The organism is Arthrobacter glacialis, assembly GCF_002909415.1.
Taxonomy (GTDB): Bacteria; Actinomycetota; Actinomycetes; order Actinomycetales; family Micrococcaceae; genus Specibacter; species Specibacter glacialis.
Window position 1 is genome coordinate 1 of sequence record NZ_PPXB01000009.1, and the last position, 57671, is coordinate 57671.

Genomic DNA, 57671 nt, shown 5'->3' on the forward strand with positions numbered 1-57671 from the left:
CTAAAGACTCGTGAAGCTGACCGGTACTAATAAGCCGATAACTTACACTACACACACCTTATAAAGCATAAATTGCTCGCGTTCACTATGTGGTTCCCAACCAACAAACCCAGAGTTTGTTAGTTGAAACGGAAACCAAAAAAATGACAGGTAACCCCTGTGACCACCCCCACCCCAAAAAAGTGTGGAACGGTCACAAGGAGCCTGTATAATAAAATACTGTTGTTCATCACAGAACACCCAACAAGCCACCCAACCACCAGCACCTGCTGAACGGTTTGGGGAACGAGTTACGGTGGTCATAGCGTGGGGGAAACGCCCGGTCCCATTCCGAACCCGGAAGCTAAGACCCACAGCGCCGATGGTACTGCATTCGTGAGGATGTGGGAGAGTAGGACACCGCCGGACAACACGTAAAAAAGGTAGAGGCCCCACACCACGGTGTGGGGCCTCCCTTGNAACACGTTTTTTCGACCACTACTGCGGGTCAGATGTTTAACAGCCGGCCTGTAGGATTTTCATGCAGCCTTGGGTCATGCCATCCGGGTGTTGGAGACGTAAAGTAGGTGGATGCCTAATCTTTTTTCCCACGCACATGAACCGGACTATGTATCGCCCCGGGCCGCTGAATCGTTTGTTGAGTCGGTTGTGATCGATGTTCCAGTCGACCAGGCGTTTGACGGCTTCACCGACGCCATCCATCTGTGGTGGCCGGTCTCGGAGCAGAGCGTCTTCGGCGATGGCAGCACGGTTGCCATTTTGCGCGACCACCTGGTGGAGGAATCGTTGGACGGCGACGAACTGGTCTGGGCCGACGTCCATGAGTGGGAATCGCCGTCGTTCATCAAATTGCAGTGGACCTTGGGCCAAGAGCAGTTCGGCACAGCTGAGATAGAAATCCATTTTGAACCGGTTGACGGGGACATGACCCGCGTCAGAATCGATTACCAGCAAGTTTCTAGGCTCGAGAGTGCCTCTGACGGCGTGTTTGTCTGTGATTGGCCACTCATCTGCTCCAGATACGCCAGATTCATGGGTGGAGCCGTAAAGCTCGACTAGACTGGTAGATGGACCAATGGGTCCAGAGATTTTTCAAAGATCATCAATAGTGAAGAGCGGCTGTTACTGTGCCAGTTAGTGCGCTCGAAGGTTTAGGAGTCGACATGGCTGAGCATTACGAAGGCAAGAGCGAGGGTAACTCCCGCGGACGCGACAACAACAATGGTGGTGGCCGTCCTTACAGTGACCGTCCGGCGACCAACGACCGCCAGCCGGCGCGTCCCTACACCGACCGTCCGGCACGCAGCAACGACCGCCCCTCCTACGGCGATCGCGACAACCGCGGTGGCCAGGGTGGCCAGGGCGGACGTCCCTCAGGCGACCGTCCCTCGTACGGCAACCGTGACGACCGTCCGGCCCGCTCCGGTGGCGACCGTCCCTACGGCGACCGCCCCGCGCGCAGCAACGATCGCCCCTCCTTCGGTGGCCGCGACGACCGTGGTGGCCAGGGTGGCCGCCCTTCAGGTGACCGTCCGTCCTATGGTGACCGTCCGGCACGCAGCAACGATCGCCCTTCATACGGTGACCGTGACAACCGCGGTGCTGACCGTCCCATGGTGAATGGCCGTCGCGAAGACCGCAAGCCTTTTGGTGACCGCGACAACCGTGGTGGCCAGGGTGGACGCCCTTCAGGGGACCGCCCGTCCTATGGTGACCGTCCGGCACGCAGCAACGACCGTCCCTCAGGCGACCGCCCTTCTTACGGCAACCGTGACGACCGCGGTGGACGCCCCTCGGGCGACCGCCCTTCCTTCGGCGGCCGCGATGACCGCGGTGGCCAGGGTGGCCGCCCATCAGGTGACCGCCCCTCCTTCGGCGGCCGTGATGACCGCGGCGGCCAGGGTGGACGCCCATCAGGTGACCGTCCCTCCTACGGTGACCGTCCGGCACGCAGCAACGACCGTCCCTCAGGCGACCGCCCCACATATGGCAACCGTGACGACCGTCCGGCACGCTCCGGTGGCGACCGCCCCACATATGGCAACCGTGACGACCGTCCGGCACGCTCCGGTGGCGACCGCCCCTACGGTGACCGTCCCGCACGCAGCAACGACCGCCCGTCGGGTGACCGTGACAACCGCGGTGCACGCGAAGAACGCGGCCCCCGCACGGCTCCGGAGCGTAACGCTGGCGATCTGCGCAGCTCCAACCGCCCGGACCGCGACCGTTCACCGCACATCGACAGCGATGTCACGGGTGAAGAGCTGGACAAGGTAACCCGCGCCCAGCTGCGCATCCTGGATTCCCGCAACAACGAATGGGTTTCCAAGCACTTGGTCATGGCCGGCCGTTTGATCGACTTCGAACCGGAGCTGGCTTTCGAGCACGCGCTGGCAGCAAGCCGTCGTGGTGGCCGTTTGGCTTGTGTCCGTGAAGCAGTGGCCATGACGGCCTATGCAGCCGGCAAGTACGACGAGGCGTTGCGTGAATTGCGCACCTTCCGTCGCATCAGTGGCTCCAACGTTCACCTGCCCTTGATGGCAGACTGCGAACGCGGCTTGGGCCGCCCGGACCGCGCACTGGACTTGATCAAGTCTGAGGACGCAGCAACGTTGGACACGGCCGGCAAGGTTGAATTGGCCATTGTTGAATCCGGTGCCCGCGGCGATCTTGGCGAACTTGACGCTGCTCTGTCGGCCTTGGAAATCCCGCAGCTGGACATCAACCGTGCGTTCTCCTTCAGCCCGCGCCTGTTCCGTGCCTATGGCATGGTGTTGCGCGCAGCTGACCGCAAGGATGAGGCCAAGACGTGGGAACGCCAGGCATTGGTGGCCGAGGAAGCCTTGGGCATCGATGACAGCACCGACCAGATCATCATGGACCTGGGCGACGATGAAGACATCCCGTTGGACGCGCCGCGCGCTCGTGTTCGCGTTTCCGATGTCATGGCTCCGGCCACGGCACCTGTCATCAACGACGCCGCTACCTTGGCAGCAGCCGAGCTCACCTCCAGCGATGCCGAGGCGGCAGAGTTGGACGAGCCGAACGTTGACGACGCCGAGTCTTCCTACTTTGAATCTGATGATGCTGAATCAGATCAGGACAGTGCTGACGAGGTTGATTCAGCTGACGTAGCCTTCGCCGAAGGCGAGGATTCCGGCGAGCACAACAACAGTGACAGCTAAGAATTTGCTCACTGACTATGACGCGGTTTTGGCGGATCTGGACGGCGTGGTTTACGCCGGTCCGGCCGCCATTCCCGGCGCCATTGACGCGTTGAGCGGCCTTGCCTCGCTCAACGTAAAGCTGGCGTACGTGACGAATAATGCCTCACGTACGCCAGCGCAGGTCGCTGCCCATTTGCGCGAGCTTGGCGCCCCTGCCGACGACGATCAAGTGGTCAGCTCTGCACAGGCTGGCGCTGCCCTCCTGGCCCAAAAGTTTCCGGCCGGAACGAAGGTTCTGGTCACCGGCAGCGAGGCCTTGGCTCAGGAAGTTCAGGCCTTTGGCATGGAGATCGTTGCAGGCGCTGCCGACTCACCGCAGGTAGTCATCCAGGGCTTTGACCCGGGACTTGGCTGGGCTGATCTGGCCGAGGCCACCTACGCCATCAATGCTGGTGCGGTATGGATCGCCACCAACACGGACATGACCATTCCCCGGGATCGGGGGATCGCCCCCGGCAACGGGACCTTGGTCGCAGCGGTGCGTGCCGCCGTCGGCCACGACCCCTTGGTGGCAGGAAAACCTGAAGCGCCACTCTTCCACACAGCCGCCAATCGTTTGGGTGCCAAGGCGCCCCTGGTGGTGGGTGACCGGCTGGACACCGACATTCTGGGCGGCAACAACGCCGGAATGGCCACGGCCCTGGTCCTGACGGGTGTGGATTCGGGCGAGACTGCGCTGCGCGCCTGCACAGCTGAGCGGCCCACGTTCATCATCCCCACGCTGAAGGAGCTGTACAGCGCCTACCCGGCCATTGAGTTCGACGGCGCAACAGTCACCTGTGGTGCCGCTGCCGCGACCGTAACGCGTGGCAGTGACGGCGAGTCCGTGGACACGGTTCACATTGCCGGCACCACTGACGATCCAGATGCGTGGCGGGCCGCGTGTGCCGCGTGGTGGGCTGCAGTGCCCCAGGCGGATGCGGCAACCACACCAGTCATCACTTGGCACAGCACCCTCCCATGAACGAAGTAATAATCGCAGCGTCCGAGCCCACCGGCGATCCCGGCGTTGACGCGCTGGTGGAGCTGGCCGCTGCGGCCGGCCAGCTCCCGGTGGGGGACCACAAAGAGCTGTACGCCACCGTCTTAGTGGGGCTGGAAATTGAACTCAACGCCGACCCCTCCGCTGCACTCAAAGGAGTATCCCCATGACCCGTTTGGACCAAGAACTGGTCAACCGCGGCCTTGCCCAGTCACGGACCATGGCCGCCACGTTCATCAAGGCTGGCCGGGTCAGCGTTGATGGCATCACCTCAGTCAAGGCCGCGCATTCTGTCACGGAGCTGACGCAACTGGAGCTGGCCCCCGGGACTGAAGAGGACTACGTCTCCCGCGCCGGCCACAAACTGGCTGGTGCCCTGGCGCATTTCCCGCAGGTCAGCATTGCCGGCAAGCGCTGCTTTGACGCAGGCGCCTCAACAGGTGGCTTCACTGACGTTTTGCTGCGCAACGGTGCGGCCAAGGTCGCCGCCGTGGATGTGGGGCACGGACAGCTAGTTGAGTCCCTGCGCAACGATCCTCGTGTGGAAGTCTACGAGGGCCTCAACATTCGCTACATGCACCCCGAGGACATGGGCGGTGCAGCAGACCTCACAGTTTGTGACCTGTCCTTCATCTCCCTGACCAAGGTCATGGGCCCCTTGACCTTGGCCACCAAGGAGGGCGGTGAGCTGCTGCTCATGGTCAAGCCCCAGTTTGAGGTGGGCAAGGACCGCCTGGCCCGCACGGGTGTTGTCAGCAGTGAGAATGAACGACGCCGGGCAGTGGCCCTGGTTGCCCAGTCCGCCGTCGCCAATGGCTTGCGCCTGCACGGCATTGGCACCAGTTCCCTGCCCGGCCAAGAGGGAAATGTTGAGTATTTTCTGCTGGCTAGCCGTGAAGTGTCAGGGCCTGCGCCTAAGATCGAAGAACAAGAGCTGGCAGTTCAGACATTGCTGGCCCAGCTGTGGCCTGCTGTGCAAGGGGCTGGCAGCAAGTAGTCCAGTAATAAGTTCTCCTGCTACAACGTGATGAGGAAACAGCACATGACACGGCGCGTCTTGATTCTGGCCCATACCGGCCGTGAAGAGTCGATGCTGGCAGCCCTCGAGGCGTGCGTGGAACTTCATGCAAACAGTATTGTTCCCGTCATGTACGCCGACGAACTGGCAGACATGACAGGCTACCTGGGGGTTTCCGGGGTCAAAATGGAGATCCTTGACAGGGATGTCACCTTGGCCGACATTGAACTGGTCATGGTCCTGGGCGGCGACGGCACCATTCTGCGGGCCGCAGAAATTGTGCGCGACTTTGACCTGCCCCTGCTCGGCGTCAACCTGGGCCATGTGGGCTTTTTGGCCGAGAGCGAGCGCGAGGAGCTCATCCAAACTGTTGCGGCAGTGGTGCAGCGCAAGTACACCGTCGAGGAACGTATGTGCCTTGACGTGGTGGTCAAGGTCGCCGGCAAAGTGGTGGCGCACACCTGGGCGCTGAATGAAGTTGCCTTGGAAAAGGGCAACCGCGAACGCATGATTGAAGTCGTCACCGAAGTCGATGGCAGGCCGCTGACCTCCTTTGGCTGCGACGGCGTGGTGATGGCCACGCCCACAGGATCCACGGCCTACGCCTTTTCTGCCGGCGGCCCCGTGGTGTGGCCCGGGGTGGAAGCCCTGCTCATGGTCCCCATCAGCGCCCACGCACTTTTTGCCAAGCCGCTGGTGGTGGCACCCACCTCCACCTTGGCCGTTGAAGTGCTGACCCGCAACGGCGCCTACGGCGTCATTTGGTGCGATGGCAGGCGCACGGTGGATCTGCTCCCCGGCGCCCGCATCGAGGTCACCCGCTCGTCCAAGCCGGTCAAGTTGGCCAGGACACAGCAATCCACCTTCTCCGAACGCCTGGTGCGCAAGTTTGAGCTGCCGGTGCAAGGCTGGCGCGGCCCTTCGGCCGAGGAGTCCCAGCCAACCACCACCCAGCTGCCCATCATCAACACCCTGCGCCCTAAAACATCCTTGGAAGGCCCACGCACGGGGCCCATTCCCCAGCTGCCGGATTTGAGAATTCCACCCCAGGAAAGCCAGTACTCCGGCACCCAGGGGTTCTACGGAGAGGAGACCAAGTGATTGAAGAGATTCGCATTCGCGACCTTGGCGTCATTTCCGAATCAACCCTGCCGCTGGGCCCAGGCCTGAGCGTCGTCAGCGGCGAGACCGGCGCCGGCAAGACCATGGTGGTGACCGCCGTCGGACTTCTGCTGGGCAACAGGGCAGATGCCGGAGCCGTCCGCAATGGGGCAAAGTCAGCCTCCGCTGAAGCGACCCTGACTCTGCCTGCGGGCCATCCGGCACTGCTGCGCGCCCTGGAGGCGGGGGCCGACATTGACGAGTTCGACGGCGGTGCGCAACTGATCCTGGCCCGCACAGTCAGTGCCGATGGGCGCAGCCGGGCCCATGTTGGCGGGCGCAGTGCACCCATTGGTGTGCTCAACGAGCTGGGGGAGGCCCTGGTTGCCGTGCATGGGCAGTCGGACCAGATCCGGCTCAAGAACCCCTCTGCCCAGCGAGTGGCCCTGGACAAGTTTGCGGCCGAAGCCAACAAGGGTTTTGCTGCCAAACTGCGCAGCTACAAGCAGGTCTTTGAGCGGTGGCGTGAAACGCAGGCCGAGCTGGCGCTGCTGCGCTCAGCCAGCCGGGAACGCCTGCGCGAAGCCGAGTCGTTGTCAACGGCCTTGGCCGAGATCGATGCCGTGGACCCTTTGCCGGCCGAGGACGAGATCCTCAAGGCCCAGGCTGTGAAGCTGGGCAATGTTGAGGAGCTGCGCAAAGCCGCCTTGGGCGCCCATGAGGCGCTGAGTGCTGCCGACTACGGTGATGGCGTTGACGCGGCGGCCCTGGTGGACACAGCAAAACGCTTGGTCGAGGCTGTTGCCGCCAGCGATGAGGAGCTGACGCAAACCGCCAAGCGGCTTTCCGAGGTGGGATACCTGTTGGCCGACATCGCCCGGGACCTGGCCAGCTACGCCACCTCCCTGGATTCGGACGGTCCCGGGCGGCTTTCCGAGGTGGAGGACCGGCGGGGAGCCCTGGCCGTGTTGGTGCGCAAATACGCCCCGAGCATTGATGAAGTCCTTGCCTGGGCCAACTCTGCACGTGTTCGGCTGGCGGATCTCAGTGATGATTCGGGCCGCATCGAGTCCCTCGAGGCGCAGGAGACGGCCGCACTGGCTGAGTTGGGCGTCCTGGCAGCCGAGGTCACCACCTTGCGCAGTTCGGCAGCTGCCAAGCTGGCCAAGGCTGTCAGCGCCGAACTGAAAGCGCTTGCCATGCCGGACGCCAAACTGGTCATCGACATCACCACGGCCGAGCGCAGCATCCACGGCGAGGACGATATTGCCTTCCTGCTGGCCCCGCACGCAGGCGCGCTGCCGCGGCCACTGGGCAAGGGCGCCTCCGGTGGTGAGCTCTCCCGCGTGATGCTGGCCCTTGAAGTGGTGCTGGCAGCCGTGGACCCGGTGCCGACTTTTGTTTTTGACGAGGTTGATTCCGGCGTAGGCGGCAAGGCTGCGGTGGAAATTGGGCGCAGGCTGGCCATGCTGGCCCAACATGTGCAGGTATTGGTGGTCACACACTTGCCACAGGTTGCGGCATTTGCGGACCAACACATCCTGGTCACCAAGAGTTCTGTGAGCAAAAACTCAACAGGAATTACCACCAGCAATGTGCGGCTTTTGACGTACGAGGAACGGGTTGTGGAATTGGCTCGAATGCTTGCAGGGCAGGAGGACTCAGCCACTGCGCAGGCCCACGCCAAGGAATTGTTGGCGCAGGCAGCACGCCCCGCATCCTAGGACAAGGGGCGCCTATGCTTAATGTAAGTACCGTCCGCGAACGTTTATTGGCTCATTAGATGATAGGCTCGAATCCCGTGGTGCAACGATCAAATTCCCGGTTCAGTGGTCAGTCCAAGACGACCAAACACATCTTCGTCACCGGCGGAGTCGCGTCCTCGCTCGGTAAGGGACTGACGGCTTCCAGCCTCGGCCACCTTCTCCGTGCACGCGGCCTGTCGGTCACAATGCAAAAACTCGATCCCTATCTCAACGTGGATCCTGGCACAATGAATCCCTTCCAGCACGGTGAAGTCTTCGTCACTGACGACGGCGCCGAAACAGACCTGGACATTGGCCATTACGAGCGCTTCCTTGATGAAAATCTTGAGGGCTCCGCCAATGTCACCACAGGTCAGGTGTACTCAACAGTTATTGCCAAGGAACGCCGCGGCGAATACCTTGGTGACACTGTTCAGGTCATCCCGCATATCACCGACGAGATCAAGCGTCGCATGCGCCTGCCTGCCGAAGGCAAGAACGCCCCCGACGTCATCATCACCGAAATTGGTGGCACTGTTGGCGACATCGAATCCCAGCCGTTCCTGGAGTCGGCACGCCAGGTCCGCCAGGACATTGGCCGCAACAATGTGTTCTTCGCACATGTTTCCCTGGTGCCCTACATTGGCCCGTCCCAGGAACTGAAGACCAAGCCCACGCAGCACTCTGTTGCAGCGTTGCGCTCACTGGGCATCCAGCCCGACGCCCTCATCCTGCGCTCCGACCGTGTCCTGCCCGCGGCAATGCACACCAAGATTGGCCGCGCCTGCGATGTTGACGTCGAAGCAGTCATTGGCTGCCCGGACGCCCCCAGCATCTACGACATCCCCAAGACCTTGCACTCGCAGGGCCTGGATTCCTACATTGTGCGTGCCCTGGACCTGCCGTTCAAGGACGTGGACTGGACCAAGTGGGACAAGCTTCTTGAAGCCGTCCACAACCCCCTTCACCACATTGTGATCGCCTTGGTGGGCAAGTACATTGACCTGCCGGACGCTTACCTGTCCGTTACCGAAGCCCTGCGTGCCGGCGGTTTCGCCAACAGCACCAAGGTCAAGATTCGCTGGGTCCCCTCCGATGACTGCGAAACCGAAGCCGGTGCCCGCACGGCACTGGGCGACGTTGACGCCATCTGCGTGCCCGGCGGCTTCGGCATCCGTGGCCTGGAAGGCAAGCTTGGCGCGCTGAAGTTTGCCCGCGAAAACAAGATCCCCACGCTGGGTCTTTGCCTCGGCCTGCAGTCCATGGTTATTGAGTACGCACGGAACATTGTTGGCTTGGAAGGCGCATCGTCCTCCGAGTTCGACGACAACCCCACGTACCCCGTCATTGCCACCATGGAAGAGCAGCTGGACATTGTGGGCGGCAAGGGCGATCTGGGCGGCACCATGCGCCTGGGCCTCTACCCCGCAGTGCTGACCGAAGGCTCCGTCATTGCGGAGACCTACGGCACCACCGACGTTTCCGAACGCCACCGTCATCGCTACGAGGTCAACAACAAGTACCGCGAGCAGATTGCAGCAGCTGGCTTGGTGTTCTCCGGAACATCACCTGACGGCAAGCTCGTGGAATTTGTTGAACTGCCCCGTGAGGTGCACCCGTACTACGTTTCCACCCAGGCACACCCGGAATTGAGCTCGCGCCCCACCCGGCCGCACCCGCTCTTTGCCGGTCTGGTGGCTGCAGCCCTGGAACGCCAAAAAGCAACACAGTTGTTGGAAGTTTAATGACCGCGCCCGGTACACCGTCCTGGACGGACACGATGCACCCAGCGGGGGAGCCGGTGGCTGACACTCTCAGCCACCGCCCCTTGCAGTCCTCCTCGACGGTGTACCAGGGCCGCATCTGGGACGTAGTCTCAGATACTTTTTCGCTGGCTCCCGGTGCCAAACCGCTGACCCGTGACTACATTGCCCACCCTGGGGCGGTGGCCGTTGTGGTGCTGAACGACCACAACCAAGTCCTGATGCTGAGCCAGTACAGGCATCCCGTCCAGATGGTCCTCTGGGAGATCCCGGCCGGCCTTTTGGATGTGGAGGGCGAGGACTATGTTGTAGGTGCCGCCCGCGAATTGGCTGAAGAGGCCGATCTTGTGGCAGCCCAATGGCATGTTCTGACCGACTTCTTCAACTCTCCCGGTTCCTCCAGCGAAGCCATCAGAATCTATCTGGCACGCGGACTTTCCATGGTGCCCGAGGCCGAACGCCACGTGCGCACGGAAGAGGAAGCCGAAATCGAGTTCCGCTGGGTTGACCTTGCCGAGGCCGCCACCGCCGTGCTGGAGGGGCGCATTCACAACCCGTCCGCCGTCGTAGGCATTTTGGCGGCAGCTCAGGCGCAACGTGACGGCTTTGCCTCCTTGCGCCCGGCTGGTGCGCCATGGCCAGAACACCCGGCCCAGCGCCAGCGGTGACCTCGCCGGAAACTTCCTCGGTGCTGGCCAGGAGCATTCAAGATTATCTGCTCCACGTTGGCGTTGAACGTGGCTTGGCGGCCAATACCTTGCAGGCCTATGCCAGGGACTTGCGGCGCTACGAGGAGTTTCTTGCCGCCGCCCACGTCACCGAACTGGGCCACATCACCCGCCACCATGTCAGCGAGTTTGCCCAAGGGCTGTCTGACGGGGCCGACGGCGGCTCAGCTCTGGGCCTGCGCTCGGTGGCAAGAACAGTGGTGGCTGTGCGCGGCCTGCACAAGTTCTGGGCTTTGGAGGGCATGAGCGACGCCGATCCCGCAGCAGACATACACCCGCCCCAAGCCGGGCAGCGATTGCCTAAAGCCATCAGCGTGTACGACGTCACGCGCATCCTGGAAGCGGCCGGCACGGACACCCCCACCGGCCTGCGGGATGCGGCCATGCTCGAATTCCTGTACTCCACCGGTGCCCGCATCAGCGAGGCAGTGGGGCTTGACGTTGACGACCTGGTTCTTCCCGAGAGTCTCGATGACGGACCGTCGCTGGTGCGGCTCTTCGGCAAGGGCTCCAAGGAACGCATTGTGCCCATTGGCTCGTACGCCCTGCGCGCCCTGGAGGCCTACCTGGTGCGCGGGCGCCCCGTTTTGGTGGCCAAGGGCGCCGGCACGCCTGCCCTGTTCCTCAATGCCAGAGGTGGCCGGATCAGCCGGCAAAGCGTGTGGACAATCCTGAAGGCCGCCGCCGAGGCTGCACAGGTCCAGACAGTCGTCTCCCCGCACACGCTGCGCCATTCCTTTGCCACACACCTGCTGGAGGGCGGTGCCGATGTCCGCGTGGTGCAGGAACTGCTGGGCCACGCCTCGGTCACCACCACGCAGGTGTACACGCTCGTCACGGCCGAAACGCTGCGTGAAGTTTATGCTGCGGCGCATCCAAGGGCCCTCGGCTAACTTTTACAACTGACCCGCAGAAAACGCCGAAAAAACGCGAATTTGGGGCGTTTTTCGGCGCTTTGTGCGGGTCAGTTTGAAGTGCGGTCATGATGCCGCTTTATGCTGGAAGCATGAGCGCAGCCACCGAGTATTTTCGGAACAAATTGGATTTTGAGATTGACGTGATGGACGTCCACGGGAGTCTCGCGTCGGGGGAGTTTGTGCTGGTGGACACCCGCCGCCACGCCTCCTGGGAGCACGGGCACATCCCGGGAGCCCTGCACCTGCCCACGGCGCTCATTCCGGCCCAGGCGGCCGTGTTCATCCCCGCCGGGACACCGGTAGTGGTGTATTCGTGGGGGCCGGGCTGCAACGGCAGCACCTTTGCCGCCCTCGCCTTCGCCGAGCTGGGCTATCCGGTCAAGGAAATGTTGGGCGGCCTTGAATACTGGGCCAGGAACGGCCTGCCAGTGGAGTCCTCCGACGGCGTCAATTCGCCTCCCGGCGATCCGCTCGTCACGGCAGGCTAAAATGCCAACTGACCCGCAGTAAACGACGAAAAAACACGATTTTCATCGATTTTTCGGCGTTTTCTGCGGGTCAGTTGTAAAAAAGGGGATTAGGCGGTGACGGCCAGGGCGTCGATCTCCACGAGCATGACTTCGTGCGGCAGGTCAACGAAGACGGTGGTGCGGGAGGGGAGTGCGCCGCTGGGCACGTTCTCCTTGATGAAGTCGCCGTAAACCTCGTTCATGGCGGGGAAGTCGTCGCGCGTGGTCAGGTAGACGCGGAACATGATGACGTCTTCAACGCTGGAGCCGCCGGCTTCCAGGATGGCCTTGACGTTCTCGAGCGTGCGGCGGGTCTGGACGCGGACGTCGCCGGCGCCAATGTACTCATTGACGGTGGGGTCCATGGGGCCCTGGCCGGAGACCTGGAACAGGCCGCCCTTCTTGACTCCCTGGGAGAAGACATGCGCCGGGGCCGGAGCGTTTTCGGTCAAGACGATAGTTTTTTCACTCATCGAGTGTTCCTTTCATTGGAGACCCAGCCCAAATCCTTCGAGATGGCCTCGGTCCCGTTTATTAGTATTGGCAGTAATTTCAGCAAGTCTTCATAGTTCAGCAGCACGACCGGGACCGAGAATGATGCCGCCCCCACCACACGTCCCGATGCGTCCCTGATGGGTGCTGCCACGCAGTGCACAATCGCTTCATGCTCCGATTTGTCCTGCGCCCACCCCTGGTCGCGCACAGTGGCCAGCTCAGCCAGCAATGCTTCAGGGGTGGTGAGGGTGTGCTCCGTCATTTTGACGTAGTCCAGCCCGGCAGCAATTTGTTCCTGGCGCGAGCGCGGCATGTCAGCGAGGATGACCTTTGCCACGGCCGCAGAATGCAGCGCCGCGGTGAGGCCGATCCTGGAGTACATCCGGACCGGGTGGTGCGACTCGAATTTGTCGATGTACACCACCTCGGCGCCCTCCAGCTCAGCCAAGTGCACGGTGTGACCTGTTTGGTCGTTCAGCCTGGCTAGATGTGGGCGGGCCACCTGCCGCAGATCCCGTTGTTCCAGCGCCAGAGAGGACAGTTCAAAGAGTTTGCGCCCCAACTGGAACTGCCCGGCGTTGTTGCGCACCAGAAAATGTTCGGCCTCCAGTGAGTGCAAAAGGCGCATCACGGTGGTCTTGTGGACGTTGGAGGTGGAGGCCAGCTCATCGAGCGTGGCGGGCTGCTTCGCCAGCTGCGCCATCAGATCCAGGGCGCGGACCAGGCTTTGGCTCATGGCAGGGCTCCTGTCAGTACGGGGGAGTCGATCCGGCCGGGCGCCACATGCGTGGCGGCCCAGTCAGCCTCGGAGCAGGCCAGGATCTTTTCCAGCACCTCGGTGCTGGGCAGCGGGCCGCGGTCCCCGGGGACAGTCAGGGTGGCTGCGGCGCTCAAGTGGCCGCGGCGCAGGGATGAGCGCTGGTCAAGGCCAAAGAGCATGCCGCTGAGGTAGCCGGCAGCGAAGGCGTCGCCGGCACCCACAGGCTCCAGCACCGAGACGCTCAGGGACGGCACTTCCACCCGGCCGCCGTCGCGCATCAGGGCAATCGCCGAGGTGTGCGCGTTCTTGAGGACAATGACCGCCGGGTCCGGCAGCATGGCCCGCAGTTCCGCTTCGTCATTGGTGCCGAAGGCCGCAATGGCTTCATCGGCGCCCACCAGCACGACGTCGGACTGGTTGGCCAGGGTGCGCAGGATGCTTTCGTCCTCCTGGGCCCACAGTGCCCCGCGCCAGTTCACGTCAAAGGAGACCAGCCGGCCGTTGCGGGGAAGGGCCAGGATGCCTGCCAGTAGCGCCCGGCAGTCGGGGGAGAGCGCTGCCGTGATGCCGCTGAGGTGGATCAGGGCGGCCTGATCCAGCAGGGTTGCCACGGCGGGGTTGTCCAGCATGGCAGGGCTCATGGCCGAGGCTGCAGAGCCGTGGCGGTAGTACAGCACGGAGCTTTCCTCGGAGTCCGATTGCGAGGACGCCGGAATCTTCACATAAAGGCCCGTGGCGCGGGTGTCATCGCGTTCCACGCCGCTGACGCCCACATCATGGGATGACAGGTCGTTGAGGATGCGGGTGCCAAAACCGTCGTCGCCAACACGGCCCACCCAATGGGCAGCGACACCCATGGCGGCCAGGCCCATGGCCACATTGGATTCTGCTCCGCCCACGCCATAAAACAGTTCCGTGGCCTCAGCTAGCGGCACTTGGTGTGTGGGGGTGAGCATGGCCATCGTCTCTCCGATGCAAACAACTGAAAGCATGGACTCTCTGCACTTCCTCTCACACGGTTGGGCGACTAATTTCACTGGTAAATCAAGGGGACGGAGGGAGTTTCCAACAGCCTTGGCTGTGCTTGGCATCTCATTCCCGCCTTGACGGACGAATCCAGACCATGTTAGACATGCTCTTGGTGAGTTTGCAACTAGCGTTGCAAAATACGCAACGGGGTCGGATGTCTGGCCTGTGAAGGGAAGCAACAATGGGCAGCACGCAAGCATCGGTGAACAACGCGGTCAAAACTGGATCCGCCATCAATTCCGCCATGGTGGATGCGCTGGATGCGATTGAATTGAGCTGGAAGTTCAAGGCTGTTCCGGCATCGTCCCACGGCCAGAGTGCCGGCGCGTTTGTGGCCTCCGGCGTCACCCTGGCTGAGCTGCCAACACCCCTGCTGACCCTTGACGCTGCCGCCTTGGGTGCCAACGTTGAGCACATGGCAGATTGGTGCGCTGGCAAGGGCGTGCTGCTGGCACCTCACGGCAAGACCACCATGGCACCGCAAATGTGGCGCGAGCAGCTTGACCATGGCGCCTGGGGCATCACCTTGGCCAACGCCTCCCAGCTGCGGGTGGGCCACGCCTTTGGGCTTCAGCGCGTCATGGTTGCCAACAGCCTGACCGACCCCGCTGCCATCACCTGGCTGGCGGCCACCCAAGGCCCAGCCTTCTCCGTGGTGTCCTGGGTTGACTCCCTGCAAACAGTGGCCCTGCAGGAACACGTGCTCTCGGCAATTCCCGGCTCGGTCATTGACGTGATCGTGGAATTGGGCGGAAACGGCGGACGCACCGGCATCCGGACTGTTGCGCAGGCCCTTGAACTTGCCCGGGCCGTCAACGCCGCCAAGCATTTGCGCCTGGTTGGCGTGGGCGGCTACGAAGGCTCCCTGGCTCACACGGCCGACGCCGATGCCCTCACCGCTGTCCGTGGCTACCTTTCGGGCGTCAAGGACCTCCACGAGGCCCTGCTGGGCGAAGGACTCTACGCCCACGATGCCGACATCATCGTCACAGCCGGTGGCAGCGCCTACTTTGACGAGGTCGTGGACGTGCTCGGCGGCTGCTCGAGCGACGGCGCAAACGGCGGCCCCCGCATTGACGTGATCATCCGCAGCGGCGCCTACATGGTGCACGACGACGGCTTCTACCGTGGCATTTCCCCCTTCGCCCGTGGTGCACGTGCGGAAGCCGGGCAGGCGCCCTTCGCCTCAGCCATGCATGCCTGGGCCCGTGTGGTCTCCGCACCCGAACCGGGCCTGGCCATCCTCGACGCCGGTAAGCGGGACATGCCCGTCGATGAGGGCCTGCCTGAACCGCAACTGCTCGGGACGTCTCTGGGTGGTGAGATGGCAGAGCTGGCCGGCGCCAGCATCAGCGCCGTCAATGACCAGCATTGCTTCCTGCGTTTTGATCCTGAAACCACCACCGTGAACATCGGCGATGTGGTCCGTTTGGGTCTTTCCCACCCCTGCACAGCCTTTGACAAGTGGACGCTCATCCCCGTCCTGGCCGATGCCGACAGCGACAACCGCGTTGTGGATCTCATCCACACGTTCTTCTAATCCATGGCGACCCCAAACGCTGCCGTGCGCACAGTCATCACCAACGCAACCGTCGTGGACGGCAGCGGCACGCCCAGGTTCGCCGCCGACGTCGTCCTTGAAAACGGCGCCATCCACAGCATTACCGCCCCCGGCACGATTCCGTTGGACGACGGCGCCATTGACGCCAGCGGGCTGGTGCTGAGCCCGGGGTTCATCGACATGCACGCCCACTCGGACCTGCAGTTGTTCCTGAACCCGGAGCACTACGCCAAACTCAGCCAAGGTGTCACCACCGAACTGCTGGGACAGGACGGGCTCTCCTACGCGCCGATCGATGACCTCACGCTTGAGGGCGTGCGGCAAAAGATTGCCGGCTGGAATGACAACCCCGAGGACTTCGACTTCAATTGGCGCACCGTGGGGGAGTACCTGGACCGCCTTGACGAGGGCATTGCCACCAATGCGGCCTACCTGATTCCCCAGGGCACTGTCCGCGCCATGGTGCGTGGCTTCGGCGAGGGCGACGCCAGTGCCGAGGAGATCGCTGCGCAGCAGGCCGTTATCCGCCAAGGCATGGAGGAAGGCGCCGTGGGCATGTCCTCCGGGCTGACCTACACCCCGGGCATGTACGCCACCACCGAGGAGTTGGCGCAGCTGTGCTCCACTGTGGCCGAGTTTGGCGGTTTCTACGCCCCGCACCACCGTTCCTACGGGAAGGGCGCCCTCGAGGCGTACGACGAAATGATTGAATTGAGCCGCGAAACCGGCTGCGCCCTGCACCTCTCCCACGCCACCATGAACTTTGCCCCGAACAAGGGCCGTGCTCCGGAACTGCTGGGGCTCATTGACCGTGCCCTGGACGACGGCGTGGACATCACCTTGGACACGTACCCGTACCTGCCAGGTGCCACCACCTTGTCGGCGATCCTGCCCAGCTGGGCCTCGGCCGGCGGCAGCCTGCCCACCATGGAACGGCTCCGCGACCCGGACACCTTGATGCGCATTCGTGAAAACGTGGAGATCTACGGTTCCGATGGCTGCCACGGCGTGGTGGCTGAGTGGGAGACGCTGGAAATTTCCGGGGTCAGGAACCCTGACCTGGATGGCTATGTGGGCAAGACCGTGGCCCGGATTGCCGAGGAAACCGGCCAGGACCCCTTTGACGTTTTCGTTGACATCCTGCTGCGCGACGAGATGGCCACGGGCATCCTGCAGCACGTGGGCCACGAGGAAAACGTGCAGGCCATCATGGTGCACAAAACCCACACCGGCGGTTCCGACGGCATCCTTGTTGGCGGCAAACCGCATCCGCGGGCCTGGGGCACGTTCCCGCGCTACCTGGGCCACTACAGCCGCGAACTGGGACTGCTGACCCTTGAGGAAACAGTCAACCACCTCACCGGCCGCCCCGCCGCACGTCTCAAGCTCGTGGACCGCGGCCTGGTCCGGGCCGGCTACGCCGCGGACCTTGTGCTCTTTGACCCGGAAACCGTCAACGCCACAGCCACCTTTGCCGAGCCGCGCCAGGCCGCAGCCGGCATCCACTACGTCTTTGTCAACGGCGTTGCCGCCATCGCGGCAGGCAAACCCACCGGTGCACGCGCCGGCCGGGCCCTGCGCCGCACCCAGGAAGGAACACGAACCACACCATGAACAATCTTGAATTTATTGCCCGGCTCGAAGCAGACCGCACCATCGCAGTAGTGCGCGCCCCGGACATTGCCGACGCCGCAGAACTATGCCGAGCCCTCGTGGCAGGCGGCATCACCGGGGTCGAGCTGACCTACACCACCCCCAACTTGCTCAAGCACGTTGCCCGTGCCGCCGAAACCGCCGCCGAACACGGTGCCGTGGTGGGTGTGGGCACTGTCCTCACCGCCGAGCAGGCCAAGGCAGCCATCGATTCCGGCGCCCAGTTCCTGGTGACACCGGGCATCCGCCCCGAGGTGGCCAAGGTTGCCGCGGACGCCGGCATCCCCTTCGCCCTGGGCGCCCTGACCCCCACGGAGGTGGCCATGGCGCTTGACCTGGGCTCCGCCGTCGTAAAGATCTTCCCGGCCAGCGCCATGGGCCCGGCCTACCTGAAGGACCTGCAGGGCCCCTACCCGGGCGTCAAGCTGCTGCCTTCCGGCGGAATCAACGCGGCCAATGCACAAGACTTCCTCGCCGCCGGCGCACTCGCCGTCTGTTGCGGCACGGCAGTGGTGCCGCCCGCCGTCGTGGCTGCCGGAACCTGGGCAGACATCACAGCACGCGCTGCCGCATTCACCAGCATTCTTCGCTAATCATCTTCTTTCGAAAGTTCCTCCCATGACAGAGTTTGTTAATTGGCTGCACCACGACACGGCGGGGCTCCTGCTCCTGGCCGGCGTGGGCATTGCCGTCCTGCTGGTCTTGATCATCAAGGTCAAGCTGGAACCCTTTATTGCCCTTCTGGTGGTGGGTGTCCTGGTGGCACTGGCCGGCGGTGTGTCCGTGCAGGACCTGGTCGGTTCGGCCACCAAGAGCAGCGACGCCATCATTGAAAAGGGCTTCGCCGGGATCCTTGGCCACATCACCGTCATCATCGGCCTGGGCACTGTGCTGGGCGCCATCCTGGAACGCTCAGGCGGCGCCGAGGTGCTGCTGGGCCGGCTCGTCAAGATCTTTGGCGAAAAGGGCACGCCCCTGGCCATGGGTATTACGGGTTTTGTGCTGGGTATCCCGGTCTTCTTCGACATTGGCATATTCGTGTTGGCGCCGCTGGTTTATGTGGCCGCCATCAAGGGCGGGAAGTCGCTGGCCCTGTACGCCTTGCCGCTGCTTGCCGGCTTGTCAGTCACCCACGCATTCCTGCCTCCGCACCCGGGCCCCGTGGCCGCTGCCGGGCTTTTCCACGTGGAGCTGGGATGGATCATCATCATGGGCTTGGCCTGCGGTATTCCGGCCTGGTTTGCCTCCGGCATTCTCTGGGGGACCTGGATTGGCAAGCGCGTCATGGTGAACGTGCCTGAGGACAGTGTTATTGAGGAATCGGATGAGGCCAAGGCCCTCGGCGATCCCGGCCTGGGCACCGTGCTGCTGGCCATCGGCACCCCGATGATCCTGATCCTGGGCGGCACCTTTGGAAACATTGCGCTGCCCGACGGCGGCCTGCGTACCACCTTGCAATTCCTGGGCAACCCGGCCATCGCCCTGACAGTGGCCGTGCTGCTGGCCATGTGGCTGCTTGGCACGCGCCGCGGCATGAGCCGGGACGAACTGGCCGAGCTGACATCAACGTCGCTGCGACCTGTCGGCATGATCCTGCTGGTGGTGGGTGCCGGCGCCTTCTTCGGTGCCGTCCTTGGTGCAACCGGTGTGGGCAAGGCCGTCGCCGACTCGCTGTCCACGGCTGGCTTGCCGCTGCTGCTCTCCGCGTTCGTCATCTCCGCCGGAATGCGCATTGCCCAAGGCTCGGCGACAGTGGCCATTGTGACCACCGGCGGCATCCTGGCCCCCAGTGTTCTCGCCGCCGGGTATTCGCAACCGCAGCTGGCCCTGATTGTCATGGCGATTGCCTCCGGTTCCGTCATTGCCAGCCACGTCAACGACGGCGGCTTCTGGATCATCTCCAAATACTTCAACATGTCCGTCAAGGACACCTTGAAGACCTGGACTGTGCTGGAAACCGTGCTGTCCATTGTGGGCTTCGGCATGGCTGCCCTGATTTGGCAGTTCGTCTAGCCGCCAACCTTTACGTTCGACGGCGGTCCCTCCAGCCGAGGGCGTGCCAAACGGGTGGGGGAGCATGAAATTTCATGCGCCCCCACCCGTTTGGCACGCCCTCGAGGAAAGTGAGGGGTCGCGGTCGCCGTTTGCATGGTCGAGGTTATCCACAGGAGCGCCACGCCCCCGTTGAATTGGGTTGAATGCAGGGCGATGCTGGATTCATGGAAACGCGCGATCTGGCCAGCAAAATCACCCGGGACTGGCCCGCAGGGAAGACCATTGCCGCGACGGACCAACTGACTGCGGCCGGGCTTGGCCCGCGGGTGTTGAACGCAGCAAGGGCGTGCGGCCTGCTGTTTCGCATCAGGCACGGTGTCTACATCCGACTGGTGGAGTGGCAGCAGAAGACGCCGTGGGAGCAGGACATGCTCAGACTTCGCGCCCATGCCCTGGCCACTCACGGAAACGCCTGCTACAGCCATCTCAGCGCCGCCCGTTTGCTGGGGTTGCGGGTGTGGAATGCAGGCCGCGAGATACACGTGAGCTCACCTTCTTCCCTATCGTCCACCAGTAAGGTTCGGGGCGTCACAGTGCACCGGCGTACGGTGTCCCCGGAACAGCTGATGCGGATTCGGCGCCGTCACATGGGGATCGTGAGGCTCACGTCGCTGGAGCAAACCATTGTTGACTGTGCCCGGACATCGCCTTTTGTCACAGCAGTCATCATTGGTGACAGCGGATTGCACCAGGGAGCCAAGATCGAAGCAATGCTCGCGCTGCTGGACACACTTGCCGGCCACCGCGGCGTGGCCGCGGCGCGCAAGGTCATTGACGCACTGGATAGCGGATCAGAGTCAGCAGGGGAAACCCGGACACGATTGTTCATCGCAGGTATGGACATCCCCGCGCCGGAGTACCAAGTGCGGTTGATTGTCCGGGGAAACGCCTACCGGGTGGACGGGGCATGGCGGGACATCAAATTGGCCTTGGAGTTTGACGGCAAAACCAAGTACTTCGACTTCAAACCCACGGATGAGGCCATTTATGAGGAACGGCTGCGTGAACGCGAAATGATGGAGGCGGGGTGGAGCTTCATCCGGGTGGTCTGGGCGGATCTGGCGAACCCCGAACTTCTGCGCCGGCGCATCAAGGCTGCCATGCTGAACGCGCAGCGGCGGATGGTTGACTAAGCGTCTCCACATCGCACTGCAGCGACTGCGTGCCAAACAGGTCAGGGCCCATGAAATTTCATGGGCCCTGACCTGTTTGGCACGCCATCACTGGAGGAACGCAACTTTGGCACGCAGTCACCGTGAAGCGGCGCGGGCACTACTTCAGCAGCGTTGCCGAGCGGCGCGACCCCAGCTTCACCGAGATCCGCAGTCCCACGGCAGCAGCCATGGGCCCCACCTCGCGCACCTTGGACGGCGTCATGCGGGAGGTCAGCGAAGAAACGCTCAGCGCCGCCACCACGACGTCATCGTGGTTGAAGATTGGCGCCGCAACGCAACGCACCTCGGGCTCGTTCTCCCTGTCATCAATCGAGTAGCCGCGGCGGCGCACGGCGGCGAGTTCCTGGCGCAGTGCTGCCGGATCGGTGATGGTCTTGGCCGTGATGGGCGCCAGCGGCACGGACAGAATCGAGGACACCACCTCCTCGGAGCTGTACGCCATGATCGCCTTGCCCACGGCCGTGCAGTACGCGGGCATGGTGGCGCCCACGCGCGATGCCATGCGCACGGTGGCCTCGTCCTCCACCTTGTCCAGGTACACCACCTCATGGCCGGAGAGGACCACCAGGTGAACCGTGTTGGCAGTCTTGCGCATCAACGCGCGCAGCTCCGCATTGGCGGCGCTGCGCAGGTCCAGCGAATCCAGGTACGACTGCCCCAGCCGCAGACTGCCAAAGCCCAGACGGAACTTCCCGCTTTGCCGGTCCCGCTCAAGGAGGTTCTCATCGATGAGCGGGGTGGTCAGGCGCAGCACTGTGCTCTTGTTGATGCCCGAGCGCTTGGCCAGGTCCAGCAGGGACATGCCTTCCGGGTCGGTGGACTGTTCAGCCACGACGGACAGCAGGCTCAGCGCCTTCCGCAGGGACGACGACGAGTTCCGCTTCTCGCTGCTGTCTTCCGGTTCGCTCACTGGGCTTCGGCGGCCTGGGCTGCTGCCGCCTGCTCCGCCTCGTAGTCCCGCTTCCAACCTGCGACGCCGGGGCGCTGCTGCCAGGGGCGGGGGCCGTCCAGCGGCCGGAACTCCACGCCCATGGCGGAGAGCCGGTCCAGGTGGGCAGGGGAAAGCCGGGCGTGGAAGTCGGCGTAGTCGCGTGTGTCCGGGGTGGACCAAAAAACTTCGGCGATGGCGCTCAACCGGGGGAACGCGGCATAGTCGATGCGCCGTGCCGAGGGGAGGTGCTCGGTCCAGATGTTGGCCTGCGCCCCCAACAGCCGGCCCGGGAAGTCCTTGTCACCGGCGTCGGGCATGGGGTCAAAGTTGTACACCGCCTCAAGGGTGGTGACGAAGCCAACCGGGACGGGTTCCTCTTCAAGGGCCGACTGGCGGTGGTCCAAGTACAGTTTGTGTTCGGGGCACATGACCACATCGTAACCCTTGGCCAGGGCATCCAAGCCGCCTTCGTAGCCGCGCCATGAGGCGACCAGGGCGCCGTCGGGCAGGCCGACGTCGCCAATCTCATCCCATACGCCGGACTTGCGCCCGTTCTGGTGCAGGTGTTCGGCCAGCTGTCCCACAAACCAGCCGTGGAGGCCCGCAACGGACTCGAAGCCCAGATTGGCGGCAGCCTTGAGCGCGAACGGGCTGGCATTCCACTGGTCCAGGGGGACTTCGTCGCCGCCCAGGCTGATCCAGGGGGAGGGGAAGATGTCCATGACCTCATCGAGCACGTCCCGGTAGAACTGCACCGCATAGGCGGTGGGTTCAAGGACGTTTTCGTTAATGCCCCATCGGGTCCACACCTCCAGGGGCCTGCCAGCCAGACCCAGCTCCGGGTAGGCGGCAATGGCTGCCTGGGAGTGGCCGGGCACATCAATTTCCGGGATGACTGTGATGTTCCGGGCGGCGGCGAACGCCACGATCTCGCGCAGGTCTTCCTGGGTGTAGAAGCCGCCGTGCGGGGTGGCGTCAAAGATGCCCGCACGCCAGGCCCCCAGGTTGGATTCCTTGCGCCAGGCGCCCACTTCGGTCAAACGCGGGTACTTCTTGATTTCCACCCTCCAGCCCTGGTCATCGGTCAGGTGCAGATGCAGCACGTTGAGCTTGTGCGCGGCAACGACGTCGATGAAGCGCAGCACATCATTTTTGGGGATGAAGTGCCGGGCCACATCCAGCATGACCCCGCGGTAGCTGAAGCGGGGCCGGTCGGTGATGACGGCCGTGGGCAGCTCCCAGGAGGACGCCGTCGGTGCCTGGCGGTGCGCCGCCGGACCCAGCAGCTGGCGCAGGGTCTGGGCGCCGTACAGGGCGCCGGCGTTGTCTGAGGCCGTGATCCGCACAGCCGTGTCGATGGTCAGCGTGTAGCCCTCGGGTTCCACGGAGGGGTCCAGGGCGAACACGATGGTGGCGGCCGGTGCGTCGGCGGCCGTGGTGCCGGCCAGCTCCCATCCGGTGGCGGCACCGAGCGCGCCCACAAACCAGCGCCGGGCGGCGGCCAGTTCCGGGGATGAGGCCACAGAAGTGGAGTCGTCAAGGCGGAGGGTGGAACCTGTTGCGGTGAAGGAGCCGGGGGCGGGGAGCAAGGAATGCATGGAAGGCCTTTCTTAGCCCTTGACGGCGCCGGCCAGTCCGGAGACGAGCTTGCGCTGGACAGCGATGAAGAAGATGAGGACCGGGATGGTCATGATGACCGAGCCGGCCATGATGGCGCCCCAATCGTTCTGGTCCGGCTTGAAGAAGGTCAGCAGAGCCATGGGCAGGGTGGAGTTTTCCTGGGCCGAGATGATGAACGTCTTCGCGAACAGGAAGTCGTTCCACGTGGAAATGAAGGCAAACACCGAACATGCCACCACGCCCGGGGCCACCAGCGGAAACAGGACCGAGCGGACAAAGCGGAAGCTGCTGGCGCCGTCGAGCTTGGCGGCCTCCTCCAGCTCCAGCGGCACCGCGGCCACAAAGCCGCGCAGCATCCAGATGGCGAACGGAATGCTGAAGCCCACATGCACCAGGATCAGCGAGCCCAAGTGGTTCAGGCCGATCGCCGGCATGGTTTCGCCAAAGTTGCGGAACAAGAAGAACAACGGGATGGTCAGGGCCTCCACGGGCACCATCTGGGCCACGAGGATGATAATGAGCAGCTTGGTGCGCATCTTGAAGTTGTAGCGGGTCACGGCCACGGCGGCCAGGAACGCGAAGAGCGTGGACAGGACCACCACGCTGAGTGCCACAATGAGCGAGTTCAAGAAGTATTGGCCGAAGTTGTTCACGTTCAGGACCCGGGCGAACGAGTCAAAGGACGGGGTGAGGGTCCACGGGGTGGAGTCTCCGGCGTCGAGCGCCGTGGCCGGCTTCAGGGCCGACAGCACCATCCAGTACAGCGGGAAGGCGACGGCAACAGCTATGAGCAGGCCGATGATGTTCACGGTCCAGCCCCTGCGGGCGGGGAATATACGACGGCGGGAGGCCGGCTTGGCGGGCCCGTCCAGTTTGAGCGTTGTCACAGGACTTCACCACTCCTTTTGAGTAGTCGCAGGTAAACAAGGGTGATGACCAGCAGCAGGACCGTCATGATGACGCCCAGGGCGGAGCCAAGGCCGTACAGGCTGGCCGCGAAAGCCTGCTGGTAGCCGTACACGTTCAAGACCATGTTTTGGCCGGCAATGCCGCCGCCGCTGGTCATGATGTAGATCTGGGAGAAAATCTTGAAGTTCCAGATGATGGACTGGATGGTCACGATGATGACGATGGGGCGCAGCATGGGCAGCATGATGTTGGAGAAGATGCGCGGCATGGAGGCCCCGTCAAGGCGGGCCGCCTCAATGACTTCAGTGGGAATCGCCTGGATGCCGGCGTAGACGGTGACCATGACGAACGGGAACGAGCACCAGACAACTTCGCTGGCAACCAGGCCAAACGCCGACCACTTCTCATACGTCCAGGAATGATCCACGAATTGGCTCAGCCCAATGCCGGCCAGCATCTTGTTGATCAGGCCCTGGGTGGGATCGAACAGGAACAGCCAGACGGCGCTGCCTGTCACGGCGGGGGTTGCCCACGCGCCGAGCGAGACGGCAAAGAGCGTGTTGCGGACCCACGGGCGCAAACGGGTGGCCAGGACGGCCAGGGCGGAGCCCGTCACCAGGGTGAGAATCACGCAGGCCGAGGCGAAGATGACGGTGTTGGCGAGCACCTGCCAGAATTCCGGGTCCGCCATGAGCGTCCGGTAGTTTTCCAGTCCGATGAAGTCAAGGGGCGCGTTGCCGCTGACCTGGTCCTGGCGGTAGTCGTAGAGTGACACGTTGACCAGCTGGAACAGCGGGTAGCCCATCAGGGCGATCAGCACTATCAGGGCCGGAGCCAGGTACAGCCAGTGCTCAAACCGGCTCACCCCGCCGCGGCGCTTCGTGCGGCGCGGCGACGGGGTGGCCGGCTTCGGCTCCTGCAGGGAAGGCTTTGCGGGAAGTTGAAGGGTCATTTGGTGACTACTTTGCTTCAAAAATCTTGTTCATGGCTGCTGTGGTGTCCTTGGCTGCCGTGGGGACGTCAGCCTTGCCGGTGACAACCTGCTGGTACATGTTGGTGAACAAGCCCTTGGCGTCAACGGTTGACCAGGTCGAGGTGATCGGCACAAAGTTGGTGCCGGCGGCGATCGTGTCAATGAACGGCGCCACGTACGGGTTCTTCTCGGCGACGCTCTTTTGCACATCGGTGAAGGTGGGCAGGTTGCCCATGGCGTCGAACATGGCCAGCTGGGACTTCTTGCTGGCCAGGGCCTGGACGAACTCGTTGGACAGGGTGCTCTTCTTGGAGCTCTTGAAGACGCCCAAGTTGTTGCCGCCGGCAAAGGCCGGGGCAATGGAACCGGCCTCGACGCCGGGAACGGGCACCACGCCGAACTTGTCCTTGAATTCGCTGGCCGCGATGGCCTTGTAGTTGAAGTCGCCACCAATGGTCATCCCGGCCTTGCCCGCAATGAACTGCTGGACGCTGGCGTTGCCGCCAAATTCGGCGCAGGTCTGCGCCGGGCAGATGTCATCCTTCATCAAGTTGGTGTAGGCCGCGATCCCGGCCTGCGACTCGGGTGTGTCCAGCTTCGAGGAGAAAGTGCCGTTGGTGTCTGCCGCGATGGCGCCGCCATGGGCCCACAGGTACGGCATGGCGGAGAACTGTGCCTTGCCGCCTACGGAGATGCCCAGCATGCCAGGGTTCTTGGCGCGCACTGCACGGGCGGCCGTTTCAATCTCCGCCATGGTCTTGGGGACTTCGACGCCGGCAGCCTTGAGGATGTCGGTGCGGAAGTACAGGGCACGGACGCCCACAAACCACGGCACGCCGTAGTTCTTGCCGTCCAGTGCGGTGGTGGCCAGCACCTTGGGATCCAGGTCCTTGCCCTCGTCCCAGGACTTGATGCTGGAGGTGATGTCGGCGAGGCCGCCGGCTGCCACATAGCTGGCCAGGTCTGTGTTGCCGTACTCGGCCACGTCAGGGGCGCTGGAGGGGTCGTTGAAGGCGGCCTTGAACTTCTCGGCACGAGTGTCAACGGGGATGTACTGGACGTCGACTTTGACGTCCTTGTGGGTTGCTTCGAAGTCCTTGATGGTTGCGTTGACCACGGCCGACTTGGGGTCCTGGTTGACTTCGGAGAAGAGCCAGACGCGCAAGGTGCCTGTCTTGTCGTCCTGCGTTGAGGCAGCGTTGTTGGATGTTGGGGGTGCGCAGCTGGTCAGGGCCAGGGCAGCCAGTGTAGCTACGGCGAGCATGCGTGAGATCTTCACGGTTCCTCCAGGGGTGTTGGTCAGGTGTGGGCGCTGGCAGAAATCGCAGCGGGCATGAGATGACATTAGGAGGGCCCGAGGAGTGGGGCGAAGCACATTCCGCATAAGTTTCGCTATGCAAAATCTATATTTGTTATTTGACACGCGTCACACACTTGTGATGTGGGACCTTGTGGTGAAAATGTGTCAAATTCCTTGCTAGTGCTGGAAGGTTTGCCGGTGGCCTAGGCTGGAGTCATGACTTCCGCCCCTGTAACTCTGTGTTTCATGCTCCGTACCCATGAGGGCCGGGAGCAGGTGCTGCTGGGGCTGAAAAAGACTGGCTTCGGCGCGGGAAAAGTTGTGGGGATTGGCGGCCATGTAGAGCCGGGGGAGAGCATTGTTGCGGCGATTTGCCGTGAAGTTGCCGAGGAAACTAGCCTCGTCATTGGGGCGATGGACCTGATTCCTGCGGGCACCGTGGCCTTCGTGTTCCCGGCCAAGCCCGAATGGGACATGTTCACCACAGTGTTCTTGTGCCGGACGTTCGCCGGCGACGCCGTTGAAAGCGATGAAATTGCGCCACAATGGCACCCGGTGGGGGATTTGCCCCATGCGCACATGTGGGCTGATGCCAGCCACTGGCTCCCGGCGTTCCTGTCGGGGGAGCGTGGCCACTGGCGCGTAGTCCTCAATGACGACAATGAAACTGTTGCATCGAGCACCCACACACCGCCACTGGGTGCCGTCCCGGCAGACAGCCGGGGCATGGGCAGCTAGTTTGCTGCCGGGCCACTTGGCATTTATGCGCTTTAGCGGCTTGTCGGCGGTTCACCAACCGCCTGCAAGCCGCTAAAGCGCAGACAAGACCGCCAGGCGCACAAATGCACGTTGGCCAGCTACGGTTTGGCCACGGTCAACAGGAACGTTGAATCTTCCAAGGCGTCCACGCTGTGGCGTGCCATGGGCACCACCAAATGGTCTCCCGGCGAGCCTTCCCATGTGACGCCGCCGGAAACCAGGGCTATGCGCCCGCTGAGCACCTGAATCGTGGCCTCTCCGGGATTGTCGTGCTCGTCCAGCCTGGATCCGGCTGTGAGGGCAACCACCGTTTGGCGCAAGACCCGTTCGTGCCCGCCGTACACCGTTCTGGAACTACGGCCGCTGTTCTTGGTCTTGGCGCCTCCCAAAAGTTCCCGAGCCAGTGCCGTCAGTGATGATTTTTCCACGATGCTCCTTTGAACTGATCGGAAGCTGCCGTACTTTTCCTCAGACTACCCGCAACGGGTGGTTGGCGACACAGTTGTTACCACGTGTCCCGGGAGTGGGCGGTGGACGACGACGGGAGGCCACCCCTCATGGAAAGGTGACCTCCCGCCCGTGGGCACAGGCTCAGGAAGAGTTAGGCCAGGTGGCGCTCCGGCACGCCGTTGTAGGCGCTCAGGGGGCGGATCAGTGCGTTGCTTGCCCGCTGTTCCATGATGTGCGCTGTCCAGCCGGTGATGCGGGAGGCAATGAAAATGGGTGTGAACATGTCCGTGTCAAAGCCCATCAAATGATACGTGGGCCCCGCCGGGTAGTCGAGGTTGGGCTTGATGGCCTTGGCCTCGTCCATGGCCTGTTCCAGCCCGTCGTACAGGCCCAGCATCTCGGGTCGGTCGAAGTGCGCGATCATCTTATCCAGCGCCCCCTTCATGGTGGGCACGCGGGAATCGCCGTGCTTGTAGACGCGGTGGCCGAAGCCCATGACCTTCTTCTTCGCGGCCAGGGCGTCCTCCATCCACGCCTTGGCACGGGCGGCGGCCTCCTCGCGAGACTCCTCCTTGCGGATGCCGATCTCGTCAAAGGTGTGCATGACGGCCTCGTTGGCGCCGCCGTGCAGCGGGCCCTTCAGCGCGCCGATGGCACCTGTCACGGCCGAGTGCAGGTCCGAGAGCGTCGAGGTGATGACGCGTGCAGTAAACGTCGAGGCGTTGAAGGAGTGCTCGGCGTAGAGCACCATCGACACCCGGAAGGCATCCACCACCTCCGGGGCCGCTTCCTCGCCGAAGCTCATCCACAGGAAATTCTGCGAGTAGTCCAAGTCAGCGCGGGGTTCCACCATGGATAAGGAACGACGGCGGCGCTGGTCGTAGGCAACGACGGCCGGGAACTGGGCAAAAAGCGACTTAGCCTTCTCAACCTCGGCCTCCGGGGAGGAGTCCTCGGCCAACGGGTGGTTGGCACCCAAAACGGAGACGGCCGTGCGGGCAACATCCATGGGGTGGCAGTCCAGCGGCAGCAGGTCAATCGCCGCGCGAACATTAACATCAAGCGCACGGTTGGCGCGTTCAAAGGACTCGAACGCGGCCAACTCTTCATCGGTGGGCAGTTCCCCGGTCCACAGCAGCAGTGCCACTTCCTCAAAGGACTTGCTGGCCGCCAATTCCTGCACCGGATAGCCGCGGTACAGCAGCGAGTTGGAGTCCGGGTTCACCTTGGAAACAGCGGTGTAGTCGGCCACAATGCCAGCAAGACCCTTACGAACGTCTTCGTCACTCACAGTTGGTACTCCTTCTTGAAAATGAACTGATGCCTAAAGGTTTGCGCTGTTGCTGTCGGTATCCAGGCCGGGGACCTGAAAATTAAAGATGGACGTATCAAACTGGTTATACGCCCCATAGTCAACTAATTCATAGAGCCGGGCCCGGGTCAACATCTCCGGCACCGCAGCCTTCTGGGTGCCGTCGGCGGATATCGCGTCCAAAACGCGCTCGGCCGCACCCATGGCACTGCGCAGCAGCGTGACCGGGTAGATGATCATGGCCACGCCGGCCGCGGCCAGCGCATCCCGGGTGAACAGTTCGCTCTTGCCAAACTCGGTCATGTTCGCCAACACCGGCACGTTGACCGCCTTGCACACGGCCTCAAATTCGGCCACGCTTTTCATGGCTTCGGGGAAGATGGCATCCGCTCCGGCGTCAACGAGAGCCTTGGCACGGTCAATGGCAGCATCCAGGCCTTCCACGGCGCGGATGTCGGTGCGGGCCATGATCAGGAAGTTTTCATCCCTGCGGGCATCGGCGGCGGCGGCGATACGCTTGATCGCCGTATCCAAATCCACCATGTTCTTGCCGTCGAGGTGGCCGCAGCGCTTGGGGTTGAACTGGTCCTCAATGTGGCAACCGGCCAGCCCGGCATTTTCCAGCTCCTGGATGGTGCGGGCCACATTCATGGGCTCGCCAAAACCGGTGTCGGCGTCGATCAGGCACGGCAAGTCCGTCATGCGCGCAATCTGACCACCGCGGGCGGCCACCTCGGTCAGCGTGGTCATGCCAATGTCCGGCAACCCCAAATCGTTGGCGAGGACAGCGCCGGAGATGTACACGCCGTCGAACTTCTTTTCCTCAATGAGGCGCGCCGAGAGCGGGTTGAACGCGCCCGGGAACTGGACAGCAGCGCCCGGAACCAGCATGGCGCGCAGGTCACGGCGCTTCTGCTCAGGAGTTTTCTTGGAATACAGCATGTTAGAACAACCCCTTCGGTCCCTTGGCGAGATCCACGACGCCGGGAGCTGCGGTGATGTTGAGCTGGCCCAGTTCCCCGGCGGCCAGGTGGGGAAGGTTCTCTGCTGCCGCGATGAAGCGGTTGATCTCGGCTTCCTCCACCAGGCCAGCGGCCAGGGTGCGGAACTTGTTGATGTACTGCTCGCGGGCAAAGGGCCGGGCGCCGAGCGGGTGGGCGTCAGCGACGGCGATGGAGTCCGTGATGAGCGTGCCGTCATTGAGCGTGATCTCCACAGTGCCGCCGAAGGCCTTCTCGGCAATGTCCAGGGAGTGGTAGCGGCGCGTCCATTCGGCGTCCTCTTCCGTGGTGACCTTGTGCCATAGCTCCACGGTGTCGGGGCGGCCAGCGCGCTCGGGGGAGTAGGAGTCCACGTGGTGCCACGCGCCGTCCTGCAAGGCCACCGTGAAGATGTACGGGATGGAGTGGTCAAGGGTTTCCCGTGACGCGGTGGGATCGTATTTCTGCGGATCGTTGGCGCCGGAGCCGATCACGTAGTGGGTGTGGTGGCTGGTCTTGATCAGCACGCTTGCGACATTGGCCGGGTCTGTGGCCTCGGGGTGCTCGCCGTGGAGCTTGCGGGCCAAGTCGATCCAGGCCTGGGCCTGGTACTCGGCGGAGTGTTCCTTTGTATACGTGTCCATGATGGCGCGCTTGGCTTCTCCGGCGGCCGGCAGGGGGACGGTGTACTGGGCGTCGGCGCCGTCGAGCATCCAGGCGATGACGCCGTCTTCGCCCTCGTAGATCGGCACCGGTGAGGTCTGTCCGCGCATGGCACGGTCGGCAGCTTCAACGGCCATCTTGCCGGCGAAGGCGGGGGCGTGTGCCTTCCACGTGGAGATCTCGCCCTTGCGTGACTGGCGGGTGGCCGTGGTGGTGTGCAGGCCCTGGCCCACGGCCTGGAAGATGGTTTCCACCTCAAGGTTCAACAAGGTGCCAATGCCGGCGGCGGCCGACGGGCCCAGGTGGGCCACATGGTCAATCTTGTGCTTGTGCAAGCAGATGGCCTTCACCAGGTCCACCTGGATCTCGTAGCCGGTGGCAATGCCGCGGATCAGGTCAGCGCCTGAGGCTCCGGTGTGCTGGGCGACGGCCAGGATCGGCGGGATGTTATCGCCGGGGTGGGAGTACTCGGCGGCCAGGAAGGTGTCATGGTAGTCGAGTTCACGCACGGCCACGCCGTTGGCCCAGGCCGCCCACTCGGGGGAGACTTTTTCGGTGATGCCGAAGACGGAGGCGCCGGAGCCGCCGGTGGAAGGGGCGTGGGTCAGTGCCTGGGCGCGGGCCGCAACAATGGGGCCACGGTTCAGCGAGGCGATCGCCACGGACGCGTTGTCAATGACACGGTTGATGATCATCTCGGTGACCTCGGCCGTGACGGCCACGGGATCGGCGGCCACGGTGGCGATCTTGTGTGCCAGCTGGTCCTGCCGGGCCAGGTTCTCTTCGCTCTTGTAAACGCGGACGTTGTGCTCAATGGTCATGGTGTTCCTTGTCTAAGGGTGCTTTGAAAATTTAGTGTGTGGTGCTCAGCAGGTGGCGCAGGCTGTTGTCCAGGTGGACAGTGGTAGCCGCGCTGGCCACGGCGGGCTTGCCGTGGGCAATGGCCAGAGCAATCGCCGCATGTTCGCGGGCTGCATCACGGAGCCGGGTGGGGTTGTCCTTGCCCAGACGCCGCACACGGACAAGATGGACGCGCAGGTTCTTCAGCGCCTGGGTCAGGTAGTGATTGCCGACGGCGGCATCCACCGCGATGTCGAGCTCGCCGGCCAGCTGATAATAGTCAGTGCGGGCGGGGTCCTGGGCCGTAATCAGCTCACCGGCGTTGGTGAGTTGGTGGTGCAGGGCCAAGAAGATCTCCGGATCGCAACGCTGGGCGGCCAATTCTGCTGCCCTGCATTCAAGGGCGGAGCGGAGCTCGAAGAGTTCATCCAGGTGGTCAAGGGAAATTTCGCTCACCACCATGCCACGACCGCTTTGCGGTTCGGTCAGCCCCTCAGCGGTGAGCTTGGCCAGTGCTTCGCGGATGGGGGTGCGGGATACTCCCAAGCGTTCGGAGAGTTCAACCTCTCCCAGGACGGTTCCCGGAGTGAGGTGCCAGTTGATGATGTCAGCGCGCAAGGTGACATAGGCACGTTCGCTGGCTCGCATGGACCCTCCTCGGTGAGTCAGACATCCGGACCGGGCGTGGTGGATGTGCAGTACAGAACACAATACCCGCTCAGTGTATACAAAGAACAGTCCATTTAGGCAATATTTGCAAAATATCCAGCAGAAATTCATTCTGTGTATACATTGGTTCTTGTCATGGGCTGAACCGCGACTGTAGCATGGCTCACATCACATCAACGTGGATGGAGAACCACCATGGCATTGGACGCCTTAAGCTACCGGGATGAATACCAGCGCAGTATGAGCGATCCTGACGGGTTCTGGCTCCAGGCGGCGCAGGCCGTTGATTGGGTGGTGGCACCTACTCAGGGACACAACAAGGAACAAGCGCCGCGCGGTCGTTGGTTTGCCGACGGTGAACTCAATACTTGCTACAACGCCCTGGACAGGCATGTTGAGGCGGGGCGTGGGGAGCAGCCGGCCCTGATTCACGATTCAGCCATGCAGGATACGCAACGTGTCTACACCTACGCCGAGCTTACCGACCTGGTGGCTCGCTTTGCCGGTGTGCTCCGGGAACAAGGGGTAGGCAAGGGCGACAGGGTACTGATCTACCTGCCCATGATTCCCGAGGCCGCCATTGCCATGCTGGCCACCGCACGCCTCGGAGCGATCCACTCGGTGGTGTTTGGCGGGTTCGCCGCCAGTGAGCTGGCCGTGCGCATCCAAGATGCCGGGCCCACAGTTGTTGTCACCACCTCAGGAGGGTTGGAGCCCAACCGACTCGTCGAGTACCTGCCCACCGTCCACGAAGCACTGGCCAAAGCCGGGGTCCCCCAGCTGCCGGTGATCATCAAGCACCGTGATGGCTTTGCAACCGATCCTTCCGCCCTCGGTCTGAATGCCATGGATTGGGACACTGCGCTCGCAGCCACCGAACCCGCCGCGCCCGTGCCGGTGAAGGCGACCGACCCGCTCTACGTGCTCTACACCTCCGGAACCACCGGGGCTCCCAAGGGTGTGGTTCGCGATAATGGGGGTCACGCCGTCGCACTTCTATGGACCATGTCCAACCACTACGATATTGGACCGGGCGATGTCTGGTGGACGGCCTCCGATGTTGGCTGGGTGGTGGGGCATTCCTACATTGTGTACGGGCCGCTGCTGGCCGGGGCCACGACCGTGATGTATGAGGGCAAGCCCGTGGGCACCCCCGACGCCGGTGCGTTTTGGCGTGTCATTGAGCAGCACAAGGTCAAGGCGCTGTTCACGGCGCCCACCGCGCTGCGGGCCATCCGCAAGATGGATCCGGAGGCTGCACTGTTGGAGAAGTACGACGTCGGCAGCCTCCAAACGCTGTTCACCGCGGGCGAGCGCTTGGACACCGATACCTATCATTGGGCCGGCAAGGTACTCGGAGTGCCGGTCGTTGACCACTGGTGGCAGACCGAAACCGGCTGGGCCATTGTGGGCAATCCACGCGGGCTGGAGCCCCTGCCACTGAAGGCAGGCTCGCCCACGGTGCCGATGCCCGGCTTTGACCTGCGGATTGTGGACGGCATGGGCGTCGACGCAGCCACGGGGGAGGAGGGCAACATTGTGCTTGGCCTGCCGCTGCCTCCGGGCACGCTGCCCACGCTGTGGAATGACGATCAGCGCTTTATCGATTCCTACCTGAGCGCCTTTGAGGGCTTTTACGTCACGGGCGATTCCGGCTACCAGGACGAGGACGGTTACGTGTTTGTCATGGGTCGCACCGACGATGTCATCAATGTGGCCGGCCACAGGCTCTCCACCGGCGCCATCGAGCAGGTCATCGGCACGCACCCGGCCGTGGCCGAATGTGCCGTCATTGGTATTGCCGACCCGCTCAAGGGTCAAAAGGCCGTGGGGTTCGTGGTCGTTAAGTCCGGCGTTACGCTGGCACCGGAGGAGCTGAAAAAGGAGCTGGTAGCACTGGTGCGGCGCGAGATTGGGCCCGTGGCCGACTTCAAAATGGCGGTAGTGGTGGATGCCCTGCCGAAGACCCGTTCCGGAAAGATCCTGCGCAAGACCATGCGCCAAATTGCCGACGGCGACGACTATGCGGTCCCGTCCACCATCGAGGACCCCGCCGTCATTGATGCGCTCGTCCCGGTCCTGCGCCCGAGGTAGAGCCCTGAGCCAGGGCAGGGCGGTCATGAGCGGCCGGGTTCAGGCGGTGTTGTTAACCACGAAGCTCCAGACGTTGCCGATCCGTAGCGGCAACGTCTGGAGCTTCGGTGCGTTCTTAGCGCAGCCGTTGGTGAGCTGCGCGGGCACGGTTGAAGAGTTACTGGGCCAAAGTATGCGACGCTGTCTCGCTACCCTCTCCGGCTTCCACTGTTTCGTCTGCCGGATCCTGCGCCTGTGTGCCGAGCTTGCCGCGGGTGAGCTTGTTCATGATCAAGGCGATGGCACCATCGCCGGTCACGTTCGTTGCCGTACCGAAGCTGTCGAGCGCGATGTAGGCCGCGAACATGAGCCCCACCTCGACCTCGCCGAAGCCGAGCATCTGGGCGAGCAGGCCGGCGGCTGCGGCGATCGCGCCGCCGGGAACGCCCGGGGCGGCGATCATCATGACGCCAAGCATCAAGATGAACGGGAAGTACGCGCCGAACGTGACGTCACCGCCGGTGAGCAGCAGCACCGCGATCGAGAAGCAGGTGATCTTTACCATTGAACCTGACAAGTGAATCGTGGCGCACAGTGGGATGACAAAGCCCGCAACAGAATCGGAGACACCGTTCTTCTTGGTTGACGCGAGGGTTACTGGAATCGTTGCGGCCGAGGATGACGTGCCAAGCGCCGTGAAGTAGGCATCACGCATGTTCCACAGCGCCTTGAGCGGGTTGATTCCAGCCATCATGCCCGCGATCGAGTACTGCAGGAGCAAGACGACAAAGGTCAATGCAAAGGAGACGAGGGCCACGAGCAGGAACTTCGTCACGACAGTCATGGCGGAGCCGCTCGCTGAGAGGTCCATGAAGATGCCGAAGATGAACAGTGGCAGCGCGGGCACGATGATGCGCCGGATCACGGACTCGATGATCGTGCGGAACTCGATGGCTCCGCGAAAGAGCACCTTGCTGTGGAATGAGGTAACGCCGATGCCGATCACGAACGCGAGCACGAGTGCGCTCATGACGCCAATCACTGGCTCAAGGACAATCTCGGTCGCCGAGTCGCCGGCGGCACCCACGACCGTCAGGTACGGTGTGAAACCTGATCCGGATTCATCGCCAAGGGCGTCGAGGCCGCCGCCGGCCAAGGTTGAGGTGAAGACCCAGCGGCTCACGAAGTAAGCGAGCAGCCCCGCCAGGATCGTGGATCCGTAAGCGATCATGGCAGTGATCCCGAGCCACTTCCCGGCGCCTTTGCCGAGCTCAGCGATTGCGGGCGTAACGAGCCCCACGATGATCAGTGGCACGATAAAGCCCAGGAACCCCGAGAAGATTGAGTTGTACGTCAGGAATGCCCCGCCGAGCCACGCGGGGATGAACGGCCGGTCAGAATGCCCAGGACGATAGATATGATGATCCACCCGAGCAGGGGGATCGATTTCAGCAGCTTCATTGGGGCCTCAAGATCACGGGATGGGGGGCGCACGGTAGTGCGCGAATGGATTGTGGCGCGAAACACGCCTCAGCAATACTAAGCGGTGCGGGCCATTCCCCGAAATCAGGTGCCCGTCGCCTAACTCCTTTACCGCGCGGGAGGGCGCGGCGAGCGACTCCTCTCTCAACGGAGGCGGGACCAGCTGTACTCCAACTCCGGCCGGCCGGGGGAGCCGTGCCTTGGGGCCTTGCTTGCGGATCCGGTCTCGACCAGGTGATCCAGGTAGCGCCGCGCCGTGACACGTGACATGGCCAGGCCCGCTGCGGCTTCGGTGGCTGATGCCGGCTGTTCCCGGGTTCGCAGCCAGTCCGCCACGGCGCTGAGCGTCTCGGGCAACATGCCCTTGGGCAGCGTCAACTTCCCGGTGGGGCGCAGCTGGGACAACGCCCTGTCAACGGCATCCTGCGACGTCTGCGTCCTGTCCGCCAAGACAGCGTGATAATTGCGGTAGTTCTCCAACTTTTCCCTGAACGCGGCAAAGGTAAAGGGTTTGATCAGGTATGCCGTAATGCCCAAGGCGATGGCAGAACGCACCACATGGACATCCCGCACCGCCGTGATGGCCACAACGTCTGGGACCAGTCCCAGCCCGTGGATGCGCCGCAGCAGGTCGAGCCCGTGGCCGTCGGTCAGGTTCATGTCCAACAAAATTAGCTGGATGGTGGGGGTGGCGGGGTCATTCAAGACCGCCAATGCCGCCCCCATGCCGTGCGCTGCGGCCACCACCTCAAAGCCGTCCAGCCGCCGGACATAATCTGCGTGCGCAGCCAGCGCGATGGGCTCATCGTCCACCACGAGCACTCGGATGGGGGATGGGCCGGTCATTGATTTCCTCGATTTTCAGACGTGGTTTCGAAAGGAGGGCCAAGGGGCACGACGGCGGTCATGACGGCGCCGCCGTCGTTCTCGGCCGTGATGGTGCCTCCCAGTGCGGCGGTGGCCCGGCGGATGAGGGCAATGCCATAGCCGCGCCCGCCAGGGGCCACAGACGCTTTGTCAGTGGTGCCGATGCGCCCGAGCACGTCAAGATCGGTGGTGGGCAGACCGGGGCCATTGTCTGCCACGGTGAGGGTCAGGGTGCCCTCGGCCACCAGAAGGTCAACCCAAACGGTGGGGGGTTGAGAAGCTGACTGTGCGGCGGTGCCGGATGCATCCGGGCTTTGCGCCGCCGCGTCGATGGCGTTGTCCACCAAGTTGCCCAGCAGTGTCACCAGTTCGCGGGTGTCCAAGGTGTCCGGTGGCAAGGTCCCGGAAGCTGTGAGCGCAAGTGTCACCCCGCGTTCATCGGCCTGGGCGCGCTTGCCCAGCAACAGTGCGGCGAGGAACGGCTCGTCGAAGGTGTCCACAAACTCTCCGCCAAGGTGCACATTCTCTAAATGTTCGGACGTGGCAAAGGCCAAGGCTTCACGGGGGCGGTCCAGCTCGATCAAGGAAATGATGGCGTGCAAGCGGTTTGCGTGCTCGTGCGTTTGAGAGCGCAGCGCCTCCACCAGTGTCTGGGTGCTGCTGAGGCTGCCCGCCAGGGCCGTCAATTCGGTGTGATCACGCAATGTTGCCACGGTGCCGGCCGGACTGTTGCTGCCCGGTGCCCGGGCCGGACGCTGGCTGACCACCAGCAGACGGTCGCCGGCCAGGTGGACTTCGTCGGTGGCCGTGCGCCCGCTGGCCAACAGTTCCCTCAGCGACTCGGGCAGCCCCAGTGAATCCAACGTGGGCCGCGCGGCAGCTGACCCGGTGCTGTGGGAGGCAGCGGTGCCCCTGGACGCGCCACTGCCCTTGGTTCCGGCGGTGCGCCTGGATGGGCCACTGCTCGCAGTGCCGGAACCGGGTGAGTCAATGCCCAGCAAGAGGGCGGCATGGTCGTTGTAGAGGACCATGGTCTCGCGCGTGTCCACCAGAATCAGGCCCTCGCGCACGGAATGCAGCACCGATTCGTAGTAGGCAAAAAGCTGCCCCAGTTCCTCGGGACCCCAGCCAAAGGTCACGCGTTTAAGGTACCGGCCCAGGGCCCATGCGGCCAGCGATCCCGCCAATAATAGCGCCGCGGCCAGACCCAGCACCGCCGGGATCCGGGCTGCTACGAGCACCTGGACGTTGTTGACGGTCACGCCCGCGGCCACCATGCCGGTGACGGTCCCGGCCGCGTCCTTGATGGGCACAATGACGCGTACCGACGGGCCCAATGTGCCAGCGGTGGTCTCAAAATACGTGTTCCCCGCCCGTGCCTGGGCAATGGAACCGACGTATGGTTTGCCGATTTCCTCCGGGTTGGGGTGGGTCCAGCGGATGCCTTGCGGGTCCATGATGGTGATGAAATCCACGTGGGCATCGCGCATGACTGCCTTCGCGTAGGGCTGCAGGGTGGCCTGCGGGTTCGGTTCCGACGCGGCCGCGACCACAACCGGCGAATCCGCCATGGCGGTGGCGACCGAGAGCATGCGCTGGCGGGTCTGCTCATATGTCCGGGAGCCGGCGTCGGACACCATGACAATGGCCAGAACAGCGGTCAGGAGCACCACAAAGAGCAGGTTGGCAACGAAGAGCCTGCGGGCAATACTCCAGCCTCGCCAAAACATGTTTCACCTTTCGTGCGACCAATATGAACACAACGGTGAGATAAGTCACGTTCCCGGGCAATCTTGTGTGAGGCGGATCGCACGCCCACCCACCAATGCTAATCACCAGTATCACAAGGAGTCACCATGAGCTCTCAAGGACGAGGGACCGCCACAGCCACAAAGGCTACGCGCCGCAGGATGGACAAAACCCATTGGCTGTATATCGCAGTCATCGCGGCGGTGGTTTTCGGTGCGGCGATCGGCTTGCTGGCCCCCGAACTCGGCAAGGCCCTCAAGCCGTTGGGGACCATGTTCATCTCGCTGATCAAGATGGTCATTGCGCCCATCATTTTTTGCACCCTGGTGATTGGTGTTGGCTCCATTGCCAAGGCCGCAACAGTGGGCAAGGTGGGCGGCTTGGCGCTGCTGTACTTCATGACCATGTCCACCGTTGCGCTGGGCATCGGCCTGGTGGTGGGCAACATCATCCACCCCGGCGCCGGCCTGCACCTGAAGCCTTACGAAGCTTCCGGCGGTGCCGAGGAGAACTCCACGGTGAAGTTCCTGATGGAGATGATCCCGGGTGACATCCCCGTGCTGCCCACCCTGGTGCTGGCGCTCATGGTCGGTTTCGCCGTGCAGTCCCTCGGGAAGTCCGGGGAACCGGTGCTCAACGCCGTCAAGCACATCCAAAAAGTGGTGTTCAAGCTGATGACCATGATCATGTGGCTTGCCCCGATAGGCGCCTTTGGTGCCATTGCCGCCGTGGTTGGCGCCACCGGCTGGGCCGCCATTGGCTCCATGGCCATCCTCATGGGCGCGTTCTACCTGACCTGTGCCCTGTTCATCGTGGTCATCCTTGGCAGCCTGTTGCGTCTCGTCACCGGTCTGAACATCTTCGCCTTGATGCGCTACCTGGCCCGCGAGTACCTGCTGATCTTCGCCACATCCTCCTCCGAATCAGCCCTGCCGCGCCTGATGGCCAAGATGGAGCATGCAGGAGTGTCCAAGCCGGTGGTTGGCATCACCGTTCCCACCGGCTACTCCTTCAACCTTGACGGCACGGCCATCTACCTGACCATGAGCGCCCTGTTCATCTCCACCGCCATGGGCCTGCCCATGAACCTCGGCGAGCAGATCGGCCTGCTGGTCTTCATGGTCATCGCCTCCAAGGGTGCTGCCGGTGTGACCGGTGCAGGGTTGGCCACACTTGCCGCCGGCCTAGCCGCCCACAAGCCGGTCCTGCTCGACGGCATGGGAGTGATTGTCGGCATCGACAAGTTCATGTCCGAGTGCCGCGCCCTCACCAACTTCACTGGAAACGCCGTCGCCACCTTGCTGATCGGCAAGTGGACCAAGGAGATTGACATGGACAAGGCCCGTGAAGTGCTCTCCGGCCGGGACCCCTTTGATGAGATGTCCCTGGATGAAGACGGCCACGGCACCGGGCACGACGGCGGCCCGTCCGTTACGTTGCCAGCTCCCAGTGAAGAGCGGGTCCCGGCCCGCGTGTAGCTGCCGTAGCCGCACAGCGAACGTACAGCAGGTGACAATGTTTGGCGCAAACATTGTCAACTGCTGTACGTTCGCTGTGGTTTCGCGGGGGAGATTTACTTCGCAGCTGCTGTCGCTGCTGGTGTGCCAAATAATCCGCCATCCTTGGCTGATTTGGGTTTGCGCACGTGCGTTCCCCACAAGAAGGCCAGGTAGGAGAGTGTCAGCTGGGCCGGGAACGCTACGGCGGGCACGCCGCCGGAGATCAGGCAGATCAGGACCGGCAGCAACACAATGAGGGTCAGGTCCGGGCCGGACAAAAAGGACCGGATGGCACCGGTGGGGATGGGGCCCGTGGGGGAGGCGACGGCGGGCATGTTCCAGTCAGGTGCAGGCCTGAAGGCGGCCCGCAAGGTGGCGGCCCCCAGCCCCGGACCCGCAAAGATGGCCAAAATGAGCAGGGCCGGTGAACCCACTCCCAGGGCCAGCAACAAGCCAAGGCACACTGCAGCCCAGATCGTCATGGCCACGGCAGGAAGCACATAGTGCACCCGGCGCACCACCTTCGCCGGCAGGGGCATGAGCGCGTCGACAGCCGGATTGCCCGCGGCAAAACGAGCGGTTGCGCCAAGGGCTGTGGCAGCAAAGTAGGCGCACAGGAAAAGCACCACGGCTATCAAGATGGCATTGCCCAGAAACTCAACGGCAGCCAGTGACGCGGGGACGGCGGCGAGCACCAGTACGCGCAGCAGGGTGCTGGGGGAGCGCAGGGCCATGGTTGCATGGGTGCTTAGCAACGTCTTGACGCTGCGTGAGGTGGCGGAGCCTTTCTTGAAAACCATGGGGAGTCGCAGCTTGCTGCGGCCCACGGCAGGGCCCGTGCTCAGGGAGCGTGAGAGCTCAGTGGCATCCATGGACAGCAGGGAACTGGCAGCGTAGGCGCCGGCGGCCGCACTGGCCTTGAGCTGCGCTGTGGTGATGCGCTCAAGGTTCACATACACCAGGGTCAGCAGCCCCAGCGCAAGAGCCACCAATAGCAGCGGCCAGCGTGCGCCGTCGGCCACCAAGAGCGGCCAGCTGGTGGGCAGGTACTCCATCCAGGCAGTCTGGGTGGCTGTCACCGCACCGGAACCGGCCACATTGTTGTACAGTGCCGTGGCCACCAAGGTCAGTGGCGCCACCAGGGTGACTGCCCCCATGACGGTCTTGAGCCAGGCGCCGGAATTGGTGATTTGACACCACCCCGCCACACCATGGAGAAGCCAGGCCAGGCCCACGCCGCACAGTGCCGCCAGGGCGATGTTGCCGGCAGCCGGATGGTCCGCCATGCCCAGAGCCAACGGCACCACCACCAAGATGGCGGCAATGGTTGGCCACAGCAGCGATTTTAGAAAGCCTGGCTGGATGAAACCCCTGCGCCGGACAGGCAGCCCCAGCCACCACGCGGTCTGCGGCAAGGTCATGGCCACCGGACCCATGGTCATCTCAACGCTCAGCAACGCAGCAGCCAGGGCCAGCAGCACAGTGGCGCTCGCCTGCAGCAGCGTCACCGAGTGGAAGCCCGGCGCAACGGCTGTTACCGCCAATGCCGATTCGGTGCCCACACCCAGGCTGTGGCGCAGGGCAACAATGAGCGCCCCGGCCATGGCCAGCAGTGTCAAGCCGCCCAGAATGGAGGTGTACACCTCGGAGATGAGCTCCATCAGCCCGCCCTGGGTGCGGCTCAGCCCGGCCCTGAAGGTGTACTGCCGGATTTCCCTGGCACTGAAGCGCTCACGTGTTTGTATGCTCATGGGTGGCTACTCCGCGTACGGGTTCTCGGAGGCGATGGCCGCAGCCGCACGCTGGGGCGTCATGACATGAATGGTGTCGGCAACAAACAGGGCTTTGGTGGCCACCGTGGTGAGGAAGTCCGGATCGTGGGTGACCACCAGCAAAGCCAGGCCGGCATCCACCTCGGCCCGCAGCCTGGTGGCCAGCTTGTGCCGCATGGCCGTGTCCAGGCGCTGCTCGGGCTCGTCCAGAACCAGCAGGGAGCGGGGCCGCACAAAGGCCGATGCCAGCAGCATGCGCCGGCGCTGCCCAGAGGAGAGGTTGTACGGCCGCGACTTAGCCTGCTCCGAGAGGCCAAAGAACTCCAACTCGGCGGCGATGACGTCCTCGACATCCTCCACCCCGTGCCCGGCGGAAACAATGGCAAGATGCTCCTCCACCGTGAGGGCGGGGAAGAAGGCATCGTCATCAAACACCACGGCCACTTCACGGCGGAAGTCCAAGGTTCTGTCATCCACCTCGGCGCCGTTGATAAGGGTTGTGCCGGAGAGGGGCTCCAGCTGGCCCACCACGGTCTTGACAACAGTCGATTTGCCCGCGCCATTGGGGCCAACCAAGGCAAGGGACTGGTGCGAGTGGACACTGAAGCTGACCACACCACAGACAGGATTGCCGCTGTAGCCGGCCTGCAGCTTCTCTGCCCGCACCACATCCTTGCGCTGGGCGGGGGTGGAAGGGCTGGCGGCAGAGGAGGGGAGGCGGGGACCGCCGGGGGAGGAATCGGATACTTTGCTCATCACTTCGAAGTATAGGCTGGCACCCCCACCACCAACATTCAGCTTCAACTTGAGGGTCAAGGCTCAAAACCCAACCGGGCTAAATGTTCCAAACATGCCCGCCCAACCCGGTAACCTAGTCACTGGAAGTGATGTAAGGGCAAAGCAGCGAAAGTGTGGACTGACAGGTGAGCAACGAGCAGGGTGCAACGGCACTCGTGGGCGAGGACGTTCTGGGCCCAACCGGACGACCCTTGACGGAATTCCCCGAGCCCCCGGTTCTTACCTCCCATGGCCCGGCACGCATTATTGCCATGGTCAACCAAAAAGGCGGCGTGGGAAAAACGACGTCGACCATCAACCTTGGTGCCGCCCTCGCAGAAGCAGGCCGCAAGGTCCTCCTGGTGGACTTTGACCCGCAGGGCGCGCTGTCTGCCGGCCTGGGCACCAACCCCCACGAGCTCGACATCACCGTGTACAACGTCTTGATGGACCGGAAGGTGGACATTCGTGACGCCATCATCCACACGGACGTTGAGAACATTGACATTCTCCCCGCCAACATTGACCTCTCCGCCGCCGAGGTTCAGCTGGTCAACGAGGTTGCCCGCGAACAGGTCCTGGCCAGTGCCCTGCGCAAAGTTGAGGACGACTACGACGTTGTCCTGATCGACTGCCAGCCCTCCCTTGGCCTGCTGACGGTCAATGCGCTGACTGCCGCGCACGGCGTGATCATTCCGCTGATCTGTGAATTCTTCGCCCTGCGCGCCGTGGCTTTGCTGGTGGAAACCATTGACAAGGTGCAGGACCGCTTGAACCCCGGCCTGCAGGTTGATGGCGTCCTGGCCACCATGTACGACGCGCGGACCCTGCATGGGCGTGAAGTGCTGGCCCGCCTGGTGGAAGCGTTTGGCGACAAGGTGTTTGAAACGGTCATCAAGCGCACCATCAAGTTTGCCGACGCCTCCGTTGCTGCAGAGCCCATCACCTCCTACGCCGCCAACCATCAGGGCGCCGACTCCTACCGCCGGCTGGCCAAGGAACTGATCGCCCGGGGCGGCTCGCCCTAACTTGCTTTCACCATCACAGGCCGCGGGGATCGCGGCACGTACGCAGGGGAGCAGCCCCAAGCGTTTTGAAGTCCGGCTGGATAACTTCACCGGTCCCTTTGACTTGCTCCTTGGCCTGATTTCCAAACACGAACTGGACATCACCGACGTGGCCATCGCCACCGTCACGGATGAGTTCATCAGCTACCTGAAGGCACTCCAGTCATTGGGGCAGGAGTGGGCGTTGGATGAGGCCAGCGAATTCCTTGTCCTGGCTGCGACCCTTTTGGATTTGAAGGCTGCCCGGCTGCTGCCCGCCGGTGAGGTGGAGAACGACGAGGACCTGGCCCTTTTGGAGGCCCGTGACCTCTTGTTCGCACGGCTTTTGCAGTACAAGGCGTTCAAGGAAGTTGCCGCCCTGCTGGGCGCCGAACTTGACCGTGAGGCACAGCGCTTCCCCCGCCAAGCCGGGTTGGAACCGCACTTTGCCGCCCTGCTGCCGGAACTGGTGTGGCGGCACACCCCCGAACAGTTCGCGCAACTGGCCGCCAAGGCCATGGAACCCAAACAAGCACCCATCACCGAAGTGGGCCTGGCACACCTGCACGTGCAGCACGTCAGTGTGCGCGACCAAGCGGCCATCGTGACGCTCATGCTCACCGCCGGCAGGCCCCAAGAAGGCGATCCCGGCGCAGCCACCTGGCTCGGAGCCCAGCTTTCCTTTGCCGCCTTGAGCGCCGACGCATCCTCCTCCATGGTGGTCATTGCCCGGTTCCTGGCCCTGCTGGAACTGTTCAGGGACCAGGTGGTCACCTTTGAACAGGCCAATCCGCTGGGTGAGCTGCTGGTGCGGTGGAGCGCGGGAGCCCAGCACAGTCTTGCCACCGACAGCGACTTTGATGAGGAGTCGCCCCACGGTGACCCCGCTGAAGCAACTGAACACGAACGCAAGGAGGTGGCATCATGAGCGAGAATTCAAGCACCGTTGACGCATCCATGGCGCAGCCCGAAGAGGCTGCGGATCTGCTCGAAACAGCGCACGGCGTCAGGGCTGCACTGGAGGCCGTGCTCATGGTGGTGGATGAGCCGGTTACCGAGGAGGCATTGGCTGCCGTGGTCGGTTTGCCCGCTGCGGCAATACGTGAGCAATTACACGAACTGGCACGGGAGTACGACGGCTATACTAGGAAGGGTGACACCGTACCGGTTCGCGGCTTTGAACTTCGGCAACTTGCCGGAGGTTGGCGTGTTTATTCACGAGCTGCTTACGCCGATATCGTGTCACAGTTTGTTGTGGACGGCCAGACAGCCCGGCTCACGCAGGCGGCCTTGGAGACTTTGGCGGTGATTGCTTACCGCCAACCAGTTTCGCGGGCCCGTGTTTCCGCCATTCGAGGCGTAAACGTGGACTCCGTGGTGAGGACGCTGGCGCAGCGCGGACTGATTGAGGAAGTGGGCACCGATGAGGTGTCCGGGGCATTCCTGTACCGCACCACGGCGTACTTTTTAGAACGGCTGGGGATGGGTAGCGTGGATCAGTTGCCGCAAATTGCACAGCACCTGCCCGGTCTGGAAAACCTTCATGAAATCGATGATTCACACTTTTAGCTTGACCACAACATTTAGTACTTTAAGGATATTCCCATGACACCGACACCGTCGCACCGCTCCGGAAACTCTTCCGGGCAGAACCAGCCGCGTGGAGGTAATCCGCGCTCAGGCGCCCCCAAATCAGGTGGCTTCAAATCTGGCGCCCCCAAGTCGGGCGGTTTTAAGTCCGGCGCACCCAAATCCGGTGGCTTCAAGTCCGGCGGCTACAAGGGCGGCTCCAGTGAGGGCGGTTACAAGGGTGGCTCCAGCGATGGCGGCTACCGTTCCGGCGGCTCCAGCGAAGGCGGCTACCGTTCCGGCGGCAACAACAGGTCCGGCGGCTCCAGCGATGGCGGCTTCAAGCCCGGCGCCCTGCGCGCCGCCGGCTACAACACCGACCGGGCGGCCAATGCGGCCAAGGCGGCCAGCGAGGGAGGCTTCCGCTCCGGCGGCTCAAAGCTGGGCGGGCCCAAGTCAGCCACCGGCAAGCCCGGTGCACGCAAGCCAAGCCAGACCGGCGCACGCCCGTTCAAGAATGAGCAGTACGGCCGCACCGTCACCTCGAGCAAGAATCGGCCCACCGAGCAGAACCGCCGCCCGCTGACCACCACGGACGACATTGACATTCACAATGCCGAGGGTGTGCGCCTGCAAAAGGTCATGGCCATGGCAGGTGTGGCCTCGCGCCGCCTGTGCGAGGACATGATCCTTGAGGGCCGTGTCCAGGTTGACGGCGTCACTGTAAACCAGCTGGGCCTGCGCGTGGATCCGTCAACCGTTGACATCACCGTTGACGGCATGACCATCCAGACCAATGACCAGATGGTGTACATGGTGTTCAACAAGCCCAAGGGCGTTGTCTCCACCATGGATGACCCCGAAGGCCGCCCGTGCATCAGCGACTTCCTCAAGAAGCGCCAGACCGCCGAGCGCCTCTTCCACGTGGGCCGTTTGGATACGGCCACTGAGGGCCTGTTGCTCCTGACGAACGACGGCGAACTTGCCAACCGTTTGAGCCACCCCAAGTACGGCATCCCCAAGACCTACCTGGTCCAGGTGAAGGGACCGATGGCACAGGGTGTTGGCGCCCAGCTCAAGGACGGCGTGGAGCTCGAAGACGGCTGGCAGCGTGTGGATTCCTTCCGGCTGGTGGACTCCACCCCCGGCCACGTGTTGGCCGAGGTTGTTTTGCACTCCGGCAAAAACCGCATTGTGCGACGCATGTTTGACGCCGTGGGTTACCCCGTGGAGCGCCTGGTGCGCGTCAAGTTCGGCCCCATCGCCCTGGGCGACCAGCGCCAGGGCAGCGTCCGCGTTTTGGGTCGCCACGAGGTGGGTTACCTGCTCGCAGACGTGGGAATGTAACCAAACCCATGAATCCTTCGCACTTATTGGGGCCCGTGCTGGTTCTTGGCAGTGGACTGCTGGGAGCCAGCATTGGCCTGGGGCTGCGTGCCCGCGGCGTCGATGTGGTGCTCAGCGACCCCTCGCCGTCAGCGCAAGCAGTGGCAGTGGACATTGGTGCCGGGCGCGCCCTTGAGCTCGCGGAGCCACTGAACCCTGAGCTGGTGGTTGTGGCTGCTCCGCCGGACGTGAGTGCCACAGTGGTGGCCGCAGCCCTGCGAAGGTACCCGTCCGCCGTCGTGGTGGACATTGCAAGCGTCAAATTTGCCGTGCTGGCTGAACTCCGCACCCTGGTGGGCGAGGACTTGGGCCTCTTGTCGCGCTATGTGGGCACCCACCCTATGGCCGGGCGGGAGCGCTCAGGGCCCGTGGCTGCGCGCGGGGAACTGTTCAACTCGATGCCGTGGGTGCTGTGCCCCTCGGAAGTGAGCAGTGCCCACGCGGTCAAGGTGGCCCATTCATTGGCTATCGACCTTGACGCGGTGGTGTTCCGTTTCTCTCCCGAGGAACATGATGAAGCTGTGGCGCTGGTTTCGCATTTGCCGCAGATCATGTCCTCCCTGGTGGCCAGCAGGCTGGCGGAAACGCCGGCCCATGCGCTGTCGCTGGCAGGCAATGGTTTGCGCGATGTCACCCGCATCGCCGCCAGCGACCCCTCCCTGTGGGTGCAGATCTTGGGGGCCAACGCCCCTAAATTGCTGGAGATCATGCAGGGTGTCCGGCTCGATTTGGACCGGCTGATTAGCACGCTCAGCGCCCCCACAGCCCCTGGAGCGCGCCTGGATTTGGCGCAGCTCATGGCTGAAGGCAACGCGGGCCAGAGCAGGATTCCCGGCAAGCACGGCGGCCCGCCCCAGCAGTACTCGTGGCTGACGGTCCTGGTGGATGACAAGCCCGGTCAGATTGCAAAATTGTTGACCGAGATCGGTGAGATTGGTGTCAACGTGGAAGATCTTCGCCTGGACCACTCTGCCGGGCTGCAGGTGGGGATGGTGGAGCTTTCAGTGCTGCCGTCCAAACGTGTGAATTTGGTACAGGATTTGACGGAACGCGGTTGGAAGGTCATTCAGTGACAGCTAGTGTGCAGTTGCGCCAGGGCAAGCCCCTGGTGATAGCCATTGACGGCCCCTCGGGGTCCGGCAAATCAAGTGTCAGTAAAGCTGTCGCGAAGCGGCTTGGTTTGGCATTTTTGGACACCGGTGCCATGTACCGGGCACTGACGTGGCATTGCCTCAACGGCCGCATCGACTTGCACGATGCCGCCGCCGTAGAGGCTGCCGCCCGCACCATCAGCCTGGAACAAAACCTCACACCCGAGGGCGAGTTCGTCAAGGTCAATGGCATCACCGTCACCGAGCCCATCCGTGATCCGGAAATTTCCAAAAACGTCAGCGCCGTGGCCACCAACTTGGGTGCCCGCAAGGAATTGGTGCGCCGCCAGCAGGCCGTCATTGCCCAGTGCGGCCATCGCATTGTGGTGGAAGGCCGGGACATTACCACCGTTGTGGCCCCGCAAGCCCAAGCCCGTTTGATCCTGACAGCCAGTGAGGAAGCCAGGATGCGACGCCGGGGACTTCAGTTGGGTGGCACCCAGAGTGCCGAGCAGCTGGTCCAGCAGGTTTTGGTGCGCGACGCCAAGGATTCCACCGTGGTTGATTTCCAGCGTGCGGCGGATGGTGTGTACACGGTTGATTCCTCGGATCTTGACTTCGAGGAAACTGTCACGGCGGTTATCAATGTGGTGCGATCGGCTGTGAACGAAGGCCCCGCTGCATGAGCTCTGCGGCTAAACCACTGCGGACCTTGAGTGCGGCGCCGCCGCGTTGGAAGACCCGGTGGAGCCGGCCGCTGGGCCGGGTGTTGGATCATGTGGTGTACAAAACCACTGTGCACGGCCGGGAGAACATTCCCACTGCCGGCCCAATAGTTTTTGCAGCCAACCACCTGAGCTACCTTGACGGCCCCGTCATGGTGGGTGCGGCAAATCGATACATGCATGTCATGGTCCGCCACGACATGTTCAAGGGATTTTTGGGCGGGGTATTGCATGCCTCCGGCCAGATTCCCGTCAACAGGGCAGGGGACAGGGCGGCATTGCAACATGCCAAGGCTGTCCTTGACCGCAATGACTGCGTGGGCATTCTGCCCGAAGGCACCAGGGGGACCGGGGATGCCGCAAGCATGAACAGCGGGGTGGCGTGGCTGGCACTGAACTCAAGTGCCGTCGTCGTCCCTGTTGCCATCCTGGGAACCCGGGTTGGCGACGAACATCGAGACAAAATTCCGGCACCTCGCCGGCATCTGCATGTGGTCTTCGGAGAAGCGATGACCATTGAACGTGAGCCTGGAGTTTCCGGGCGTGTTTCAATGGACAGAGCAACCGATGCGATCCGTCTGCGGCTGGCAGCCCATATTGCTGCCGCCATAGCGGACACAGGCCAGGATTTACCTGCGGATGAAGACACACCTCTTAAGCAAGAAGGACAGTAACCATGAGCGACTCACAGTCTGCCACGCGCCCCGATGAGGGTGAGTTTAGTCACCGGGACTACGAGCCCACGGGAGCTGACCACATTGCTGAGCGGCTTGCGGAAATCACCGACGAGGACGCCGAAGCACGCGCTGCCGGCCTGCTCGCAGGCCTAGCCAACTACGAACTCGACGAGGAAGACGCCAAGCTGCTCTCCGGCGAGTTCGACGACGGCACCTCCGAAGATGCCCTCCGCCAGGACCCCGTACTGGCCATTGTTGGCCGGCCCAACGTGGGCAAGTCCACCCTGGTGAACCGTATCCTGGGCCGCCGCGAAGCTGTCGTGGAGGACACTCCCGGCGTCACCCGTGACCGTGTCCAGTACCCGGCCACGTGGAACGGGCGCAACTTCACCCTGGTTGACACTGGTGGTTGGGAAAGCAAGGCTCGCGGCATTGACCAGCGCGTGGCTGAGCAGGCTGAAATTGCTGTGGAGATGGCCGACGCCGTCCTGCTGGTGGTTGACTCCGTGGTGGGCATCACCGCCTCAGACGAGGCCATTGTGCAGATGCTGCGCAAGTCCAAGAAGCCCGTCATCCTGGTAGGCAACAAGGTGGACGACCTGGTGCAGGAAGCCGACGCCGCCTCACTGTGGGGCCTCGGTTTGGGCGAGCCGCACCCCGTCTCAGCTGTTCACGGCCGCGGTGTTGCCGACATGCTGGACCGTGTCATGGACGTCTTGCCCGAGTTCTCCGCCGTCGACGGTATTGAGCGCACAGGCGGACCGCGCCGCGTGGCGTTGATTGGCCGTCCGAACGTAGGCAAGTCCTCGCTGCTGAACAAGCTGGCTGGCACCGAACGCGTTGTTGTTGACAATGTTGCCGGCACCACTCGCGACCCGGTGGATGAGCTCATTGAATTGGGCGACCGCACCTGGCGCTTCGTGGACACCGCGGGCATCCGCCGTCGCCAGCACATGGCACAGGGCGCCGACTTCTACGCCTCCTTGCGCACCCAGGGTGCCTTGGAGAAGGCTGAAGTTGCCGTTGTTCTGTTGGCCGTGGATGAGGTGCTCAGCGAGCAGGATGTGCGCATTCTGCAGCTCGCCATCGAATCCGGCCGTGCCTTGGTGCTCGCCTTCAACAAGTGGGACTTGCTGGATGACGAACGCCGCAAGTACCTGGAACGCGAAATTGAGCAGGACCTGGCACACGTCGAGTGGGCACCGCGGGTGAACATTTCGGCCAAGACCGGCTGGCACAAGGACAAGCTGGTACCAGCCTTGGACTTGGCCCTGGAAAACTGGGACCGCCGCATCCCCACGGGCCGCTTGAATGCGTTCCTGGGCGAATTGGTGTCCGAGCACCCCCACCCGGTCCGTGGTGGCAAGCAGCCGCGCATCCTGTTCGGCACACAGGCTTCCAGCCGCCCGCCGAAGTTCGTTTTGTTCACCACCGGCTTCCTGGATCCCGGGTACCGCCGCTTCATCACCCGCCGTCTCCGCGAGACCTTTGGCTTCGAGGGAACCCCCATCGAGGTCAACATGCGCGTGCGTGAAAAGCGCAGCCGCAAGAAGTAATGCGGCTCACATCTGAAATGGTCATGGCCACCATTTATATGGAGTAAACTATTTCAGGTGGTTCAGCCACGGGAGATACTTTCCAAGCGTTGAACCTTTCGGGCTGTAGCGCAGCTTGGTAGCGCACCTGACTGGGGGTCAGGGGGTCGCAGGTTCAAATCCTGTCAGCCCGACCGAAACAAACCCGCTGTTCCTTAGTTTATAACTGAGAAACAGCGGGTTTTTTGGCGTTCCGCTGTCGATATGGTCATTCGCTGCTGATATATCGACAGCGAATGACCATATCGATGTCGCTCAGCGTTTCTGCCGGTGCTTTAGGTCCGCACCAAGTCGATCAGCTCGTGTCGATTCGAGGTTCCCGTCTTGGCGTAAATGTTGGACAGGTGGAAACCGACAGTACTGCGGCTGATGTAGAGGTCGCGTGCGATCTGCACGTAACTGTGGCCCGTGGCTAGCAGGGCGACGACGTCACGCTCGCGGTCAGAGAGCATCGTCAGAGATGCTTGGGCAGTGGATGCCTCTTCAGATTCGCCCAGTCGTGCGAGATAACCCAGGGCTCCCGCCTTCTCGTAGATGTCCCTGGCGATGGCTCGGGACGTTGTGGCTGCGTGCTGTTCGCCCAGACGCTCCGCGACCCGCACCCGGTCAAAGTGCATATGTGCGAGATAAAGGTGCCCGGGGTCTGGCCAGTTCGTGTCGGCTTCGTCAAACAGGGCCAGAGCGTGCGAGTCATTGCCCCTGGCCTCGGCGATGAGTCCGTTCACCCACCGCTCACCGGCGTGGATCCACTCCGGTGTGAGCGCATCGTGCTGGATTTGTGCCAGCAGCCCGGCGGCACTCTCCAATTCGTTGGACCACACACACGCCATGGCTGCGTGGAGAATCCAGAACGGATTCATCGACCCCTCCGGATCGAGAGTGCGGGGGCCGAACATGCGGCGATGATCCCCGAGTAGACGAGCCCGTGCACCGTGATCCTCACTCAGGTGGAGCTGCATCACTTGCGCCACGAGGAGAGTCTCGAACGCCTCAGGCCATGGCATCCGGCGCAGCCACTCTGTGGCGTTGAGTAAGTGTTCGTTGGCGCGTTCCATATCGCCCAGTGCAATAGGAACCCATGCGGCGAGGGTTTGAAGGAGCGGATTGTTGGTGTTGCGGGCTGAGTCAAGGGCAACGCGCATTTTCGCGTCGGCAAGAGGGACCTGACCAGAGCTGAGAAGCGCCGCCGCTAAACTGGCCATAAACCGACCGTCGCTGATGTCAGGGAAGCCATCTTGAATGCGTCGGTCGACCTCGGTCAGGTCGGCGATCGCCTCTTCGTGGAAGCCGCGACGAAGGAATATCATCCCACGCCAGGCAAGAAGATAGGTGAGTTCGATCGGCGTCGCTGAGGCGATCTTCGGAAGGGACGCAAACGTTTCTGCCAACGCCGTGGTGCTGCCGGTACGGCCCCCGATCATGCCGAGGGTGAAGGAGACAAATCCTTCGAGTGAGCCGTCTTGCTGGCCCTGGCTGGTGGCGATGCTCAGGGCGCGCACCACGTCCTGGGTCTCACCCCCGGATCCGAGTTGAGACCACCCCGTGAGAACCTCAAGGCGGTAACGGGTGAGTGAATCTGTTTCCTCGTTCGCTACCGGTGCAAAGTTCTGCAGGGCACTGCGCCAATTGCTGGCGAACACTTCGATTGCGCCGGTCACCAGAGCGCGCCGCACATGGTCTCGAGAGTGTGGATTCTCGGCCAGTTCATCCTGCGCCAGAGCGATGTCACCGGCGAGCACGCTCTCAAACAAACCATCGAGCCAGCGGCGGTTGCGCAAAAGACTGTTCGAGGTGACCCGGCTTGACCATCGGTAGTGCTGGGCGGCAACGCGATGCTCGCGATGGGCATGCCGTGCACGTGCGAAGCGCTCAAGCTCGTCCGCCAATACGTCGTCGAACTGTTCTGCTGCCGCGAGGCGGTGTTCGAGAGCGGCTGACTCGTCATCAACCACCTCGGCAGCCCACAGATGCAGTTGCCGTCGTTCGGGTAGCGGAATGTATTGGTACACCGCCGCACGTATCAGCGCGTGGGGAAGCCTGACCGACAGGCCCGGGTTGGTAGCGCGTTGCAGGAGCAGTTCGTGTGCCGCCAGTTCGGCCGCTGCATCCGTCGGCGTAGCAACGTGAGCAACAAGCGCCACCTCAGGCAGTGCCATCCAGCTCTGACCCAGGACGGCAGCGGCCCGCAGCAGTCGGACAGCGGCATCGCTCAAGCGCTCGACCCTGGCACTGAGGGTTCTGGCGAACTCAGCGGGCGCAGGCAGCACGCGCATGCGGCTTAACTCGGGGAGATCATGCCCTCGGAGCAGGGATGTCAGGTAGAGCGGGTTACCTCCAGTGTGCTCCCAGAGGTAATGCGCGACGTCGTTGGAAACTCCGGGATGAACGCCCTGAATGAGCTCTGTGGCAAGGTCGTTGCTGAGCCCGTTCAACGCCAACGTGTGCACAGTGTTTGACGAGGCGATGAACCGCTGCCAAGCGTCATGGTCGCGCGGGGCCAGAGGCCGGGTGCCCACGACGACGAGCAGCCGGTCACCGGCGACGCGTTCAAGGAGCCACGTCAAGGCTTGCACCGACTCGGGGTCGGCCCACTGCAGGTCGTCCAGCTGAAGCAGTACCGGCCCGCTGGTGCCCAGATCGTCGACCAGCTCGCGAAGCTGCTGCGCTACGACGAACGACGTCGGACTCGCGCCATTGCTCCCTCGTGCGACAGTGACGCCCCAGCTCTCGAGAGTTTGAAACGGCGAGCCATGCTCTCCATCATCACCCTCAGCCGTACGTGACAGGTACCCCCGTGCACGGCCGCAGATGTGAGTCATGAGGGTAGATTTGCCTGTTCCCGCTACGCCCTCGATCACGAGAACTGTTGGATGCCCGGTGCGCGCGCTCTCGATCGCGTTGTCGATGACATGGGCGTGTGCCCGTTCGACGAGCATCATGTGAACCCCACCCGTTGCTCGGATCTAACCTCAGTAAGGCGACTCTAACATGGCTCGCTTCAGGGATTCGGAATACTTCTCGAAGGTCTCTTTCACTGCTGTTGGGTTCTCGAACCAGGGGAAATGGGCGCCTCGCTCAATTCGGGCATGGTGGATGTTATCGCCCGTGAAACGTTCGTCATGCCAGAGCTCTTGGGTGACGATTCGGTCCTCGCTGCCGCTCACGATGAGGGTGGGGATGAGCGTTGGCCACCATGCGTATTCGTAGTCGTGATCAAAGTTTTCCTCGGACCAGGCGACGGCGGCGCCGTTGTAGGGCATGGTTGCGAGAAACTCGGCGCCAGTCTCGAGCGTGGTGGTGCCAAAGTTCCAGGGTGTTGAGGCAACCGCGACGGCGGCTAGGTTCTCGTTGGTGGGCTCGGATTCGTAGCGGGCCGTTGCGAGCTCGACTTGGGGTAGTGGATTCTGCTCGGTCATGGTGGCGAAGGCTGGGAGCCATGATGCGTCCGGTGCGGAGCTGATGAGCACTAGTCCCACCAGTAGTTGTTCGAGCTCGGCGGTTGCGAGCAGGTACATCCCGCCCGTTGAATGACCGACGAACACCGGGTTGGCGACCGTTCCTGCGGCTTCGGTGAGTACGTTGGGCCAGTGGCGGAAGGGATCATCCAAGATTCCGGGCCCTTCGACGTTTGAACCATCACCGGGGAGATCGACAAACCAGCTGGTGCCGGGCACCTCGAGCAGGTCGACGAGGCCAGTTAGGCTTTCCGAGCCGATGCCGGGGCCGCCGGGGAGGAATAGCCAGTTGATACTTCCTGGCCGGCGGATGTGCTCGGTGAGGCGGACCCCTGATGGGGTGTAGTGGATCATGCCCAGTTGTAGTACGCGAAGATCAGGAATGCGGGCACGAGGAAGTTGGTGAACAGGATCAGGGTGTTGTTGACAGCGAAGTTGTGGTCCTTGATCATCGAGCGGATGTGGCCGATGCCGCAGCCAAAGCGGTAGAAGGAGCTGACCAGGATCACGGATAGGGCGAACTCGGTGGAGTAACTGGCAGCCATCAGGGCGACAATGCCCATCGATAGGTCGGCGAATCCGAGTTCGAGTTGGTAGGGGCTCTTTTCAAAGCCGATCGTCTTGGTGACCTTGTTGCTGAAGAAGAGGTGCGAGATGCCAGCGCCAACGCCGGCCCAGCCGATCATGTAGGTCACGGCGTTGGTGACCAGTTGTGGTCCCCAGTGTTCGCCGGCGCCGCCGGCGAACTGGAGGATCGTGACGATCACGAAGAGGATCGTGCCGATGAGAGGCAGGATGCCGCCGGCGAGCGAGCGCTTAGCACGGGAGGTGGGCTGGTCTGTGGGAGCTGATGTTGTTCTCATATATCCATTGTGGAGAGGGACGGTGCGACGCTGACTGGGCAAAACAACCAGTGTTTGGTCAGGGGGCTGAGTTACCGCACGATCGGACTAACAGTTGGCAGGAGATTGCCCTGCCTCGACCCTGATAAGCCAGTCGGCTAGGGTGGGCAGCGACGCGTAGGCGGCGAACGTGTGGTCCACACCGGGGTACTCGTGGAAGCTCACGTCCTCCTCCGAAGCGCACAGTCCAGCGACGAACTCCCTCGTTGAGGCTGGGGCAACGAGTTTGTCGGCTAAGCCCTGCCCGACGAAGATCGGTACGTTGATCGGCGATCCTCCGGCGCTGTTTTCCGCGAGCAGCTCCTGCCATGGCGCCGTCGTCGATGGATCGCTGGTGACGTAGCTGCCGATGAGGGGAGTGGCGATCGCATGGATCTGTTCCGTCTGGGTGATCAGGCAGAGCGCAGCCATGGCGGGAGTTGCGGCCGCGCCTTTGGAGGTGAGGATGTCATCGATCTGGGAGGACGACTCTGGCTGCGCATAGGCCGCCTCATAGGAGGTCACCGCGTAAGAGGTAATCGTGACGCCAGAGATGTTGTTCAGGTTTGCCGTCATCAGCGCACGTAGGTCGGCTGCCGGCGCAGCCACAGCGACGCCTTTGAGGTGAAGTTCTGGTGAGTATTCCGCGGCTCGCTGAGCGGCGAAGAGAGCAGCCTGGCCGCCTTGCGAGTGACCCCAGAGCAGCACATTCGTGCTCGCGTGGACCTCGTCTATCTGACGTGCCGCCCGCACGGAGTCAAGCACGCTGTTCGATTCAGGGACGCCAAGTAGGTAGGAAGATTCGCCCGCGACACCCAAACCGGGGTAGTCAGTCGCGGCGATGGCGAATCCCGCGTCAAGTAACAGGTGCATCCCTTCGATGAGCTGGAACGGATCCATCGCCAAGGAAGGCGCACAGTTCTGCGCGGCACCGGTGGTCGGGTGCGCCCATGCTACGACGGTTCGCCCGCCCGCTGGAGCCGGGCTGCTGGGCACTATCACCATTCCGGAGACCGGGATGTCACGGCCAGCAAGGTCCCGCGAGTGATAGATGACCCGCCAGGCTGAAGTTTGCGACGGGGCCCCGGCGATCTGCTCGGATCGGATAATTTCCCCGGGTGCACCCACTGGAAGGGGACTTGGCATCGAATAGAAAGCCGGATTGCTGAGCTGATCTGTGCCCTCCCCGTTGTGGCGTCGCAGGACATCGAGTCCGATTATTGCACCGATGACGGCGAGGATCGCTGTGACGGTGATGACTTTGAGGAGCCAGGGGCGCATTTTCGGCATGGTGAACGAGCGTCGGCGAGGGGAAGATGGGGCGTTTTCGAGTGGCATCAGAGAAGTCCTTGGTGGCGGTTAGACGGCGAAGTGGAACAGGCCGTACCAGACAACGAAGCCGAATAGGACGGCGCCGCCGCCCACAGCAATCGCGAAAGTGCGTGGCCGGAGAATTCGGTTTTTGATGACGACGATCCCCACCAGGAGCGAGATCGGGACGTACAGCAGCACCGCCGTGACCAAGCCCGGGGAATAGCGGTCGAGAAGCGGGGTCATGAAGAGATGAAAAAGGGCGTCCCAAAAGAGGTTGGCGCTGGCGAACACCGTGAGTGCGATCGCCGTCCTTGTTGATGCCTTTCTAAAATTCAAGGTCACCAGTGTCAGAAGCACGATCATGAACATGATGTTGTTCGTATCGAAGCCGAAGTAGTTGAACTTGCCGTGCACGTCCTCGGATACCCACGCCGGGAAATTGCCGGCATACTCTTCAACAATGTGCAGGAGATAGGCTGCGGGCATCAGCCAGATGATCTTTCGGAACGCGGGAAGGGACACCGGAGTGCGCGCCGAGGCTGCAGCAGTCAAGTTGGTTTTTCGGATATTTAGGGTGGACGGTTTGAGCGGGGTGCGTGAGTTCATGCTTAAAGTATCGAGTCGGCGCCAATCTTGCCGACTGTACAGAATGTACAGTTCTGGATCTGTACCCAGCGTGAGCGTGACCGTGGAATGTGGAGGGCCGCCGTGCGCAGCTGCCGGAGTTTGGGCCTTCCGCTGTCGAAATGGTCATTCGCTGCTGATATAAACACAGCGAATGACCATATCGGCGTCGCTCAGCGTTTCTACTGGCGAGGACCGGCTACTTCGGCGTGTTGACCAGAACGTTTTTGATGAGCTTGCGCGCGTGTGCCCCTTCGCGGATGGGTAGTAGTGGGTAAACATGGATCATGTCAGCATGCTGGTGCAAATCAAACGGGTGATGTTCGGCTTCGGCTTTGCGGGCCATGGTGAGAGCGTCGGCGTGGGTGATGTCCCGGGTGCCACTGAACAGTGTGATTCGGCCCAGTCCCGACAAGGGTGCATTGACGGGGCTGACTAGAGGATCCTGGATCGAGAGATCTCCTCGCCACCTCTGCGCAATCGCCGCAGGCCCAGGGACGTTCAGCCACGGATCGCTCGGTTCGATTTCGTAGATCAACGGGTCGGTGAACGTCAAATCGACCACCGGGGCAATGAGTACGATGTCGCGCGGGGCGGGTCGCTGACGGTCGCGCAGCAGCATCGCGGCAGAGAGGATGAGGGCGCCGCCAGCGGAGTCGCCGAGGAGTACCACCTGTGAGGCGCCCACGTCCTCAATGAGGGCTTCGGCCAGGTCGGCAATGATGGGCACTACTGTGCCTGCGGTGCCGCTAGGAACCAGGGGATAGATGGGCACGGTGAATTCGGTTCCTGTGCTCGAGGCGAGTTCTGCGATCAGCCGCCAATGAAACGGCGAGATCTCCTTGACCCATGCTCCACCGTGAACGTAGAGCGCTCGGCGGTGAATCGGTCCGGGCTTGGGGGCAACGGTATAGATCGGCCAGCCGCTGACTTGGCGCACTGTCAACTTCACCGATCGATCCAGC

The 57671-nt window shown here is 62.9% G+C and carries 50 protein-coding genes, 1 tRNA gene, 1 rRNA gene and 1 pseudogene (1 of these 53 running past the window's edge); 29 read left to right on the forward strand and 24 right to left on the reverse strand.

Features of this window, described 5'->3' with window-relative positions:
* Window positions 1–291: 291 nt before the first annotated feature.
* The 12 genes from rrf to CVS28_RS11865 all read left to right on the forward strand — a co-directional run bounded on the left by rrf (window position 292) and on the right by CVS28_RS11865 (window position 11969).
* Window positions 292–408 (forward strand): 5S ribosomal RNA (rrf, locus tag CVS28_RS11810).
* 162 nt (window positions 409–570) lie between these two features.
* Window positions 571–1059, forward strand: coding sequence for an SRPBCC domain-containing protein (locus CVS28_RS11815; protein WP_103481638.1), 489 nt, complete (start codon window positions 571–573; stop codon window positions 1057–1059).
* A 104-nt stretch (window positions 1060–1163) separates the two neighbouring features.
* Window positions 1164–3185, forward strand: a complete 2022-nt coding sequence (locus tag CVS28_RS20150; protein ID WP_103481639.1) for a hypothetical protein — start codon at window positions 1164–1166, stop codon at window positions 3183–3185.
* The gene (locus CVS28_RS11825; RefSeq protein WP_103481640.1) at window positions 3175–4191 is read left to right on the forward strand and encodes an HAD-IIA family hydrolase; all 1017 of its coding nucleotides are present in this window, start codon (window positions 3175–3177) and stop codon (window positions 4189–4191) included. The genes CVS28_RS20150 and CVS28_RS11825 overlap by 11 nt, the downstream gene beginning before the upstream one ends.
* On the forward strand, window positions 4188–4379 hold the full coding sequence (locus tag CVS28_RS11830) for a hypothetical protein (RefSeq protein WP_103481641.1): 192 nt from the start codon (window positions 4188–4190) through the stop codon (window positions 4377–4379). The genes CVS28_RS11825 and CVS28_RS11830 overlap by 4 nt, the downstream gene beginning before the upstream one ends.
* Complete coding sequence (locus CVS28_RS11835; RefSeq protein WP_103481642.1) at window positions 4376–5206, forward strand: TlyA family RNA methyltransferase; 831 nt, start codon at window positions 4376–4378, stop codon at window positions 5204–5206. Before CVS28_RS11830 ends, CVS28_RS11835 begins: the two co-directional genes overlap by 4 nt.
* Before the next feature lie 45 nt (window positions 5207–5251).
* Window positions 5252–6328, forward strand: coding sequence for an NAD kinase (locus CVS28_RS11840; protein WP_103466315.1), 1077 nt, complete (start codon window positions 5252–5254; stop codon window positions 6326–6328).
* Window positions 6325–8052 carry a DNA repair protein RecN gene (gene recN / locus CVS28_RS11845; RefSeq protein WP_103481643.1) on the forward strand — a complete coding sequence of 576 codons (1728 nt, stop codon included), beginning with the start codon at window positions 6325–6327 and terminating at the stop codon, window positions 8050–8052. The genes CVS28_RS11840 and recN overlap by 4 nt, the downstream gene beginning before the upstream one ends.
* Window positions 8053–8111: 59 nt before the next feature.
* Window positions 8112–9818 (forward strand): CTP synthase, encoded by a 1707-nt coding sequence (locus CVS28_RS11850; RefSeq protein WP_103481644.1) that lies wholly within the window; start codon window positions 8112–8114, stop codon window positions 9816–9818.
* Window positions 9818–10504, forward strand: coding sequence for an NUDIX domain-containing protein (locus tag CVS28_RS11855; protein WP_243399860.1), 687 nt, complete (start codon window positions 9818–9820; stop codon window positions 10502–10504). The genes CVS28_RS11850 and CVS28_RS11855 overlap by 1 nt, the downstream gene beginning before the upstream one ends.
* Window positions 10471–11457, forward strand: a complete 987-nt coding sequence (xerD, locus tag CVS28_RS11860) for a site-specific tyrosine recombinase XerD (protein WP_103466312.1) — start codon at window positions 10471–10473, stop codon at window positions 11455–11457. The genes CVS28_RS11855 and xerD overlap by 34 nt, the downstream gene beginning before the upstream one ends.
* A gap of 113 nt (window positions 11458–11570) precedes the next feature.
* A complete protein-coding gene (locus CVS28_RS11865; protein ID WP_103481745.1) occupies window positions 11571–11969 on the forward strand; it encodes a rhodanese-like domain-containing protein in 399 nt (132 codons plus the stop codon).
* Between the two features lie 89 nt (window positions 11970–12058).
* Here the strand turns inward: CVS28_RS11865 and CVS28_RS11870 are convergent, their stop codons facing one another.
* Genes CVS28_RS11870 through CVS28_RS11880 form a run of 3 tightly spaced genes read right to left on the reverse strand, consistent with a single transcriptional unit; the run spans window position 12059 to window position 14237 of the window.
* Window positions 12059–12463: a RidA family protein gene (locus CVS28_RS11870; protein ID WP_044571890.1), complete on the reverse strand. Its 405-nt coding sequence runs from the start codon at window positions 12461–12463 to the stop codon at window positions 12059–12061.
* Window positions 12460–13221, reverse strand: coding sequence for an IclR family transcriptional regulator (locus CVS28_RS11875; RefSeq protein ID WP_103481645.1), 762 nt, complete (start codon window positions 13219–13221; stop codon window positions 12460–12462). Before CVS28_RS11875 ends, CVS28_RS11870 begins: the two co-directional genes overlap by 4 nt.
* Window positions 13218–14237, reverse strand: coding sequence for a sugar kinase (locus CVS28_RS11880; RefSeq protein WP_103481646.1), 1020 nt, complete (start codon window positions 14235–14237; stop codon window positions 13218–13220). Before CVS28_RS11880 ends, CVS28_RS11875 begins: the two co-directional genes overlap by 4 nt.
* 218 nt (window positions 14238–14455) lie before the next feature.
* Between CVS28_RS11880 and CVS28_RS11885 the strand changes: the two genes are divergently transcribed.
* The 5 genes from CVS28_RS11885 to CVS28_RS11905 all read left to right on the forward strand — a co-directional run bounded on the left by CVS28_RS11885 (window position 14456) and on the right by CVS28_RS11905 (window position 20676).
* Window positions 14456–15814 carry an alanine racemase gene (locus CVS28_RS11885; protein ID WP_103481647.1) on the forward strand — a complete coding sequence of 453 codons (1359 nt, stop codon included), beginning with the start codon at window positions 14456–14458 and terminating at the stop codon, window positions 15812–15814.
* Window positions 15815–15817: 3 nt separating this feature from the next.
* The gene (locus CVS28_RS11890) at window positions 15818–17449 is read left to right on the forward strand and encodes an N-acyl-D-amino-acid deacylase family protein (RefSeq protein ID WP_243399861.1); all 1632 of its coding nucleotides are present in this window, start codon (window positions 15818–15820) and stop codon (window positions 17447–17449) included.
* On the forward strand, window positions 17446–18081 hold the full coding sequence (locus CVS28_RS11895; RefSeq protein ID WP_103466308.1) for a bifunctional 4-hydroxy-2-oxoglutarate aldolase/2-dehydro-3-deoxy-phosphogluconate aldolase: 636 nt from the start codon (window positions 17446–17448) through the stop codon (window positions 18079–18081). The genes CVS28_RS11890 and CVS28_RS11895 overlap by 4 nt, the downstream gene beginning before the upstream one ends.
* 25 nt (window positions 18082–18106) lie before the next feature.
* Complete coding sequence (locus CVS28_RS11900) at window positions 18107–19501, forward strand: GntP family permease (RefSeq protein ID WP_103466307.1); 1395 nt, start codon at window positions 18107–18109, stop codon at window positions 19499–19501.
* Window positions 19502–19707: 206 nt separating this feature from the next.
* Window positions 19708–20676 (forward strand): type IV toxin-antitoxin system AbiEi family antitoxin domain-containing protein, encoded by a 969-nt coding sequence (locus CVS28_RS11905; RefSeq protein ID WP_133159119.1) that lies wholly within the window; start codon window positions 19708–19710, stop codon window positions 20674–20676.
* A gap of 139 nt (window positions 20677–20815) precedes the next feature.
* Here the strand turns inward: CVS28_RS11905 and CVS28_RS11910 are convergent, their stop codons facing one another.
* The 5 genes from CVS28_RS11910 to CVS28_RS11930 are packed head-to-tail and all read right to left on the reverse strand — an operon-like array spanning window position 20816 to window position 26430.
* Window positions 20816–21628, reverse strand: a complete 813-nt coding sequence (locus CVS28_RS11910; RefSeq protein WP_103481649.1) for an IclR family transcriptional regulator — start codon at window positions 21626–21628, stop codon at window positions 20816–20818.
* Window positions 21625–23247: a beta-N-acetylhexosaminidase gene (locus tag CVS28_RS11915; RefSeq protein WP_103481650.1), complete on the reverse strand. Its 1623-nt coding sequence runs from the start codon at window positions 23245–23247 to the stop codon at window positions 21625–21627. The genes CVS28_RS11910 and CVS28_RS11915 overlap by 4 nt, the downstream gene beginning before the upstream one ends.
* A 12-nt stretch (window positions 23248–23259) precedes the next feature.
* Entirely contained in the window at window positions 23260–24105 is an 846-nt protein-coding gene (locus CVS28_RS11920; protein ID WP_370739515.1) for a carbohydrate ABC transporter permease, read from the reverse strand.
* 47 nt (window positions 24106–24152) lie between these two features.
* Window positions 24153–25130 carry a carbohydrate ABC transporter permease gene (locus tag CVS28_RS11925; protein ID WP_103466303.1) on the reverse strand — a complete coding sequence of 326 codons (978 nt, stop codon included), beginning with the start codon at window positions 25128–25130 and terminating at the stop codon, window positions 24153–24155.
* Window positions 25131–25137: 7 nt separating this feature from the next.
* Entirely contained in the window at window positions 25138–26430 is a 1293-nt protein-coding gene (locus tag CVS28_RS11930; protein ID WP_103481651.1) for an extracellular solute-binding protein, read from the reverse strand.
* A gap of 237 nt (window positions 26431–26667) precedes the next feature.
* Here CVS28_RS11930 and CVS28_RS11935 point away from each other — a divergent pair, with 237 nt between their 5' ends.
* The gene (locus CVS28_RS11935; protein WP_103481652.1) at window positions 26668–27189 is read left to right on the forward strand and encodes an 8-oxo-dGTP diphosphatase; all 522 of its coding nucleotides are present in this window, start codon (window positions 26668–26670) and stop codon (window positions 27187–27189) included.
* Window positions 27190–27308: 119 nt separating this feature from the next.
* Here CVS28_RS11935 and CVS28_RS11940 read toward each other — a convergent pair whose 3' ends face one another.
* The 5 genes from CVS28_RS11940 to CVS28_RS11960 form a co-directional block, all read right to left on the reverse strand.
* Window positions 27309–27638, reverse strand: coding sequence for a cupin domain-containing protein (locus CVS28_RS11940; protein WP_103466300.1), 330 nt, complete (start codon window positions 27636–27638; stop codon window positions 27309–27311).
* A gap of 173 nt (window positions 27639–27811) precedes the next feature.
* Window positions 27812–28951, reverse strand: a complete 1140-nt coding sequence (locus CVS28_RS11945) for a bifunctional 2-methylcitrate synthase/citrate synthase (RefSeq protein WP_103466299.1) — start codon at window positions 28949–28951, stop codon at window positions 27812–27814.
* A 33-nt stretch (window positions 28952–28984) separates the two neighbouring features.
* A complete protein-coding gene (prpB, locus tag CVS28_RS11950) occupies window positions 28985–29914 on the reverse strand; it encodes a methylisocitrate lyase (RefSeq protein WP_103481653.1) in 930 nt (309 codons plus the stop codon).
* Window position 29915: 1 nt separating this feature from the next.
* Window positions 29916–31436, reverse strand: coding sequence for an MmgE/PrpD family protein (locus tag CVS28_RS11955; RefSeq protein WP_103466297.1), 1521 nt, complete (start codon window positions 31434–31436; stop codon window positions 29916–29918).
* A gap of 31 nt (window positions 31437–31467) precedes the next feature.
* A complete protein-coding gene (locus tag CVS28_RS11960) occupies window positions 31468–32103 on the reverse strand; it encodes a GntR family transcriptional regulator (RefSeq protein ID WP_103466296.1) in 636 nt (211 codons plus the stop codon).
* Window positions 32104–32319: 216 nt separating this feature from the next.
* On the opposite strand from CVS28_RS11960, the gene CVS28_RS11965 reads away from it, so the two are divergent.
* Complete coding sequence (locus tag CVS28_RS11965) at window positions 32320–34218, forward strand: AMP-binding protein (protein ID WP_103481654.1); 1899 nt, start codon at window positions 32320–32322, stop codon at window positions 34216–34218.
* A 157-nt stretch (window positions 34219–34375) separates the two neighbouring features.
* Here CVS28_RS11965 and CVS28_RS11970 read toward each other — a convergent pair.
* The 3 genes and pseudogenes from CVS28_RS11970 to CVS28_RS11980 all read right to left on the reverse strand — a co-directional run bounded on the left by CVS28_RS11970 (window position 34376) and on the right by CVS28_RS11980 (window position 38276).
* Window positions 34376–35658 (reverse strand): annotated as a pseudogene (locus tag CVS28_RS11970) (dicarboxylate/amino acid:cation symporter).
* A 165-nt stretch (window positions 35659–35823) separates the two neighbouring features.
* Window positions 35824–36525, reverse strand: coding sequence for a response regulator (locus tag CVS28_RS11975; RefSeq protein WP_103466293.1), 702 nt, complete (start codon window positions 36523–36525; stop codon window positions 35824–35826).
* Entirely contained in the window at window positions 36522–38276 is a 1755-nt protein-coding gene (locus tag CVS28_RS11980) for a sensor histidine kinase (protein ID WP_103481655.1), read from the reverse strand. Before CVS28_RS11980 ends, CVS28_RS11975 begins: the two co-directional genes overlap by 4 nt.
* A 126-nt stretch (window positions 38277–38402) precedes the next feature.
* Here CVS28_RS11980 and CVS28_RS11985 point away from each other — a divergent pair, with 126 nt between their 5' ends.
* Window positions 38403–39773: a cation:dicarboxylate symporter family transporter gene (locus CVS28_RS11985; RefSeq protein WP_103466291.1), complete on the forward strand. Its 1371-nt coding sequence runs from the start codon at window positions 38403–38405 to the stop codon at window positions 39771–39773.
* A 95-nt stretch (window positions 39774–39868) separates the two neighbouring features.
* Here CVS28_RS11985 and CVS28_RS11990 read toward each other — a convergent pair whose 3' ends face one another.
* Together CVS28_RS11990 and CVS28_RS11995 are read right to left on the reverse strand one after the other, a co-directional pair.
* Window positions 39869–41545, reverse strand: coding sequence for a DUF6297 family protein (locus CVS28_RS11990; protein ID WP_103481656.1), 1677 nt, complete (start codon window positions 41543–41545; stop codon window positions 39869–39871).
* 6 nt (window positions 41546–41551) lie between these two features.
* Complete coding sequence (locus CVS28_RS11995; RefSeq protein WP_103466332.1) at window positions 41552–42322, reverse strand: ABC transporter ATP-binding protein; 771 nt, start codon at window positions 42320–42322, stop codon at window positions 41552–41554.
* Between the two features lie 167 nt (window positions 42323–42489).
* Here CVS28_RS11995 and CVS28_RS12000 point away from each other — a divergent pair, with 167 nt between their 5' ends.
* The 9 genes from CVS28_RS12000 to CVS28_RS12040 all read left to right on the forward strand — a co-directional run bounded on the left by CVS28_RS12000 (window position 42490) and on the right by CVS28_RS12040 (window position 50566).
* Window positions 42490–43371, forward strand: a complete 882-nt coding sequence (locus tag CVS28_RS12000) for a ParA family protein (protein ID WP_103466289.1) — start codon at window positions 42490–42492, stop codon at window positions 43369–43371.
* 1 nt (window position 43372) lies between these two features.
* Window positions 43373–44317, forward strand: a complete 945-nt coding sequence (locus tag CVS28_RS12005) for a segregation and condensation protein A (RefSeq protein ID WP_103481657.1) — start codon at window positions 43373–43375, stop codon at window positions 44315–44317.
* Window positions 44314–44958, forward strand: a complete 645-nt coding sequence (scpB, locus tag CVS28_RS12010; RefSeq protein WP_103466287.1) for an SMC-Scp complex subunit ScpB — start codon at window positions 44314–44316, stop codon at window positions 44956–44958. Before CVS28_RS12005 ends, scpB begins: the two co-directional genes overlap by 4 nt.
* Before the next feature lie 36 nt (window positions 44959–44994).
* A complete protein-coding gene (locus CVS28_RS12015) occupies window positions 44995–46305 on the forward strand; it encodes a pseudouridine synthase (RefSeq protein WP_103481658.1) in 1311 nt (436 codons plus the stop codon).
* Window positions 46306–46313: 8 nt separating this feature from the next.
* On the forward strand, window positions 46314–47417 hold the full coding sequence (locus tag CVS28_RS12020) for a prephenate dehydrogenase (RefSeq protein ID WP_103466285.1): 1104 nt from the start codon (window positions 46314–46316) through the stop codon (window positions 47415–47417).
* Window positions 47414–48121 (forward strand): (d)CMP kinase, encoded by a 708-nt coding sequence (gene cmk, locus CVS28_RS12025; protein ID WP_243399863.1) that lies wholly within the window; start codon window positions 47414–47416, stop codon window positions 48119–48121. Before CVS28_RS12020 ends, cmk begins: the two co-directional genes overlap by 4 nt.
* Window positions 48118–48834 (forward strand): lysophospholipid acyltransferase family protein, encoded by a 717-nt coding sequence (locus CVS28_RS12030; RefSeq protein WP_103481660.1) that lies wholly within the window; start codon window positions 48118–48120, stop codon window positions 48832–48834. The genes cmk and CVS28_RS12030 overlap by 4 nt, the downstream gene beginning before the upstream one ends.
* 2 nt (window positions 48835–48836) lie before the next feature.
* On the forward strand, window positions 48837–50393 hold the full coding sequence (gene der / locus CVS28_RS12035) for a ribosome biogenesis GTPase Der (RefSeq protein WP_103466282.1): 1557 nt from the start codon (window positions 48837–48839) through the stop codon (window positions 50391–50393).
* Between the two features lie 99 nt (window positions 50394–50492).
* Window positions 50493–50566, forward strand: a tRNA-Pro gene (locus CVS28_RS12040).
* Window positions 50567–50707: 141 nt separating this feature from the next.
* Here CVS28_RS12040 and CVS28_RS12045 read toward each other — a convergent pair.
* From CVS28_RS12045 to CVS28_RS12070, 6 genes are all read right to left on the reverse strand, one after another.
* A complete protein-coding gene (locus tag CVS28_RS12045; protein WP_103481661.1) occupies window positions 50708–53371 on the reverse strand; it encodes a LuxR family transcriptional regulator in 2664 nt (887 codons plus the stop codon).
* Between the two features lie 30 nt (window positions 53372–53401).
* The gene (locus tag CVS28_RS12050; protein WP_207797201.1) at window positions 53402–54241 is read right to left on the reverse strand and encodes an alpha/beta fold hydrolase; all 840 of its coding nucleotides are present in this window, start codon (window positions 54239–54241) and stop codon (window positions 53402–53404) included.
* Window positions 54238–54750 (reverse strand): DUF6790 family protein, encoded by a 513-nt coding sequence (locus CVS28_RS12055; protein WP_103481663.1) that lies wholly within the window; start codon window positions 54748–54750, stop codon window positions 54238–54240. Before CVS28_RS12055 ends, CVS28_RS12050 begins: the two co-directional genes overlap by 4 nt.
* 87 nt (window positions 54751–54837) lie before the next feature.
* Window positions 54838–56106 carry an alpha/beta fold hydrolase gene (locus CVS28_RS12060; protein WP_243399864.1) on the reverse strand — a complete coding sequence of 423 codons (1269 nt, stop codon included), beginning with the start codon at window positions 56104–56106 and terminating at the stop codon, window positions 54838–54840.
* Between the two features lie 21 nt (window positions 56107–56127).
* The gene (locus CVS28_RS12065; RefSeq protein WP_103466278.1) at window positions 56128–56688 is read right to left on the reverse strand and encodes an HXXEE domain-containing protein; all 561 of its coding nucleotides are present in this window, start codon (window positions 56686–56688) and stop codon (window positions 56128–56130) included.
* Between the two features lie 217 nt (window positions 56689–56905).
* Window positions 56906–57671 carry the 3' portion of an alpha/beta hydrolase fold domain-containing protein gene (locus CVS28_RS12070; protein WP_103481664.1) on the reverse strand. It continues 152 nt past the right edge of the window, so 766 of the gene's 918 nt are visible here — the last part of the coding sequence; the start codon falls outside the window, past its right edge — the gene reads right to left on this strand; the stop codon is at window positions 56906–56908.

Excerpts from the sequence above, each read along its gene's own strand:
- CVS28_RS12020 (WP_103466285.1), top strand. The coding sequence starts at position 46,314 with ATGAATCCTTCGCACTTATTGGGGCCCGTGCTGGTTCTTGGCAGTGGA.
- CVS28_RS11980 (WP_103481655.1), bottom strand. The coding sequence starts at position 38,276 with ATGTTTTGGCGAGGCTGGAGTATTGCCCGCAGGCTCTTCGTTGCCAAC.
- der (WP_103466282.1), top strand. The coding sequence starts at position 48,837 with ATGAGCGACTCACAGTCTGCCACGCGCCCCGATGAGGGTGAGTTTAGT.
- CVS28_RS11960 (WP_103466296.1), bottom strand. The coding sequence starts at position 32,103 with ATGCGAGCCAGCGAACGTGCCTATGTCACCTTGCGCGCTGACATCATC.
- CVS28_RS11925 (WP_103466303.1), bottom strand. The coding sequence starts at position 25,130 with ATGACCCTTCAACTTCCCGCAAAGCCTTCCCTGCAGGAGCCGAAGCCG.
- CVS28_RS11880 (WP_103481646.1), bottom strand. The coding sequence starts at position 14,237 with ATGCTTTCAGTTGTTTGCATCGGAGAGACGATGGCCATGCTCACCCCC.
- CVS28_RS11865 (WP_103481745.1), top strand. The coding sequence starts at position 11,571 with ATGAGCGCAGCCACCGAGTATTTTCGGAACAAATTGGATTTTGAGATT.
- CVS28_RS11935 (WP_103481652.1), top strand. The coding sequence starts at position 26,668 with ATGACTTCCGCCCCTGTAACTCTGTGTTTCATGCTCCGTACCCATGAG.
- xerD (WP_103466312.1), top strand. The coding sequence starts at position 10,471 with ATGGCCAGAACACCCGGCCCAGCGCCAGCGGTGACCTCGCCGGAAACT.
- CVS28_RS11900 (WP_103466307.1), top strand. The coding sequence starts at position 18,107 with ATGACAGAGTTTGTTAATTGGCTGCACCACGACACGGCGGGGCTCCTG.
- CVS28_RS11835 (WP_103481642.1), top strand. The coding sequence starts at position 4,376 with ATGACCCGTTTGGACCAAGAACTGGTCAACCGCGGCCTTGCCCAGTCA.
- scpB (WP_103466287.1), top strand. The coding sequence starts at position 44,314 with ATGAGCGAGAATTCAAGCACCGTTGACGCATCCATGGCGCAGCCCGAA.
- CVS28_RS12065 (WP_103466278.1), bottom strand. The coding sequence starts at position 56,688 with ATGAACTCACGCACCCCGCTCAAACCGTCCACCCTAAATATCCGAAAA.
- CVS28_RS11855 (WP_243399860.1), top strand. The coding sequence starts at position 9,818 with ATGACCGCGCCCGGTACACCGTCCTGGACGGACACGATGCACCCAGCG.
- CVS28_RS11815 (WP_103481638.1), top strand. The coding sequence starts at position 571 with ATGCCTAATCTTTTTTCCCACGCACATGAACCGGACTATGTATCGCCC.
- CVS28_RS11870 (WP_044571890.1), bottom strand. The coding sequence starts at position 12,463 with ATGAGTGAAAAAACTATCGTCTTGACCGAAAACGCTCCGGCCCCGGCG.
- CVS28_RS11905 (WP_133159119.1), top strand. The coding sequence starts at position 19,708 with ATGGAAACGCGCGATCTGGCCAGCAAAATCACCCGGGACTGGCCCGCA.
- CVS28_RS11975 (WP_103466293.1), bottom strand. The coding sequence starts at position 36,525 with ATGACCGGCCCATCCCCCATCCGAGTGCTCGTGGTGGACGATGAGCCC.
- CVS28_RS12050 (WP_207797201.1), bottom strand. The coding sequence starts at position 54,241 with ATGATCCACTACACCCCATCAGGGGTCCGCCTCACCGAGCACATCCGC.
- CVS28_RS12045 (WP_103481661.1), bottom strand. The coding sequence starts at position 53,371 with ATGATGCTCGTCGAACGGGCACACGCCCATGTCATCGACAACGCGATC.
- CVS28_RS11915 (WP_103481650.1), bottom strand. The coding sequence starts at position 23,247 with ATGCATTCCTTGCTCCCCGCCCCCGGCTCCTTCACCGCAACAGGTTCC.
- CVS28_RS11895 (WP_103466308.1), top strand. The coding sequence starts at position 17,446 with ATGAACAATCTTGAATTTATTGCCCGGCTCGAAGCAGACCGCACCATC.
- CVS28_RS11875 (WP_103481645.1), bottom strand. The coding sequence starts at position 13,221 with ATGAGCCAAAGCCTGGTCCGCGCCCTGGATCTGATGGCGCAGCTGGCG.
- CVS28_RS11885 (WP_103481647.1), top strand. The coding sequence starts at position 14,456 with ATGGGCAGCACGCAAGCATCGGTGAACAACGCGGTCAAAACTGGATCC.
- CVS28_RS12060 (WP_243399864.1), bottom strand. The coding sequence starts at position 56,106 with ATGCCACTCGAAAACGCCCCATCTTCCCCTCGCCGACGCTCGTTCACC.
- CVS28_RS11995 (WP_103466332.1), bottom strand. The coding sequence starts at position 42,322 with ATGAGCAAAGTATCCGATTCCTCCCCCGGCGGTCCCCGCCTCCCCTCC.
- CVS28_RS11955 (WP_103466297.1), bottom strand. The coding sequence starts at position 31,436 with ATGACCATTGAGCACAACGTCCGCGTTTACAAGAGCGAAGAGAACCTG.
- CVS28_RS20150 (WP_103481639.1), top strand. The coding sequence starts at position 1,164 with ATGGCTGAGCATTACGAAGGCAAGAGCGAGGGTAACTCCCGCGGACGC.
- CVS28_RS11890 (WP_243399861.1), top strand. The coding sequence starts at position 15,818 with ATGGCGACCCCAAACGCTGCCGTGCGCACAGTCATCACCAACGCAACC.
- CVS28_RS12030 (WP_103481660.1), top strand. The coding sequence starts at position 48,118 with ATGAGCTCTGCGGCTAAACCACTGCGGACCTTGAGTGCGGCGCCGCCG.
- CVS28_RS11990 (WP_103481656.1), bottom strand. The coding sequence starts at position 41,545 with ATGAGCATACAAACACGTGAGCGCTTCAGTGCCAGGGAAATCCGGCAG.
- CVS28_RS11965 (WP_103481654.1), top strand. The coding sequence starts at position 32,320 with ATGGCATTGGACGCCTTAAGCTACCGGGATGAATACCAGCGCAGTATG.
- CVS28_RS11985 (WP_103466291.1), top strand. The coding sequence starts at position 38,403 with ATGAGCTCTCAAGGACGAGGGACCGCCACAGCCACAAAGGCTACGCGC.
- CVS28_RS11840 (WP_103466315.1), top strand. The coding sequence starts at position 5,252 with ATGACACGGCGCGTCTTGATTCTGGCCCATACCGGCCGTGAAGAGTCG.
- CVS28_RS12055 (WP_103481663.1), bottom strand. The coding sequence starts at position 54,750 with ATGAGAACAACATCAGCTCCCACAGACCAGCCCACCTCCCGTGCTAAG.
- prpB (WP_103481653.1), bottom strand. The coding sequence starts at position 29,914 with ATGCTGTATTCCAAGAAAACTCCTGAGCAGAAGCGCCGTGACCTGCGC.
- CVS28_RS12015 (WP_103481658.1), top strand. The coding sequence starts at position 44,995 with ATGACACCGACACCGTCGCACCGCTCCGGAAACTCTTCCGGGCAGAAC.
- CVS28_RS11850 (WP_103481644.1), top strand. The coding sequence starts at position 8,112 with ATGATAGGCTCGAATCCCGTGGTGCAACGATCAAATTCCCGGTTCAGT.
- CVS28_RS11830 (WP_103481641.1), top strand. The coding sequence starts at position 4,188 with ATGAACGAAGTAATAATCGCAGCGTCCGAGCCCACCGGCGATCCCGGC.